This window comes from Microcystis sp. LE19-8.1F, from assembly GCF_027531715.1.
In the GTDB taxonomy this organism is placed as follows: Bacteria; Cyanobacteriota; Cyanobacteriia; order Cyanobacteriales; family Microcystaceae; genus Microcystis; species Microcystis wesenbergii_A.
In genome coordinates this window covers 1-43,526 of record NZ_JAPZSO010000206.1, presented here as the reverse complement: position 1 = coordinate 43,526, position 43,526 = coordinate 1, and the positions used below count along the sequence as shown (strand labels likewise).

At 44.8% G+C, this 43,526-nt stretch carries 47 protein-coding genes; 22 read left to right on the top strand and 25 right to left on the bottom strand.

The genetic code is table 11. The features are described from left to right. Positions 1–196: 196 nt before the first annotated feature. Both O9334_RS19675 and O9334_RS19670 read right to left on the bottom strand, forming a co-directional pair. Positions 197–961 carry an ABC transporter ATP-binding protein gene (locus O9334_RS19675; RefSeq protein WP_045360512.1) on the bottom strand — a complete coding sequence of 255 codons (765 nt, stop codon included), beginning with the start codon at positions 959–961 and terminating at the stop codon, positions 197–199. Positions 962–1,217: 256 nt separating this feature from the next. Beyond that, complete coding sequence (locus O9334_RS19670; protein ID WP_045360511.1) at positions 1,218–2,030, bottom strand: inositol monophosphatase family protein; 813 nt, start codon at positions 2,028–2,030, stop codon at positions 1,218–1,220. A gap of 61 nt (positions 2,031–2,091) precedes the next feature. Here O9334_RS19670 and scpB point away from each other — a divergent pair, with 61 nt between their 5' ends. Continuing rightward, positions 2,092–2,610: an SMC-Scp complex subunit ScpB gene (gene scpB, locus O9334_RS19665; protein WP_080754319.1), complete on the top strand. Its 519-nt coding sequence runs from the start codon at positions 2,092–2,094 to the stop codon at positions 2,608–2,610. Between the two features lie 136 nt (positions 2,611–2,746). Further along, a complete protein-coding gene (locus tag O9334_RS19660; RefSeq protein ID WP_002803308.1) occupies positions 2,747–3,097 on the top strand; it encodes a DUF760 domain-containing protein in 351 nt (116 codons plus the stop codon). Positions 3,098–3,536: 439 nt separating this feature from the next. Here O9334_RS19660 and O9334_RS19655 read toward each other — a convergent pair whose 3' ends face one another. The 10 genes from O9334_RS19655 to O9334_RS19610 form a co-directional block, all read right to left on the bottom strand. After that, positions 3,537–4,406 carry an NAD(P)-dependent oxidoreductase gene (locus tag O9334_RS19655; protein ID WP_045360510.1) on the bottom strand — a complete coding sequence of 290 codons (870 nt, stop codon included), beginning with the start codon at positions 4,404–4,406 and terminating at the stop codon, positions 3,537–3,539. Positions 4,407–4,431: 25 nt separating this feature from the next. Continuing rightward, positions 4,432–5,091 carry a class I SAM-dependent methyltransferase gene (locus tag O9334_RS19650; RefSeq protein ID WP_288001989.1) on the bottom strand — a complete coding sequence of 220 codons (660 nt, stop codon included), beginning with the start codon at positions 5,089–5,091 and terminating at the stop codon, positions 4,432–4,434. Between the two features lie 13 nt (positions 5,092–5,104). Beyond that, on the bottom strand, positions 5,105–5,947 hold the full coding sequence (locus O9334_RS19645) for a DUF6671 family protein (protein WP_288001986.1): 843 nt from the start codon (positions 5,945–5,947) through the stop codon (positions 5,105–5,107). Between the two features lie 138 nt (positions 5,948–6,085). Beyond that, positions 6,086–6,943: a S1 RNA-binding domain-containing protein gene (locus tag O9334_RS19640; protein WP_190381119.1), complete on the bottom strand. Its 858-nt coding sequence runs from the start codon at positions 6,941–6,943 to the stop codon at positions 6,086–6,088. 96 nt (positions 6,944–7,039) lie between these two features. Continuing rightward, complete coding sequence (locus tag O9334_RS19635) at positions 7,040–7,774, bottom strand: dienelactone hydrolase family protein (RefSeq protein ID WP_288001984.1); 735 nt, start codon at positions 7,772–7,774, stop codon at positions 7,040–7,042. Positions 7,775–7,951: 177 nt separating this feature from the next. Further along, positions 7,952–8,764: a Cof-type HAD-IIB family hydrolase gene (locus tag O9334_RS19630; protein ID WP_288001981.1), complete on the bottom strand. Its 813-nt coding sequence runs from the start codon at positions 8,762–8,764 to the stop codon at positions 7,952–7,954. Positions 8,765–8,841: 77 nt separating this feature from the next. After that, positions 8,842–10,269, bottom strand: a complete 1,428-nt coding sequence (locus O9334_RS19625) for a hypothetical protein (protein ID WP_045360500.1) — start codon at positions 10,267–10,269, stop codon at positions 8,842–8,844. 11 nt (positions 10,270–10,280) lie between these two features. Further along, a complete protein-coding gene (locus tag O9334_RS19620) occupies positions 10,281–12,026 on the bottom strand; it encodes a R3H domain-containing nucleic acid-binding protein (protein WP_172968190.1) in 1,746 nt (581 codons plus the stop codon). 117 nt (positions 12,027–12,143) lie between these two features. Continuing rightward, on the bottom strand, positions 12,144–13,145 hold the full coding sequence (gene ldpA / locus O9334_RS19615) for a circadian clock protein LdpA (protein ID WP_045360496.1): 1,002 nt from the start codon (positions 13,143–13,145) through the stop codon (positions 12,144–12,146). Positions 13,146–13,258: 113 nt separating this feature from the next. Beyond that, a complete protein-coding gene (locus O9334_RS19610; protein WP_045360495.1) occupies positions 13,259–13,480 on the bottom strand; it encodes a hypothetical protein in 222 nt (73 codons plus the stop codon). 139 nt (positions 13,481–13,619) lie between these two features. On the opposite strand from O9334_RS19610, the gene O9334_RS19605 reads away from it, so the two are divergent. The 4 genes from O9334_RS19605 to O9334_RS19590 all read left to right on the top strand — a co-directional run bounded on the left by O9334_RS19605 (position 13,620) and on the right by O9334_RS19590 (position 15,547). Then, positions 13,620–14,426 carry a TlyA family RNA methyltransferase gene (locus tag O9334_RS19605; RefSeq protein ID WP_045360493.1) on the top strand — a complete coding sequence of 269 codons (807 nt, stop codon included), beginning with the start codon at positions 13,620–13,622 and terminating at the stop codon, positions 14,424–14,426. A gap of 230 nt (positions 14,427–14,656) precedes the next feature. Then, positions 14,657–14,977 (top strand): hypothetical protein, encoded by a 321-nt coding sequence (locus tag O9334_RS19600; RefSeq protein ID WP_288001977.1) that lies wholly within the window; start codon positions 14,657–14,659, stop codon positions 14,975–14,977. A gap of 15 nt (positions 14,978–14,992) precedes the next feature. After that, complete coding sequence (locus O9334_RS19595) at positions 14,993–15,163, top strand: hypothetical protein (RefSeq protein WP_045360490.1); 171 nt, start codon at positions 14,993–14,995, stop codon at positions 15,161–15,163. A gap of 3 nt (positions 15,164–15,166) precedes the next feature. Next, positions 15,167–15,547, top strand: a complete 381-nt coding sequence (locus O9334_RS19590) for a cyclic nucleotide-binding domain-containing protein (RefSeq protein WP_045360488.1) — start codon at positions 15,167–15,169, stop codon at positions 15,545–15,547. Positions 15,548–15,576: 29 nt separating this feature from the next. On the opposite strand, the gene fmt is transcribed toward O9334_RS19590, so the two are convergent. The 3 genes from fmt to O9334_RS19575 all read right to left on the bottom strand — a co-directional run bounded on the left by fmt (position 15,577) and on the right by O9334_RS19575 (position 17,884). Beyond that, entirely contained in the window at positions 15,577–16,554 is a 978-nt protein-coding gene (gene fmt / locus O9334_RS19585) for a methionyl-tRNA formyltransferase (RefSeq protein ID WP_288001974.1), read from the bottom strand. A 184-nt stretch (positions 16,555–16,738) separates the two neighbouring features. Next, positions 16,739–17,533 carry a peptidoglycan editing factor PgeF gene (pgeF, locus tag O9334_RS19580; protein ID WP_288001973.1) on the bottom strand — a complete coding sequence of 265 codons (795 nt, stop codon included), beginning with the start codon at positions 17,531–17,533 and terminating at the stop codon, positions 16,739–16,741. Positions 17,534–17,683: 150 nt separating this feature from the next. Continuing rightward, a complete protein-coding gene (locus tag O9334_RS19575; RefSeq protein WP_288001972.1) occupies positions 17,684–17,884 on the bottom strand; it encodes a hypothetical protein in 201 nt (66 codons plus the stop codon). 52 nt (positions 17,885–17,936) lie between these two features. Here O9334_RS19575 and O9334_RS19570 point away from each other — a divergent pair, with 52 nt between their 5' ends. The 3 genes from O9334_RS19570 (at position 17,937) to O9334_RS19560 (ending at position 20,442) form a co-directional block, all read left to right on the top strand. After that, a complete protein-coding gene (locus O9334_RS19570) occupies positions 17,937–18,518 on the top strand; it encodes a DUF1997 domain-containing protein (protein ID WP_045360485.1) in 582 nt (193 codons plus the stop codon). Between the two features lie 8 nt (positions 18,519–18,526). After that, positions 18,527–18,877, top strand: coding sequence for a Rieske (2Fe-2S) protein (locus tag O9334_RS19565; RefSeq protein WP_045360481.1), 351 nt, complete (start codon positions 18,527–18,529; stop codon positions 18,875–18,877). A 113-nt stretch (positions 18,878–18,990) separates the two neighbouring features. Then, a complete protein-coding gene (locus O9334_RS19560) occupies positions 18,991–20,442 on the top strand; it encodes a sugar transferase (RefSeq protein WP_288001969.1) in 1,452 nt (483 codons plus the stop codon). A gap of 43 nt (positions 20,443–20,485) precedes the next feature. On the opposite strand, the gene O9334_RS19555 is transcribed toward O9334_RS19560, so the two are convergent. The 3 genes from O9334_RS19555 to O9334_RS19545 form a co-directional block, all read right to left on the bottom strand. Continuing rightward, positions 20,486–21,316: a DUF362 domain-containing protein gene (locus O9334_RS19555; RefSeq protein WP_288001966.1), complete on the bottom strand. Its 831-nt coding sequence runs from the start codon at positions 21,314–21,316 to the stop codon at positions 20,486–20,488. A 15-nt stretch (positions 21,317–21,331) separates the two neighbouring features. Then, positions 21,332–22,327: a tRNA dihydrouridine(20/20a) synthase DusA gene (dusA, locus tag O9334_RS19550; RefSeq protein ID WP_045360517.1), complete on the bottom strand. Its 996-nt coding sequence runs from the start codon at positions 22,325–22,327 to the stop codon at positions 21,332–21,334. 334 nt (positions 22,328–22,661) lie between these two features. After that, the gene (locus tag O9334_RS19545) at positions 22,662–24,026 is read right to left on the bottom strand and encodes a collagen-like protein (protein WP_288001994.1); all 1,365 of its coding nucleotides are present in this window, start codon (positions 24,024–24,026) and stop codon (positions 22,662–22,664) included. A gap of 206 nt (positions 24,027–24,232) precedes the next feature. On the opposite strand from O9334_RS19545, the gene O9334_RS19540 reads away from it, so the two are divergent. Further along, positions 24,233–25,522, top strand: a complete 1,290-nt coding sequence (locus O9334_RS19540) for a glucose-1-phosphate adenylyltransferase (RefSeq protein ID WP_045360476.1) — start codon at positions 24,233–24,235, stop codon at positions 25,520–25,522. 522 nt (positions 25,523–26,044) lie between these two features. Further along, positions 26,045–27,142: a patatin-like phospholipase family protein gene (locus tag O9334_RS19535; RefSeq protein WP_288001962.1), complete on the top strand. Its 1,098-nt coding sequence runs from the start codon at positions 26,045–26,047 to the stop codon at positions 27,140–27,142. A 194-nt stretch (positions 27,143–27,336) separates the two neighbouring features. Here the strand turns inward: O9334_RS19535 and O9334_RS19530 are convergent, their stop codons facing one another. From O9334_RS19530 to O9334_RS19520, 3 genes are read right to left on the bottom strand one after another with little or no spacing between them, the layout of a single operon-like run. After that, entirely contained in the window at positions 27,337–27,855 is a 519-nt protein-coding gene (locus O9334_RS19530) for a TolB family protein (protein WP_002731904.1), read from the bottom strand. Next, positions 27,852–28,388 carry a TolB family protein gene (locus O9334_RS19525; protein WP_045360474.1) on the bottom strand — a complete coding sequence of 179 codons (537 nt, stop codon included), beginning with the start codon at positions 28,386–28,388 and terminating at the stop codon, positions 27,852–27,854. The genes O9334_RS19530 and O9334_RS19525 overlap by 4 nt, the downstream gene beginning before the upstream one ends. Before the next feature lie 12 nt (positions 28,389–28,400). Next, positions 28,401–29,216, bottom strand: a complete 816-nt coding sequence (locus tag O9334_RS19520; protein WP_045360472.1) for a Ycf66 family protein — start codon at positions 29,214–29,216, stop codon at positions 28,401–28,403. A gap of 652 nt (positions 29,217–29,868) precedes the next feature. On the opposite strand from O9334_RS19520, the gene O9334_RS19515 reads away from it, so the two are divergent. The 4 genes from O9334_RS19515 to O9334_RS19500 all read left to right on the top strand — a co-directional run bounded on the left by O9334_RS19515 (position 29,869) and on the right by O9334_RS19500 (position 34,939). Further along, the gene (locus O9334_RS19515; RefSeq protein WP_045360470.1) at positions 29,869–31,563 is read left to right on the top strand and encodes an iron uptake porin; all 1,695 of its coding nucleotides are present in this window, start codon (positions 29,869–29,871) and stop codon (positions 31,561–31,563) included. Between the two features lie 157 nt (positions 31,564–31,720). Then, positions 31,721–33,496: a pyruvate kinase gene (gene pyk, locus O9334_RS19510; RefSeq protein ID WP_045360468.1), complete on the top strand. Its 1,776-nt coding sequence runs from the start codon at positions 31,721–31,723 to the stop codon at positions 33,494–33,496. Between the two features lie 143 nt (positions 33,497–33,639). Further along, entirely contained in the window at positions 33,640–34,452 is an 813-nt protein-coding gene (gene cpcE / locus O9334_RS19505; protein WP_045360466.1) for a C-phycocyanin alpha-cysteine-84 phycocyanobilin lyase subunit CpcE, read from the top strand. Between the two features lie 55 nt (positions 34,453–34,507). Further along, positions 34,508–34,939 (top strand): DUF29 domain-containing protein, encoded by a 432-nt coding sequence (locus O9334_RS19500; protein ID WP_288001954.1) that lies wholly within the window; start codon positions 34,508–34,510, stop codon positions 34,937–34,939. A 49-nt stretch (positions 34,940–34,988) separates the two neighbouring features. Here the strand turns inward: O9334_RS19500 and O9334_RS19495 are convergent, their stop codons facing one another. Next, the gene (locus tag O9334_RS19495) at positions 34,989–35,147 is read right to left on the bottom strand and encodes a hypothetical protein (protein WP_288001951.1); all 159 of its coding nucleotides are present in this window, start codon (positions 35,145–35,147) and stop codon (positions 34,989–34,991) included. On the opposite strand from O9334_RS19495, the gene cpcF reads away from it, so the two are divergent. The 4 genes from cpcF (at position 35,147) to O9334_RS19475 (ending at position 38,271) form a co-directional block, all read left to right on the top strand. Further along, entirely contained in the window at positions 35,147–35,770 is a 624-nt protein-coding gene (gene cpcF, locus O9334_RS19490; RefSeq protein WP_045360460.1) for a C-phycocyanin alpha-cysteine-84 phycocyanobilin lyase subunit CpcF, read from the top strand. The genes O9334_RS19495 and cpcF overlap by 1 nt on opposite strands. 62 nt (positions 35,771–35,832) lie before the next feature. Continuing rightward, the gene (locus tag O9334_RS19485; protein WP_002761938.1) at positions 35,833–36,606 is read left to right on the top strand and encodes an ABC transporter permease; all 774 of its coding nucleotides are present in this window, start codon (positions 35,833–35,835) and stop codon (positions 36,604–36,606) included. Between the two features lie 152 nt (positions 36,607–36,758). Then, entirely contained in the window at positions 36,759–37,652 is an 894-nt protein-coding gene (locus O9334_RS19480; RefSeq protein WP_288001946.1) for an ABC transporter ATP-binding protein, read from the top strand. A 139-nt stretch (positions 37,653–37,791) separates the two neighbouring features. Continuing rightward, complete coding sequence (locus O9334_RS19475) at positions 37,792–38,271, top strand: hypothetical protein (RefSeq protein ID WP_288001944.1); 480 nt, start codon at positions 37,792–37,794, stop codon at positions 38,269–38,271. 226 nt (positions 38,272–38,497) lie between these two features. Here the strand turns inward: O9334_RS19475 and O9334_RS19470 are convergent, their stop codons facing one another. Beyond that, positions 38,498–38,965: a TspO/MBR family protein gene (locus O9334_RS19470; RefSeq protein ID WP_045360454.1), complete on the bottom strand. Its 468-nt coding sequence runs from the start codon at positions 38,963–38,965 to the stop codon at positions 38,498–38,500. Between the two features lie 9 nt (positions 38,966–38,974). Further along, positions 38,975–39,316, bottom strand: coding sequence for a translation initiation factor (locus O9334_RS19465; protein WP_045360452.1), 342 nt, complete (start codon positions 39,314–39,316; stop codon positions 38,975–38,977). Positions 39,317–39,654: 338 nt separating this feature from the next. On the opposite strand from O9334_RS19465, the gene O9334_RS19460 reads away from it, so the two are divergent. Then, a complete protein-coding gene (locus O9334_RS19460; RefSeq protein WP_045360450.1) occupies positions 39,655–39,885 on the top strand; it encodes a hypothetical protein in 231 nt (76 codons plus the stop codon). A gap of 25 nt (positions 39,886–39,910) precedes the next feature. Next, the gene (locus O9334_RS19455; protein WP_190381128.1) at positions 39,911–40,405 is read left to right on the top strand and encodes a phosphoribosyltransferase; all 495 of its coding nucleotides are present in this window, start codon (positions 39,911–39,913) and stop codon (positions 40,403–40,405) included. Positions 40,406–40,467: 62 nt separating this feature from the next. Here the strand turns inward: O9334_RS19455 and pyrC are convergent, their stop codons facing one another. After that, on the bottom strand, positions 40,468–41,502 hold the full coding sequence (gene pyrC / locus O9334_RS19450; RefSeq protein WP_288001939.1) for a dihydroorotase: 1,035 nt from the start codon (positions 41,500–41,502) through the stop codon (positions 40,468–40,470). Between the two features lie 751 nt (positions 41,503–42,253). On the opposite strand from pyrC, the gene O9334_RS19445 reads away from it, so the two are divergent. Continuing rightward, a partial coding sequence (locus O9334_RS19445; RefSeq protein WP_288001936.1) for a site-specific DNA-methyltransferase occupies positions 42,254–43,526 on the top strand: 1,273 nt, incomplete at its 3' end.

Here is a 43,526-nt window from a genome sequence, read left to right as displayed (position 1 = left end):
AATGGCTTGATATTGAGATGGTTTTCCTCTAAGCTTGTACTCTAAAACAAACATTTTGCGTTATCGACCTACCACGCAAACTACTCTAGCATACTAAAATTAAATTGGCAACTATAGATTAGAGTTATTCTTAGTCGTGCTTCGCTGTTCTATGCTGGCGGAACCTTTCATCTCCGAGGTGAAACCGAGGGTTCCTTCAAGCCGACATTATAGGTAAATCCGTCGGTGCGAGATGAGGATAAACCGCTTCACCGTCTTTAAACCAGATAATGCGCTGGCAGTGACGGGCCACATCGGCCTCGTGAGTTACCATGACGATAGTAATGCCACTGTTATTCAATTCCGAGAAAATAGCCATCACCTCTTGGGTAGTTTTCGAGTCCAGCGCCCCCGTCGGTTCATCGGCAAGTAATAATATGGGTTGATTGACAATTGCCCTAGCAATAGCGACGCGCTGCTGTTGTCCCCCCGATAATTGATTGGGTTTATTGTGCAGTCGATTATCTAATTTTACCTTCGTTAAAGCAGCGATCGCTCTTTCCTTTCTTTCTTGGGGAGAAACCCCACCATAAATCATCGGTAACATGACATTTTCTAGCGCACTCATCTGGGGTAAAAGATGGAATTGCTGGAAAACAAAGCCGATTTTACGATTGCGAATCTGAGCTAAATCCCCATCCGGCAGCGTGGAAACGTCCAGATTTTCTAGATAATAAGACCCCGAGGTGGGACGATCAAGACAGCCGATAATATTCATGGCTGTGGATTTTCCCGAACCCGATGCCCCCATAATAGCGCAATATTCCCCTTTTTTGAGGCTTAAATTGATGTTATTAAGGGCTTTAACCATGGTTTCGCCACTGCCATAGATTTTAGATACATTTTCGAGGCGAATAATTACTGGCTGATAGACTTCGGCTTTATCGTTGCGTTGGCTGAGAGAGGAAGTATCAAAACTCATGAAATAAATTCGTGGGGGCAGGGTGTGGGGTGTAGGGTGTGGGGTGTAGGGTTTTACCGATTTTCAGGGGGTCAATTACCTAATTTTCAGGCAAAAAGTGCCTAAATTTCCCCCCTGATCACTCCAAGGGCTGGCAGTTTTTGATTTCAAACAAGCTTAAAGATATTATCCAACAAGGTTTTTAGATTTATTCAGCCAGCCCTAAATAAAGATAAAACCAATAAATGCAGCTATTCTAACCTGAGCAATTCTCCATTCAAGCAACATCCTTGAGAAAACCGACTAAAGGCAAGAAAACCGGTGCTAAATTCGATCGAGCCACGGCTAAACAGGGATAGGATCGATCACGATAATTTTCCCCTACCCGCAAGGGAAAAATCTTTTCTCCTAAAGAGATAAATACTCCGTCCGCGGCCTGTAGAATTGCCCAAACCGCAGCAATATCCCAGACTTTCGGGGTTGCTTCCACTCCTCCCAAAACCGTGCCATCGGCAACCAAAAGCAGATTATAACTAGCTACTCCTATCATCCGCACTTTGCAGGGAAAGGGTTTTTTTAATAGATCTGTACTACGAGCGCAGAGATTAAACAGATGATTTTTGCTGGGAAAATCGTCGCTGGTGTGAATCGGTTGACCGTTGCAGTAGGCCCCTAGCGGACCGGTTAAACCCGTCTCACCGTACCAATAACCATAATAGGACTGTTTCAGGCAGGGCAGATAAACAAATCCGAACACGGGAGTCCCCCGGTAGAGAAGTCCCAGGGAAATGCCCCAGATGGGAAGACCGCGAGTAAAATTAGTCGTGCCGTCGATCGGATCCACGACCCAACACCATTCTTGATCCGGGAAAATATGGGTAGTTTCCTCGGTTAAGACTCCATGATCCTGGAAAGTGCGGGCAAGTAGCGATCGCAATTCGCCATCGGACCAACGGTCGGCAGCCGTCACTAAAGTCCCGTCTGCTTTATTGGTGGCCTGTAATTTGCCAAAATCAGCTAGTAGGCGATCGCCCACCTGGCCAGTAGCCTGATAACAAAAGTCTAAAACCTGACTCCAAAAAGTTTCCATAATTTTCTCGTTCGTCTTCTAGTAGAATATTAAATCATTGTCTAAACTTAGGTAGTCGAGATTGAGAGCGGAAGCCCACCAGGAGATCAGACTAGCTACCCGTCTAGAAGCAATACTTTACCTAAAAGGGCAGCCTGTCCCCTTAACCGAGATGGTGAGATTAACCAACAGCGATCGCTTGACGGTGGAAGATGCCATGATCGAGTTAATGTCCGATTATGCTCACCGGGATAGTGCCTTGGAAGTGGTGGAAACCCCCCTCGGTTATAGTTTACAATTGCGGTCAGCTTATCAGAATTTGATCGAAGACCTGATCCCGGCCGAATTAGGCACAGGAACCCTCCGCACTTTAGCAGCGATTGCGCTCAAAGGACCGATTTTGCAAGCGGATTTAATTAATTTACGGGGCAGTACGGCCTATCAACAGGTTCAGGACTTGGTAGAACGAGGATTTGTGAGAAAACGCAAGCAAAACGAAGGTAGATCCTACTGGTTAGAAGTAACCGATAAATTTCATCAATATTTCGAGGTTGACAATCTTAGGGAACAGGGTATTCTGGAAGCTACCGATCAGGAATAAGGAGAGAGAGGGTATATTAGGGGTGAATGTTTCTGATCACTGAGCTAAACTTGAAGAAGATAGGGGGGACTTCAGGCAATCAAGAAGAGCGATTTGTTAACCTAGATCCAATAACCACTACAGCGTGGGAGTTCTGATGACTTTTAATCCTGATTTTTTTCCCTGGGAAACCGAAGAACAAAACGATAACTGTCTGATGCAGTATCTCCAGCAGCAGCATCCTGAAACCCTTGAGAGAATAGCCCAATCGGTCAGTAGCGAAATTAAAGATATTATCTCGCAAAACGTCAAGGGATTGGTGGGAATGTTGCCCTCAGAGGATTTTGCGGTACAAATTACCACCGACCGCGAGAATTTGGCTAATCTTCTCGCTTCAGCGATGATGACAGGTTATTTCCTCGGTCAAGTGGAGAAGCGCCATCATTTAGAATCAATTTTGTTAGCTACAGAATCAATTAAATTGGGCAAAAAACCAAAAATAGATTAATCTTCACCCCAAAAAGATAGAGACACTTTCATCGGTGTCTCTATCGGTTTTTAGCCCCCTTTGGCAAAACTCACCATCACCAAAATCGAGAGCAGGATACCGGGGACAAGTAAACCCGCTAATAATCCAAATTCAGTCAGCGTCATAGGAGAATATGCCCAAAATTCCATCACTTCCCACTCTAACCCCCTCTTTTGGCCACCTCAACAAAGCTTAAGGAAAATTTAAAGCCTTTTATCGGTTTTTCTTCTATCAGTTGTCCGACTAGACAAACCAAGAGTCTTTTTGATGTGGGTAAGCGGTTTATAAGTAGCTGGTTATAATTAAATTAAAAATGGATTTTGCCTTTAATCCCCCCTTGATCCCCCCTTGATAAGGTAGGGTTGATTCATGAATCAACCCTACCTTATCAAGGGGGGTGTCTGATAATTTTTAACGCCTACCTACTTAATTCTTTTTTCAGTGCCTCATATAAAGCTGAATAATCGTCCTCTGCGAATCCCATTTCTAAAGCTTTTTCAAGAAGGCGCTGTACTCCTGTTAGGGGAAAAGTGGTTAAATCTAACTTCTCCGATTCCTCTAAAAAGAGATTAACATCTTTCAGTAAATGTTTAGTGGGAAAATTAGGGTTAGCATAATTTTCTTCTAACATTCTAGTTAATTTTTTGTCAAAAGTAGGCGCATATAAGGCACTTTGACGCAGGATAGTCATGAACTTTTCTATATCTACTCCTTGCTGGGATAAAAAAGCTAAACTCAAAGCAAAAGCACTGGTTAGAGCGGCAATTAATTGATTTAAAGCTAATTTTAACGCCGCAGCGGTTCCCACTTCCCCGATTAACATCGGTTCTTGTCCAAAATTTGCTAATAAATTTGACCATTGATGGAACTGTTTCTCCGTTGCTCCCACCATAACTAAGAGAGTCCCATTTTTAGCTTCGGGAATACTTCCTAACACGGGTGCTTCTAGATATTCTCCCCCTTTAGCCACAATTTGATCTCGCAGTTGTTTACTTTCAGAAGGGGCAATGGTTCCCATCTGAATAATAGTACGATTATTGAAGTTGGATTGCTCGGAATTTAATCCTAAAACCTCTTGGATAGCGGCGGCATTAGTTAACATTAAAATCAGACAATCTGCCTCTTGAATGACTTGCTCAGGAGAGCTAACTGTTTTGGCTCCCAACTGCTGTAAAGGTGCTAATTTTTCTAAGGTGCGATTATAGGCAATAACAGGAATTTTCTGATTTAATAATCTTTCTACCATTGGCGTTCCCATTAATCCCGTTCCCAAAAATCCAACTTTCATAACTCGATTTTTCCTGATTTAGTGATTAGTTTTTACTTGTTTTTATGGCTGTCCAATGACGATTAGAAGACTGATAAATTTTAACATTTTCTAAGCCCGACTGCTGGATTAAATCGGCGATTTCTGCTAGGGTAAAAGCCGCTCGCAGCGAGTCTTGAAATAATTGCGCTTGTCGGGGAGAAAAATTAGGATCGATTTCCCTCACCATCCCCTGGATTATTTCCTCGGAATCGGGACGGAATAAATCTCTTAAAAAAATGCCCCCATTGGGTTTTAAAACTCGCTTAATTTCGCGTAAAAAAGGCAGAGGATCCTTGAGATGATGGATTAAACTATTAGAAATAACTAAATCAAATTGCTCGGATTGGTAGGGAAGATTTTTTCCATCAACTTTCTCCAATTTGATCTGTTCTTGACAATTAGCATTAAGGATATTTTTTTGACCAATTTCTAACATAGAATCGGCCAGATCAATAGCGATAATTTGCCATTGGGGACGTAGTTGACTGAGTATAATCGGAATGCGTGCAGTACCGGTTCCTACATCTAACACCCTAGCATTAATACCAGCCAATTGTACGGCTTCTTTAGCGAAATTAGTATTAACTTCGGTGAAGTCCATGGCATCATATTCGATCGCTTCTTCCCGATCATCCATTACTTCTGGTTCTAAAATTCTTTCCATAGAAAAGCTATCTTTAAGGATTACAATATTCACAATACATTGGATCGGCAGTTTTTTGACCGTTGGGAAAGAGTTTTTCCTCTCGATAATCACACCTTTGACAACCGTATAGTTCCAGTTTAATTAAAGAGGTGGGAAAGTGACATAAACCACAGGGTAAACCCGCTTTTCTTTCGATAATATCAAACCCCGGACAACCACAATTAGGACATAATTGATTAAGTTTTTGAACAAGATTTGCTGTCGCGGCAACAATTGCTTTCATCCGCGTGGGATTGTGCATAGCGCGCATATCGGTTTCTAGGTGTACTTTGCCGTTTTTGTCAAGAATATCTTCAACAATTTTAACTAAATTTTTCTGGTCAGTAATTCCCTTAAAAATATGCTCAGAGTCGAGAGAATTTTTATCAAACATCACCACTAAACCATGACTAGGAAACCCGATTTTTTCGGCAAATTCTAAAGCAGCTGCTAGATTAGTTACAGTTTGGTGAGCGTGATTAGTTTCCGTGACTATTGCTTGACCAATTATTTCTAGATTATGGACTCGATCGAGCAATAAAATCAATTCACGATTACAGGAAACTAGCGGCAAGTTGGGATGGGAATAAAAACTACCCTCACTAGCAATTCCAATATCGTATCCCGACAGATCGATCGCTTCTTGTGCCTTGCTGCGAGCGGTTTCAATTTGTGTCCCGATGCGCTTAATATCCCGGGTAAAAGTGCCAAAGCGATCGGTATCAAAATTATCGGGTACAATCACCTTAAGGCCTATTTCTTGCGCTAAAATCGGTGCAATCACCCGCTCTTTTCCGTGCATAGTCCCTAAAATTGCTATCCGATCTTGAAACATCTTTGTCAAGTAAAAAGGAGACAGGAGACAGGAGACAGGAGACAGGAGACAAATTCACCTGATGACTGATGGTGGGTTACGGCGAATACTAAATAGGTGGTAAAATATCTAAGTTATTGTCGCCTAACCCACCCTACACTAAGTTTCTGGGGTTTTTCCCTGAGCTTGTTGTAATCTTTCTGCTGCTGTTTCCATGACTTCTGCAAAGTTTTCGAGAATTTCGCCGGGGTGCGCTTCGAGGATTTTTGTGGATAGGGAAATGCGATTTTTATATTCGTCAATTTCCGCGACTACCACTTGAATTGCTTGACCAACTTTAAAGAAAGTCATGGGAGAATTAAAAGAGGCTCCCGTCACCTGTTTAGCATGGAGTAATCCCGTCACTCCACCGCAATCGACAAAAACACCGTAGGGTTGTAATTTAACCACGGTGCCACTTAATAATTTACCCACAGCTAATTGACTGATAGCGTTAGCGCGAGCAATTTCTCGTTGAGATAAAACTAATTTATTATTTTCTTGATCGATTTGAATAAAAGTTGCGGTTAAAAGTTGTCCGATCAGGGAATCTAAATCATTTTTTTCGATTAAATGGGAGCGAGGGATAAATCCTTTTAATCCTTCCACCTCTCCCGTCACTCCTCCCTTATTCACTCCCGTGACGCGCAGCTGCACCGACTTGCCACTTTCAGAGATTTCCCTGGCATTTTCCCAAGCTTTTTGTAGTAATAATTGCCGCAGAGACAGGGTAACTTGTCCTTCCGCATCCTGTCCACGGGTAATCAGAAAATCGAATTCTGCACCTATGGGTAAAGCTTCGGTAATGGAAGTGACATTTTCCAGGGAAATTTCCCTTAAAGAAATAAAAGCGGAGGATTTGCCGCCAATATCGATGTATGCTCCATCGGAGGTGTGTTGATCGACTCTCCCGCGCACGATCTGCCCTTTTTCAAATTGATAATCGTATTGATCAAGAGCTTTGGCAAAATCGTCCATGGAAAAGGCAGGGTTCGGTGTCATGATAAATAGAATGGTTACAAGTATAATTTCGATCTGCTTCCAGTGTAAGCTGAAGCTTGAGGAGTCAGACCATTAAGATTTAAGAAGGCTAAATAACTCTAGCACATGATCCCAGGCAGATTTGGCCGCATTAGCATTATAACTAGCTCTTTGGTCGCAGAAAAAGCCATGGTCGGCGTTTTCATAGCGGAAAACTCGATGAGGAATTTGATAACGGGTTAATGCGTGTTCTATCTCATCCACTTGCTTTTGAGGAATACTGGCATCTAACACCCCGAAAAATGCGTAGATTGTCCCCTTGATTTGGGGAGTCACCTTCACTGTCGCTTGGCCACCGCCGGGGGTTCCCGTGGTGATTCCCGCACCGTAAAAAGAGGCAGTAACTTTGATATCCTCTAGAGTGGAGACAAGATAAACCAGATGACCACCAAAACAAAAACCGATCGTGCCGACACCGGTTTTTTGCACCTGTGGCAAACTATAAAGATAATCGATGGTGGCTTGGATATCGCTGATTAATTCGGCTGCTTTGGTTTGTTCTTTGTACTGACGACCGATTTCGATATCTGCCATACTGTACCCCGTTTCAAAACCCGGAGCGAATCGCTGATAAATGGCAGGAGCGATCGCTATATAGCCTTCTTGGGCAATTCTGCGGGTGACATGGCGAATATGGTCGTTGACGCCGAATATTTCCTGAATCACGATAATTGCCGGATAAATTCCCACTCGATCGGGAATGGCTAAATAGGCATCTATGTCAATATCTTTGTTAGGAATCGTAACAGTTTGCGTATTAATAGTCATAATTTTCTCGATGAAAAGCGGATTGGTTTTTTGGTTTTAAAGTAAAAAGTCAAAATTTTCCCGACGACCGACTCCTAAATCAAATTATAGCGGTAAGCGCTTGAGTGAGATACAAACCAAGCTTTGCCTAGCATGGTTTATAGCTCGTGACACTGTACCTCATACGACTGCACACCGCTATAAAACAAACTTTTCTAAGGCTGCGGCCACCCCATTTAAGTCTACACTGGGGGCAACCCAATCGGCTTGATCCTTAACAGCTTGGGGAGCATTACCCATGGCAACACCGACACCCGCATAGGTGAGCATAGAAACATCATTAAAATTATCACCGATCGCCATAACGTTTTGCGGTTGTAATCCTAGGATATCTTCGGCCAAAAATTGGGTGGCGCTTCCCTTAGTGGCGTCAACGTGGGTAACTTCAAAAAAAGTCGGACTCGATTGGGTAAAGTATAAATCTTGATTTTGATAGCGTTGCTGTAAATGATGCCAAATCTCGGCGATAAATTGCTTATCTTCCCCCATGGCGAGAATTTTAGTGGTTTTGTGGGCAACTTTGCGTAAATCTCCCACTGCTTCGGCAATAATACCCGATCGCTGGCGATAGAATTCCGTTTCCGCGTTTAATTGCCGCACATAAAGCACATCGTCCATATAAAAATTAAGGGAGATTTTCTCCTTCCATTGGGGTTGTTCGAGATAATCTAAAAGATCGAGTGCTAAGTCGGGGGAAATGGGAGTATGTCGATGGTGAACTTGGGAAACAGGGTCTTGAATCCAAGCGCCATTGTAAGCAATTAAAGGTAAACTCGATTTAAGGCGTTGATGAAAGCGTAAAGCCGAACGGTACATCCTGCCAGTGCCAATAGCGACGGGAATTCCCTTTTTTTGGACGGCCGAGACAGCTTGCACCACAGCCGGATTAACCTGATTGTTATCACCGGCGATCGTTCCATCCACATCGACAACGATTAAGCGAATATCCACAGTCTTTTCCCATTCAACGGTAACAGTTAACAGTTTGCCACTTCCCCCATCAAAAAGAGCAAGAATTAAGTGGTCTGTTAAGTATTGGGTAAATCTTGGTATTCAGCCAAAGCATTGATAAAAAAGAAGTCTCCCCAAATTAAACCCGTATCATAGATTTGGCTGGGTCGAATCGCTGCGGGATGATGATAACAGCCATGGCGCAATAGACTCATCTCTGGGGCGGTTGCGTCGGGAAAATACTCAAAAGAAGTCAGATTCAAGAGAATATTATCGATCGCCTCTCGATAGGTTCCATAACTAGGATCACTGCTGGGCAAAGCTTTTAATAAGCGAATCATACCCGCTACTGCGATCGCAGCTGCCGAAGAATCCTTTTCCGTAGCGGCATTTTTTTGCAAGGCATAATCAAAGTCCCAGGGGGGGATAAAATCTCCGGCGCGTCTTTGTCCACCGGGCCAGCGATCAGGCAAATTTTCCAGATAATAATTAATGGCATCCTTGGCAATGGTTAACATTTCCGGATCGCCAGTGTAAATATAGGCCGTCGTGGCAGCATAAATAAACCAAGCTTGACCCCGGGACCAAGTGCTATCATCGCGCCAGCCCTGTTTTCCTTCATTAAATAAGAAATTTGTATAGGTGGGAGAGTTGACATTTTGATCAAAATACCCTCTTTGCCAAGTTCCCGTTTTACCCGGGCGACGGTTAGCCCCAAAAGTGCGGCTAATGGTGCGGATGTGGGAAAGGGCCTTTTCTTGCCAATCTTTTGCTTCCTTGGGGTCAGGATTGTGGAGACTTGGCCAGAGCAGCTGTTCTATATTGACCGTATGATCCATAAAAACGTGCCAATGTTCTTGCTGATCGGTGCGATCGGCCTTGCGTAACCAGCCAAAAGTACCGATATCGGTGTGATAACTCCCTTTACCATCCTGAAAAGGTTGCGCTAGTTGTCTGGCTCCCTGTAAAGTGATATCTAAAGCTGTCTGTTTTTCCTGCCCCTGTCCTGACTGAAACCAAGGAGCAAACACCAGTACGTTATTGAGAGCGATGTCTTTGTTCTTCAAACTCGCTTCTTTTAAGGGATCGCTCCATTTTTTCGCCGCAGCCGCCCAAAATCCCGCATCAATATGGTTTGATTCCAAGTCAGCCATTTTCCATAACAAAGCAGCAAAAGCTCCAGCTGCCCAAAAATTGGCCTTTTCTAACTTCCAAGTGCCGGGGGTGGGACTATTCCCCCTCCGTAGCCAATTGAAGAAGTTAAAACCCGATGGCTCTGGATGGGTAAGATAGGGATAGAGAATTCTCCGACGGGCATAACGATCGAGATAATCGATCGTAGTGGCTAGTTTCATCTTAGCCAGATCGAGACAGAGCTTAATTCTTTCAGCTAGGAGCATTTTGGCGCGCAATTCCGCCGCCGATTCGGGACGATGGATAATCCGGACGGCCGCCGCACCGATCGCCGCCCCCGTACCTAGAATGATGAGAGTGCGTCGCTGCAAATTCCTGACTCCTAAGCTGGATAGATGCGAATACGGCGATTCGGTTCCTCTCCGAAGCTATCGGATTGGAGACGGTAATGTTCCACTAATTCGTGTTGCATTTTCCGCACTTTCGCCGATCGCGGCAGTAACTCCACCGGTTGGCCGGTAGGAATAACGATTTGTTCCACCGCTAACCGGGCCTCCTCCAAAGCTTCGATCTCGTCATCACTACCGCTGCGGGCAAATAAACGCAGGTCGGCACCCTCCTGATTCATCGGGTCATCAATGCCCAAAATCCGCTTTAAACCCCGAGAAATTTGGGGCAGGGTATTGGATTTGATGCCGTGTATAGGGATTTGTCTTACTTTGGCAATTTGCCGCAATTTTGACTGATTTTTAACGTGGGAACGCAGGGCCAGCACCGCATCGGCCCCCTGTAAATCTTTGGTCAAAACGATCGGCAAATCTAGGGCCTGTACTACCTGTTCGATCGGGGCGCGACTGACTCCGTAGGGATAGACATAAACCGGCCAATCTTCGCCATTGGGACCGGGAACGCGGACTTTTTCCGTTTCCGGTTCTTCCTGCAGCCAGGATTGTTCGAGGAGGCGATCAAAATCGTTTTCCCGGTTGAGAGGGCCCGCAGGGAAACGGGCCACGGGAGTCATCCGGCCATCGGCCCGCCATCCCTTGGGTTTATCCATTTCCGGCAGATAATTGCCGCGCAAAGGGGTCAACTTTTCCGGTTTTGGTTCTTCCTGAGCGACCTGTACTTTCCCCTCCTCGTCCACCCAACGGATTTGGGCAATTGCTTCCCGTCCCCGCAGCAGTTGGTCGATAGTAGTAGATACGTCCTCGTGGATGACCCAGCGCTGACGTTCCAACATTTCGATGGCAATGTCAAAGGTGGGCGGTGCTTTCCGTTCTAAAACGGTCTTCTGAGAACCCCGGCGGCGCGCTTCTTCGTCCCCGAGAGTTACTGCCTGAATTCCCCCGACTAAATCCGATAAAGTCGGGTTTTTAATTAAATTTTCCAGTTGATTGCCGTGGGCGGTTCCCACTAACTGCACCCCGCGTTCGGCGATCGTGCGAGCGGCCAGAGCTTCTAATTCCGTACCGATCTCATCAATCACGATCACCTCCGGCATATGGTTTTCCACCGCTTCGATCATGACTTGATGCTGCAATTCCGGACGGGCCACCTGCATCCGACGAGCGCGACCGATAGCCGGATGGGGAATATCTCCATCCCCGGCGATTTCGTTGGAGGTGTCGATAATCACTACCCGTTTATTGAGATCGTCGGCTAAAACTCGGGCTATTTCCCGGAGAGCGGTGGTTTTCCCTACCCCCGGACGACCGAGCAGCAGCAGGGATTTTCCTGTTTCCACCAGGTCGTTAATCAGGGTGATCGTACCGAAAACGGCCCGACCGATACGACAGGTTAAACCGATAATTTCGCCGTCTCGATTGCGAATGGCACTGATGCGGTGCAGGGTGCGTTCAATCCCAGCGCGATTATCGCCGCTAAAACTGCCCACCCTGGCGATCGAATACTGGATTTCTTCTTTTGAGATCGGTTCGTCCCCCAGATCGATCGCCCCATCGGGAAAACGCGCTTCTGGTATGCGTCCCAAATCCATAACCACTTCGATCAGTTGATGCTGCCGCGGGTGTTCCTCGATTTTGCCGCGAATCCGAGCGGGTAGAATTGCCAAGAGTTTGTTTAAATCGTCGGTCACTGGCATCCGAGAGGAGGGTAGGGTTTCTGGCATTAATAGTAAAGGGTTTTGGCGATAATTGGCCGTTTTTATTTCCAAGATTTTCTTGGGGTCTAACACATTTATGGGTTAGTTGTCAATTAAAAAAATATTATAGTTTTTTGACCAAGGCTAGGCTTTTAATTGAGCAACCCCCATAGAAGCGGCTTTAAGGGCTTCTTGGTAGGCTTGGGGGTCATTTTCAAGGTTAAGCTGGTCTAAATGCTCTAAAATTGGCAAAATCAATGAACGGGCGTAACTTCCAGATGCAATACCAGCGATTTTTTTTCTCAGTCCCAGTTGCTGTAATTTGGTCACGGTATGGTCATTGGTTCCCCCGGCTAACTGCACAAATCCGGCTAGATTGCTGGAAAGGACTTTTTTGGCCATATTAATGGCCGGGTGGGTGGTTCCTTTGCCGATATCGCCGCTCATCGGTCGGCCGTCAGTCTGCCAAATCAGAGGACAGCTTAGGGGTGAAATAGTTTCTCGCAGATAGTGGAGGTAATCAATGATATATTCATGATCTTGGCAACTTATAGCCAAGATTTTTAAGTTTTTAGTTAGAGGTGCGATCGCTTGCCAGAGTCGAGCAAATTCCTCTCCGTGACCGACTTGGGTATGAATTTCGATCGCATCGACTCCCATTTCGATAATTAAGGGGATAATTTCTGCGGGTTGACAGACACGGGATTTTGTCTCAATTATTTGCGGGGGACAAACGGGTAAGCAGCGACCGCAACCATAACAGCGCTGTTCAATCACTCCCCCCCCATCAATAGCATAAGCGGGACAGATTTTTTCGCAGGGACGGGGACAATCGACCGGACAGAGTTGCGGGTTAAAGACAGCTTTCCGAAAGTGGGGATCTTCCCCGTCATTGAGACTGACCATCAACCAAGGTCGTCGATTGGGAGCGAGTCCGGCGATTTTGGCGGCGGTTTCGATGCCTTCTTTGGCCGCAAGGATCACGGCTCGGTCGGCGGCCACATCAATACAATCGGCTCCGGCGATAGTATAGGTCAATGCGAGGTTGCGAATCGTGGGCAAATCCTGGTAACTAGCTCCACAGATGAGCTTGAACCAGTGACCCGCAACTAAGGACTGTAAGGGAGGGGAGTTTTTATCTAGCACTTTTTCATCCTATCGCGCCCAGCCCCTAAATGTCAGCCCTGTGCTGCTCTGATTCTTACTAAAGACTGATTATTGATTCTTCTTGGACGAATGCCATCGGCCTCTACATTGAACTATAAACCCAAACGCTGCTTTTGACGGGCTTTATAGGAAGCTAACAGCCAAATAGAGCCAGAAATCAAAGAAGGAGCAAGGACAAAAAAAGTGGCCATGGTCACGGGATGTTCCCGGGCCCGAACCCAATAAATCATCACGGCAAAAATCAAGCCACAGTAAGCTAGTCCTAGAAAGGGGATGCCAATGACCAAAATGGCGAATCGAGTATCTTTATCCATAAAATATCGGGATGGCAGCGAAAATTTAGCTGATGGGTTCCGCTTGTCCCTATCTTTACTTATAATCTTCCTTCTGGGATTGCTTGGGGAAAAATAAGGTATTTTTTAGAATTAGGCGCTGATTATTGGGAGGCCTTCCTTGCCGAAACAAAGATTAGATTTATTATTAGTAGCCAAAAATCTCTGTGATTCCCGTCAACAGGCACAGCGATTAATTCGCGCTGGAGAAGTGAAAGTCAATCATCAAATCATCGATAAACCGGCCACAGAAATCGATCCAGAAGCGGCGATCGAGGTTAAGCAGAAACTGCCCTATTTGTCAAGGGGGGGCGAAAAATTAGCCAAGGCCTTAGAATTATTTGCCATTGATGTCTGCGATCGCATTTGTTTAGATGGAGGCATTTCCACGGGGGGATTTACCGATTGTCTCTTGCAAAAAGGGGCAAAACGGGTTTATGGGGTTGATGTGGGTTATGGACAAGTAGCGTGGAGTTTACGGCAGCATGAACGGGTTATTTTACTAGAAAGAACTAATTTTCGCTATTTAACCCCGGAAAAGTTATACGGACCAGAAAAACCCGCCGATTTAGCAGTTATGGATCTGTCCTTTATTTCTCTGACCAAAGTTTTGCCGACCCTGTGGACGCTATTAAATCCACCGCGAGAGGCGATTTTATTGGTCAAACCCCAATTTGAGGTGGGACGGGAAAAAGTCGGCAAAAAAGGGGTAGTTCGCGACTACCAAGACCAAGCAGTGGCAATTTTTCAGGTTTTACAGGCCGCCGAAGCCCTAGGATGGTTCTATCGGGGTTTAACTTGGTCTCCCATTACCGGACCTGCGGGTAACGTCGAGTATCTTCTCTGGTTGTCCACCGATACCGGCCAAGTTAGTCCCAGTTTAGCCGCGATCGCAGAAATCACCCAAGCAGCGATCGAACAGTTTTAACCCCGGTATTTTCTCAAGGAAGTGGGGAGAGGGGGAGATTTTCAGAAAACCCTTGACAAATGGCGAGACTTGCTTTATACTTTATGTATAATGGGAATCCGTGCGCCCATATATATATGGTTTTTCAGCGAAGATAAGAGAGAAAAAAATAGACTGAAAAATCGGGTTGGGTAGGAAGAGGATAAAGGTATGAAGACGGAAATTTTCACATAATATCGTAGGGATAATTCATGAATTATCCCTACGATATTATCCCTACGGAATCATCCCTACGGAATTATCCCTACGGAATCATCCCTACGGAATTATCCCTACGGAATTATCCCTACGGAATTATCCCTACGGAATTATCCCTACGGAATTATCCCTACGATAGGAATTGTTGTTACGGTGATTATAAAATCGGCCCGATTTTTTTTCTCAAAACCCTTGACAAATGGCGAGACTTGCTTTATAATTTATGTATAATGGGAACCCGTGCGCCCATATATATAGGGTTTTCGAGAGAAGATAAGAGAGAAAAAAATAGACTGAAAAATCGGGTTGGGTAGGAAGAGGATAAAGGTATGAAGACGGAAATTTTCTCTCCCCGACAAGGATTAAACAAAGCATTTCTGAGAGTCAAACCGAATCTTTGTCAGGTAGAGAAGTTTCAAGTATTCTTACATACAAAAACGATGATCGGGGAGTTCAATATATCGGAAAATGGGAGAGATAACCCGAAAAATTATTGTTAAATCATGTTAAGTCCCGTAGAAACGATTAAAATTCTCGAAAATCATCCCGATCGCACTTTTCAAGCTGGTGAAGTTATTTTTGTAGATGGCACGGAGGGCGAGTTGATGTACGGTATTCTTAGGGGAGAGGTGGAGATGTATGTCAAGGGGCAATTGATAGAAACTCTACAAAAAGGGGATGTATTCGGAGCAGGAGCGCTCCTGCATGGCGATAAACTGCGAGAATCCACAGCTATTGCCAAAACTGATTGTAAATTAGCCTATCTCAATCAACCGCAGTTTTTATTTGCCGTGCAGGAAACCCCCATGTTTGCGATCGAAGTGTTAAGAAGTTATTCCGATCGCTTTCGCAAGTTGAAAAAAATCTTCACCGGTGAAGCATAGAGGAGCAAAGGAAAGCCATACCCCGAAAACTATTGACCGAAAATCTCACCGATAGTTAAACGGGAACCATTGACCAAATCCCCACCAGAACGCGGTGATTTTCCCGATAATTGCACTTCTTTTAATAATAATAAACCCTCTCCCGTCTGCACTACCGGCCCGAAATTTTTCCAGAGAGCCACGATCGATCCCACTTCTCCGCTTAGATGAGAAAGGTCTTTTGTCTGTAATTCTGGAGGAAGTTGACCAGGATCCTCTAGGGGAATAGTGGCCATCACTTTTAGGGGTTGTCCCCGGAAAGTGGTCAGCGCATGAGGATAAAAACCCCGGACTCGATCATGAATTCTCCGGCCCGAATCTTGCCAGTGGATTAGATAGTCAGATTTTTGAATTAAAGGGGCATAGGTGGCATCGTCGTTATTTTGAGGAATTGGGGTAATTTCTGCTCGATCGAGCTTAGAGAGGGTTTCTAGGAGCAAATCCGCCCCCATTTGTCCTAGGGTTGCTCCCACCTGTTCGGCATTGTCAAAAAGAGCGATCGGGGTGTAGGCTTTCAGTAACATCGGTCCGGTGTCCATGCCCGCATCCATTAACATGGTGGTAATGCCGGTTTCTTTTTCTCCCCTAGCGATGCACCACTGCACGGGGGCTGCTCCCCGATATTTCGGTAAAATTGAGCCATGAACGTTAATACAGCCCAATCTCGGCATCTCTAGAATTTCTGGGGAGAGGATTTGTCCGTAGGCAACCACCACAAAAGCATCCGCCCGCGATTGTCTGAGAAAATTTAAGGTTTTAGCATTTTTTTTCACACTTTTGGGCTGCCAAACTGGTATTTGCTGTTCTATGGCTATTTGTTTCACCGGTGAGGGGATTAATTGATTGCCCCTTCCCCGGCGCTTGTCCGGTTGGGTAACGACGGCAATTATTTCTATATCGGGATTGGCTAATAATTTTTTTAGGGTGGGAACAGCAAAAGTCGGGGTTCCGAAAAAAACAATACGCATGGGAGAAGGGGTGATTTTTCAGTTATCAACTTCTGAAGGCAAGAGGCACTCATGCAAGAGGCAAAAGGGTCCAAAAAAGAACTTGGCCATTCTCCTACCTAAAAAGAAGGTTGGAAACTAAGTATATCAAAGCTTTTAGCTTAACTAATTAGGTTTTAGATTCAGCCTTTGTGAGTAGTAATCATTAACGACTAACTATGCCAGACCATTGAATTTTTTTGGCTTTTTCCCGACGATAGGAGAAAAAATGATCTTCTTGTTGATAGGTGCAAAAAGGAGCGATCGCAATTTGTTCATCCCTAATTCCTAACTGTTGTAGTTGATGATAAATCACCCGTCGCACGTCTAAGCGCACTTTTCCTTTTTTCTCGTCAGCAAATAAAGGGGAGGGGGAGAGGTTAAATAAATTCGCCAGAATTTGGTCAGGATTGGTTTCTTGGGGAAATAAACTTAAACCCACTTCTGCGGCAACTTCTCCATCTACTTGATACACTTCCCCGGCAATTGCCGGCCCCAGGGCCAGCGCTAAGTTATCTAAACAACTACCAGATTTTAATAACTGCTTAACTGCTTTGGGAACTATCCTTTTGGCTGTCCCTCTCCATCCAGAATGAATCGCCACCCCAACACCCGTAGAGCGATCGCCTATTAGTACGGGCGTACAATCAGCACTGGCCACCCAAATCCCTTGACCGGAAGCATCGGTGATAATTCCATCCGCTTCGACAATTTCCGGGTTAGTAATCCCTTGGGGATTTAATAAGCGATCGCCATGTACCTGTTTGACCCGATAAACTGGTACATTTGCCCCTAAAGCCGCTGTAAAAGCTTCCGGGGTTTGGGGGTAATAATGACGGGTAAAAAAGCCGTGGGACCAGTCCTCTAGGAGATTACAGGTAAGATAGGGCAATCCTTGCCATGTTTGCCATTGCCACAGAGAAGTCCTGGTTAATCGGACATCGATCGCTACATTGGTCACAGTATAAGCCTCTCTTGCTGCATTAACACCTCGTTCCCTCCTATCCTAGTTCTGAGCCTGGCAAACGGCAACCGGAAGATTATTAAATAGGTAGGCACAATTATTTGTAGGATGGGTTAGCGGTAGCGTCAACTATGCGGGCGTTGGGTTTCATGCTTCAACCGTTCGGACCTCGGCGTGAGCTTTTGTCGAACGCAAAAGCTCACACCCCACACCCCACACCCCACACCCCCGATGTCGGGGGGGTTGGGGGGCCACACCCCACACCCCACACCCCACTTCCTTGGCAAAAATCCTGTTTGCGTCCCCTCTTAGCGATAAAATTTCTACATCTCGACTGCCGAAAAGCATAAGTTTTGTCAAGTAAAATTAAGAAGGGAGACAAATTTAAGATAGCCAACTTATGGAAGTAACTTTTACCGCTGCCGAATCCCTAGAAATTGTTGTTGCTGAACAAACCATCCCGATTCAGCATTATCTGCGCCAACCGCAAAGATTAGTACAGGCTATCGTTGAGACTAGCTTAACAGAACAATTGTCTGAGAACCAGTTTCGCCTGAAAATGCGTCCCCTCAACTTCTTGGATATGTACTATTTTCAGCCCACGGTTATTCTCAATGTCTGGGCCACCTCTGGGGGGACGATATTTTTGCAATCAGAAGACTGTCAGATCAAAGGTATTGATTATATTAATGATCGCTTTAGTCTCGATGTTCAAGGCAAACTCGCTCCTGTGGAGAAAAATAATCAAACCTATCTAGCGGGAAAAGCCAATCTTGAGGTGAAAGTCGCCCTGCCACCGCCATTATGGTTAACCCCGCGTCCGCTGTTAGAAATCGCCGGCAATAGTCTCTTAAAAGGGGTTTTATTGCGGATTAAACAGCGTTTAATGAGTCAATTGTTGCAAGATTACCAACAATGGGCTAAACAGGACATTATTGGCCAAAATTACCCCGAAACCATTCTCGATCTCTCCCTTGGTTAAATAAAAATATGAGTTGGACAAAAGTATTATCTGTAGATTCCCTTGCCCCCGGCGCCCGTCAAGTGGTAAAAGTGGGGGAGAGTTCCATTCTCTTGATTAACAATAACGGTCAATTCCACGCCGTCGGCAACCGTTGTCCTCATCTCAAATTATCGATGACGAAAGGCAAAATTACCGAGGATGGCGCGATCGTTTGTCCCTGGCATCGTAGTTCGTTTGATCTCTGTACTGGTGCTGTCAAAGACTGGATTACCTGGCCCCCTGTGGTTAACAAAGCGATGGCGACAGTTTCTCAACCCCAAGCTTTACCCGTTTATCCCCTTCGCATCGAAGACGGCAGCATCTGGATAGACGCATAACTGATCACTGAGGGAGGTTTTTGGGCAACCTAAAGAGTAGTTGCGTTAACCGACAATGGGTTAATCTTTGAGAATGCCAAACGCCACCTCGCCACCGCACTTCGACAAGCTCAGTGACGCTTGCTCCTCCCATGCACCGTTTCCCCCGTCAGTGGCTATCCGATATTCGCTCACCCCAGAGAATCCACTGGTTTCGTCGCACTCGCCCCCAATGGCAAGGTTTATCGGTGCTAATTTTGGGGGATATTTTGGCTCTAGCGGCGGCTTGGTTTGGCGCTCGTTATTTTAATCAATTTTTCTCCCCCATCCCTTCCGGATTAGTCTGGTGGAATTGGTTGGGATTGCCTAGTTTATTCTGGATTTTTGCTGGGGCGATAGTATTTTTGTTCGCACAAAATGGCTTGTATAGTCCTTCTCCAAAAAGCCAAGATTATCTAAAAACCGGTCAATTAATTAGCATTGTTTACCTATGCTCTCTAGTTGTCGGTTATTTTTACGATCCGAAATTAGATCCACCTCGATCGCTTTTTTTCAGTGCTTGGTTTTTTAGTGTTATTCTCGTCTTCGGATTTCGTCTGATCAGTACCCTAATTATCCGACAAATACAGCCAAAAAATAGCAAATTAGCGGTTTTTATTATTGCTCCCGCCGCTAGAATTCATAAATTAGCCTCGATCTTAGAAAAACGCTATCATTATGCCGTGGTTGGGGCGGCCTTGGCTAAGGACGCTAACTCACCCATTACCCTAAAAGCGATCGCCGATTCTGGGGCGGTGGAAGTATTGGCCGATGATATTCCCAATACGGACCTAGCGTCAAAATTATACTGGCAATTGCGGCGATCGAGGATTACCCTGCGTCTTCTCCCCTCCAGTCGCGAAATTCTCTATCGTCGCGGTCAACCGGAAATCATCGCCGGTTTACCGACTTTGCGCGTCCAGGCCTCTTTACTTTTAGGATGGGATTATCGGATCAAAAGAATGATCGATTTTATCGGGGCTTTTTTGGGTGTGATTCTTCTATCACCTGTATTTATTGTTATTGCTCTATTAATAAAATTTTCTTCTCCAGGACCGGTCTTTTTCCGACAGGAGAGGGTGGGTTTACAGGGAAAACCCTTTTTTATGTGGAAGTTTCGCACTATGGTAGTCAATGCTGATCAACTACAAGAGCAGTTAGAGTCCGCTAACGAAAATCAGGATGGAGTTTTATTTAAAATTAAAAACGATCCGCGCATTATTAAAGGTGGTCATTTCCTCAGAAAAACTAGCCTCGATGAATTGCCGCAATTATTTAATGTTTTATTAGGTCAAATGAGTTTAGTCGGTCCGCGACCTTTACCCCTGCGGGATGTGGAAAAATTCGCCCAATGGCATCATATCCGTCATCAAGTTTTACCCGGAATTACCGGACTATGGCAGATTTCTGGGCGCTCGGATATCGATGATTTTAACGATGCAGCCCGCTTGGATTTGTATTACATCGATAATTGGTCTTTGAATTTAGACCTAGATATCTTAGTGGAAACCCTGCGAATTGTTCTTTTTGGTAAGGGTGCTTATTAATCAATGGAAATGAAGGCAGTATAAATAATAAGCCCGATCTTATTTAATACAAGTGTTCGTCTATTTTGGTTCCGTTTAAAAGTTGAGAACGAAGCAAATCGATCGCCTCTAAATAACTCGGCATCGGTTCATCACCTAACAGACAAGCACTGCGATCCACGCTAATCATATCATCACCCCAAAACACTTGACCGAGAGGAATAGATTTTCCTCGATCCGGTCGCCAATTACTACTAAAATATTTGAGATTAGCGTCCACCACTGCCCCATCAAAAAGATGACCGATACAAAAATAAACATCCTGTAAAATTAGCGGTACGGAGGGGCGATGTAATTGCCCCCGCGAGTTGGGACTACGGGCCTTATAATGACTACGGGGAAAGAGTCCATAGAGATTTTTTAAAGAAGCAGAAATCAGGGGTTTATCCTTTAAATGGGTGCGTTTTAAGGTTCCAATCGTGATCCGACAATCCACTTCTTCGATAATTTTAGGGGCAAACATCGAGGAAAAACGGACAGGAAAAGGGGAAATATTCGGATATTCTTGCTGTGGTAAACTATCAGCATCAAGAATAGTTATTCCGGGATCGAGAATAGATTTTACTCCCAAAATATCGATAATTTCTCTCAAAGAAATAGCCGAACATACTCCCTCTACCAAGATAATTTCTGCCCCAGTATTTACCCCTCTCAATCCCCGCAAAACTTGACTTAATACCGGCAGACTAACCGTTACGGGTGGTGGCACAGGATAACCTAAATTAGGTTTAATTAAAATACGTTTAGCCGTGATAGCTGCCGGGGGAGGTTGATAAACAAAATCCGCCATAGCTGAATTTTTTACCCCGGCAGTAATTGAGGATTGGGTAATCATAGAGAGGAAAATAAATCAATGGGAAGTGGACAGATTAGCCAGATCATTTAGGGAGTTTACCTGCTGTAAAGCTTGCCAGATTACCCTGGAATCGGCCCCAGGAAAATGGCTATTTTCACTAATATAACGCTTCCAGGCCTTAGTTCCGGGCTGACCGGCAAAAAGCTGTAAAAGATGTTTGCTGATCTGGTGTAATTTATAACCTTTACTCACCCATTCATCGATGTAAGGAAGCATTTTTTTGATTACTTCTTCCCGGGTAGGAGGAGTAACCGATTCCCCATAAAAATCTCGATCGACTGTGGCAAATAAATAGGGATTATCGTAGGCTGCCCTACCGATCATAACTGCATCTACTAATTGTAAATGTTGTCTAGCCTGTTCTAAATTAATGATACCGCCGTTAATTTCAATAAACAAATGGGGAAACTGATTTTTTAGGCAATAAACATCATCGTAACGTAAGGGGGGGACGGTGCGATTTTCCTTGGGACTTAATCCCTGTAACCAAGCTTTACGCGCATGGATGGTAAAACGTTGACAACCCGCATCCGCAACAATACGGACAAAATTCGCCATATTTTCGTAACTATCCTGATGATCAATGCCAATTCTCTGTTTTACAGTCACGGGAATCGATACAGCTTGATTCATTGCCGATATTCCCCTAGCGACTAATTCCGGGTTAGCCATTAAACAAGCGCCGAAATTGCCCTCTTTTACCCGAGAACTAGGACAACCCACATTGAGATTTACCTCGTCATAACCCATATCTTCGGCTATTTTAGCGCATTCTGCCAAAAGATAGGGATTATCACCCCCTAGCTGCAAAGCTAGAGGTTTTTCTGCTAGGGAGAACCCCAGCAACTTATAGCGATCGCCGTGTTTAATCGCCATCGTCGTGATCATTTCCGTGTAGAGAAGGGGACGACGGCTAATTTGTCGCAAAAAATAGCGAAAATGGCGATCGGTATAATCCATCATCGGCGCCACACTTAAAATATTGCCCATCTTTCCCTTGATTTTCTCCTTGAGGGTAGCCATCGATCGCTGATCAGGACATTCTCTGGGTTTCCCCAGAGAAGAACCGGTCTTCCTCTCAACATATTTTAAAGCTTTTTGGTAAGTAGGTAGGCGTTAAAAATTATCAGACACCACCCTTATCAAGGGGGGACTAAGGGTAGGGTTGATTCATGAATCAACCCTACTATGAATCAACCCTAGTACTAAGGGGGGATCGAACCTAAAATCTATTTTTAATTTAATTATAACCAGCTACTTAAGTTGGCTATCTAAATTACTGGTTAAGACTGCACCGGAGAAAGGAGAAGGGGACTTTTTTGAATTACCTCCGTGGCATATTTGCCCCTTTAATCGTGTCGCGGATGACGATTTTTTGTTCTTTGGAATAACCAGCAAAAGAACGAGTGGCAAGTAACTCGATTTCTATCCCCGTACCCGATCGCAAAGATTCCACGGGTAAGGGTAATTGACCGATATCCAGAATAAATTGATTGCCCTCCTGTCGGACTAAATTAGCAGGCATATCTCCTTCGTAGCGAGTAACAAAATCGGTTCTGGGACTGGTTTGTAGGTCGTCTGCTTGCCAACGAGTGACCCGATAACGCACTTTAAATTTAGTGCCGATTAAATTCGATTGGGAAGCTTTATCTTCGAGAAAAAGCCTTAAATCAGTACCATTTCCTGTAATACCTTTTGCTTCTAATTGGGTGACATCTCGTTCAAAAACAGCATTATAAACGACAAATTCCGTAACATTATTGCGTTTTTGAGTGGTTCCCTCGATCCACAATTCACTGGGGACAGTTACCCTCATTTCCTTTTGATCATCGAGGGTTAAAGTAAAACGTTGATTAGCAAACCGGTTAAACTCTTGGGGCGCATTCCAAATTAAAATAAAAGAACGTTCCGATCGATCTAATAAAATCCGATATTGATCATCGATCAGGGAACCGGGAGCAAATAAAGATATTGCCCCGGTGCGAGTTTCCCAACTATTTTTAGATAGAATATAACCCCGTTCTTTTAACTCCGAAAGGGGAACAGTTGCGCTCGGTTGATCGGCAGTTAAAGGGCGATCGATTTGAATTAAAGTTAACTGTCCTAAACGTCCCCCGCGACCGTTACGACCACTATTACCCGTCGCCCCATCGAGACCATCCTGACAGCTAAATTCTCTGGTGGTACAGCTATAATTGGCATCACCCGGCCTACCGCTGCAGGTTTGAATTGTCCAAAAAGGTTGGGAACAGCGACAACCCTTGCCCCCCTGGCCTCCCTGACCCCCAAAACCCCCGGCGCCTCCGGCCGCATTGACCGTTACTTGTCTTAAAAAATCTAAATTAGTGGCATAGAGGGTTAAAGCGCCGCCATTACCGCCATCACCGCCATCACCCCCATTGCCACCGTTGCCACCACCGGCCGCCTGGAGATTTCGTGTGACGTTGCCCGGTTGACCGCTACAGTTGCCATCGCTGCCATTGCTGCCATTTTCACCATCGACCCCTTTTTGTCCTGAAATATCGAGTTTTAGGGGAGAACCATCGAGAAAAAGGGTTAAACTGTCACTATTTTTGCCTTGGCCGCCGACCTTGCCAGCTTTTCCGCTTTGGCCCTGTTTACCGAAAGTCTGTACATCGGAACCTTGGGCTAACCAAGAACAGCGATCGCCCGTCACCGTGGCGGGCATTAGGTACGGTAAAGGGAGAAAAAAGGTGAATATTAATGATTTAGCCCAAAAATTCATGATTTTAGCCAATTTATCCCCAAAGACTCCGATCAATTCCTTCTTGATGACTTTTAGATCTAGATTTTTGTTTCCCCTCTATCAATAAGGTGCGCTATCATCCTACACTTACTTTGAGAAGGAAACAGCCAATCGCGAGGGTTACGCGCGTGAAAAAAGTATTAGCTATTATCTTAGGTGGCGGGGCTGGAACTCGCCTTTATCCGTTAACGAAACTGCGGGCAAAACCTGCCGTCCCCCTAGCGGGAAAATATCGCTTAATCGATATTCCCGTCAGCAATTGTATTAACTCCCAGATTGACAAAATCTATGTGTTGACGCAATTTAATTCCGCTTCCCTCAATCGTCACCTCAATCGTACCTACAATTTTACGGGTTTTAGTGATGGTTTCGTGGAAGTTTTGGCCGCTCAACAAACCATGGAAAATCCTCAATGGTTCCAAGGCACGGCCGACGCAGTACGACAATACATCTGGACGATGAAGGATTGGGATATCGATGAATATCTGATTCTCTCGGGAGATCATCTCTATCGCATGGACTACAGCAAGTTCATCGAACGCCATCGGGAAACCAACGCCGATATCACTTTATCGGTGGTTCCCATCGATGAACGTCGGGCCTCCGCTTTTGGGGTGATGAAAATCAATGATTCGGGGCGAATTGTTGATTTTTATGAGAAACCCAAAGGGGCAGAATTGGAAAGAATGCGGGTAGATACGACGATTTTAGGCTTAAGTCCCGACCAAGCTCGTCAAAGTCCCTACATCGCTTCCATGGGAATTTATGTCTTTAAAAAGAATGTTTTAATCGATCTGCTCGATGCCAATAAAGAACAGACCGATTTCGGCAAGGAAATTATTCCCTCGGCGGCTAAAGACTACAATCTTCAGGCTTATTTATTTAAGGGTTACTGGGAAGATATCGGGACGATTGAGGCCTTTTATGAGTCTAATCTCGCCCTGACCCAACAACCCAATCCCGCCTTTAGTTTCTACGACGAAAAAGCCCCCATCTATACCCGTTCTCGCTATCTGCCACCCACAAAAATGCTCAATTGTACGGTGACGGAATCGATGATTTCTGAAGGTTGTATTCTCAAAGAATCTCGCATCCATCACTCGATTTTAGGTATTCGTAGTCGAGTTGGCAAAGACTGCTCGATCGAGGATACAATGCTGATGGGAGCCGACTTTTATGAGTCTTTCCCCGAACGGGAAAGTCTGATCGGAAATGCCAAAGTTCCCGTGGGTATCGGTCCCGGTTCCACTATTCGTCGGGCAATTGTGGACAAAAATGCTCGCATTGGTTCCAATGTTTTAATTGTTAACAAAGATCGTGTGGAAGAAGCTAATCGCGAAGATTTAGGTTTCTATGTTCGCAGCGGCATCGTGGTTATTTTCAAAAATGCCACTATTCCCGACGGGACGGTGATTTAATCTATCAGTTATCAGTTATCAGTTATCAGTTATCAGTTATCAGTTATCAGTTTTTCTAGTTATTATCACCTTGTTCTAGCTGAAGACTGATGGCTTCAGCTAATTGCTTCCCGATTCGCCAGCTAAGTAGTCGTGCAAAATTAATTTCCTAGTGAAGATAGGCAAGAGGCAAGAGGCAAGAGGCAAGAGGTGGTTAGATATGTGTAATTAATTTTGCTTAGGTACTTAATTACCTAGAAAATTCCCTTGAAACCCTAAGTAGCTGGTTATAATTAAATTAACAATGGATTTTAGGTTCGATCCCCCCTGCCCCCCTTGATAAGGGGGGTGCCGATAGGCGGGGGGATCTGAAAGTTTTTAATACCTACCTACTTATCCTTTCCTAGAAGTGATGGCAAAATATCCCGGGCAGCTCTTCTGAAAATCAGAAAAATTTCTATATTTTTGGGTTCGATTCTAGGTTTTCAATTAACCTTAAATTAAAAGCCTAGGGCTTAGATAGAAGCCATTCAAAGGATATTTATGAAAGCCAAAATCGCGATCGCTTGTCAGGGAGGCGGCAGTCAAACTGCTTTTACTGCCGGTGCATTAAAAGCATTATTTGACAATAAAGTGCAAGATTACTTTGATATTGTCAGTCTCAGTGGTACTTCTGGCGGTGCTATCTGTGCCTTTTTCACCTGGTATGCTCTCAAAAAAGGTGATAGCATCGTTTGGAAAAGAATGATTGATTTTTGGGAAGATAATAGCGCTCGAACTCCCCAAGAACAACTATTTAATGACTCAGCCATTAAAACCCTAGAATTAGCCAGCAAAGGATTAATTCCCCAGTATAATCTCAGTCCTTCCTCTCCGATTACTAAAACCTTATTTTCTATAGCTACCTACGGTTTACGCAGTCGCTTTACCAACTTTGATCAGTTACTAAGAGCGCATATTGACTTCTCGGAATTAGCCACTTGGGGAGCTAAACCAGAACCCCCAGTTTTATTAATTGGGGCCTGTAATATCCTGACAGGAAAGTTAAGTAAATTTAACTCGCGCCTGGAAGCAGTTAAAATTGAACATATCCTAGCTTCTGCTTGTGTTCCTAACATTTTTCCTGCTGTCACCATTGAAACTATGGCCTACTGGGATGGACTATTTTCTGATAATCCCCCCATCCGTTCTTTAATTCGCCGTGAATTTGTTGGAATCGAAAATATTCCCGATGAAATTTGGGTAATTAAAATTAATCCCACCTCTAGAGATAAGATCCCCGTGCAATCCGATGATATTGCTGATCGCCGCAATGAATTAGAAGGCAATGTTTCCCTATTTCAAGGTCTCGATCAGATTGAGTTGATCAATCAATTATTTCTTAAAGGAGCCTTTAAAGAGGAATTCTTGCGGGAGATTGCCTTAACAGAACCATTTAAAATTCCTAAATCTTTCCCGGAAGATCCCGATCAGGATTACCATATCCCGATGATCGAAATGTCGGCGGAATTGGCCAATAGTCTCAACTATGAAAGTAAACTTGATCGCTCTCCCGCCAATATTCAGCGTCTGATCGCTGACGGCGAAAAACAGGGAAAACAGTTTCTAGAACATCGACTAAAAGCTATGGGTTTAAGATAGTTTTTGAGGTTTCAAAAACGGCAAAAATAAGGATTAAATTGCACAAAATCCTTAAATAGACCATTCAGTTGATTATTATTCATTCTTAATTCTCCTGACGACCGGCTACTGACGACCGGCTACTGACGACCGGCTACTGACGACCGACTCCTAACCCTAACAACAATTTTTGATTTTTACAAGAGATCTAATGATCACTGATTTTCATTGACTAATACCCGTCCAGATAGATCGTAAATCATAATATCCCATTGCCCATTTTTTGCCGCTTCAAAAGCCACTTTAGAACCATCGGCACTGATGATCGGATTGCGTACTTCCGCGAGCAGATCGGGAGCAATTTCCCTTCTCTGTTGAGTTTGTCGATCGTACAGATAAATAGCCGTTTTTCCCTGACGACTGGCAGTAAAAACGATATAACGACCATCTTCACTAATGGAAGGACTAGAAGCGATCTGATCGAGAGAATTGAGGCCGGGTAAAGACAGTAAACGGCGATCGATGGCATCAAAAAGATAGATAGCTTGGGAACCATTGCGATCGGAAGCAAAAACGAGATAGCGAGAGGCAAGATAGGGAGTTAATTCACTAGCAGCACTATTTAAACTTCTCCCCCCTCGATCGAAAGGAAAAGATAATAAACTGGGATAACCCGCACATCCAGTTAACAAACTAATTACAGCAACAAGACTAATAAAAAAATAACGTTTCACGGTTTGGGACTTTCAACGGGACTGCCATCGGGAAGATCTAACTCGATATTCGGACCGCGATCGAGAACCTCCACATCCCATTGTCCCCGACGAGCGGACTCAAAGACAAGATAACGACCATCGGGACTAAGACGGGGATTTCGTAACCAACCGCGATAATTTTGACTCAATAACTCAGAACGATCGGTGATGCGATCATATAAAGCGATGAAGGGACGACCCTCAATAATCACCACATAAGCCAGATAACGCCCCGTTTGGCTTAAACTAGGGCTATCGGTAATTTCTTGACCCGTATATAATCCCCCTAGGGTCTGGTATTGTTTTGTCTGCAAATCATAAAGCAGTATCTGATTACTACCGCGACGATTAGACAGGAAAGCAAGCCAACGACCATCACCGCTCAGGGCAGGTTTTTCGTCATTATAGCGACTATTGAGGGTTCCTGTAGATAAACCGGGGTTATTGAGATTACAACCGCCTATAACCCCTAAAAACAAGCAGATAAACAGGAAAAAGGGAGCTTTGGTCATCAGACCTACTCCTTAATAATCAAACCTAGTCGGATGATCATTACTCGACTCCCGTTCACTATTATCCGGTCTCTCCCAATCTTCTCGATCGCCGGCATCCCTAGGATCGATCGGTTGATAATCGACGTATTCCCCTTTAAATGGCGGATCGTCCGCAATTATTGGGCGAGGACGACGTTTTTGGCTAGTGCGGGGCGGTTTACTGCTCGTCTCTTCACTAGCGGGACGACGACGGGGACGGGGACTGGTTTCTTCCCAATCATCACCGCTACGGCGCTGATCATAAACATCTCGATCGCTAGTGGGGGAACTATTGCGAGGACGACGATTACTGGTTTTGCGACTGCTAGGATCGGCCGGCCGACGGGTGCGGGTGCTGCGGGGTTCCTCGTCCTGATAACTAGAAGTACGGGAAGAGCGGGGATCATCGTAACCGCGTAAACGGGGATTATCTTCGTAACGTTCCTCAGGTTCGTAGGTGTCGAGGGGTTCTAATTCGGCCCGATATTCCCGACTCACAGGACGTTCATCCACAAAAGACGTGCCGCGGCGGGCCTGTTCCGTGGTTAAACCCCGCAATTTTACCGTCTCGAAGGCAAAAAACACCGCTGCCCCAGTGAGCAAAAATTGTCCGAATTGCAAAATCGGATCCAGTCGCCACCCTTGAAAAAGTAGAATTAAACCGCACAGTAACCCAACGGCGGCAAAAAATATATCATGATCCCTGGAAAGTTCCGGCCGCACCGAGCGCAGGAAGTATAACCCGGCTCCGGCCACTGCCAGAAAAATTCCTAAGATACTGGCCGAATTCAGCCCAAAATTGACCATCTTTATCTCCCTTCTCGGTGCTTAAATTCAAGAATCGAGTCCTTTATCCATAGCGGTCAGCTTTCAGAAGCAATCCTGCTGTTTTTAACTCAAGGAGTCGAGCTATATTCTAACCCCGAAGTCTAGCACTATATCTATCATCCTCGATTCTAACTTACTCGATCGAGCCTAGTTCACACAACTATTGTTGGGGAAGTGGGGAGATTTTATCAGTGATCAGTGAACAGTAAACAGTAATCAGTGAACTGACAACTCACATCTGATCACTGATAACTGAGCCAAGGCTGACGGCTGATATCTTAACAAAATCTTTAGAAATAACCCATTGACAGGATTGACCAAGTGTGATATGGGGGTTTCAGGCATTTTAACGTGATTTCTTGATCACTTTTGAGCGATCGCTATCGTTGGAGTTAATCGCCGCAAGTCTGAAAGGAGGGATTTTCATTGATGCAGCTCATGGTGAATTTGTAAAGTGCGTAAGTTCTATTTAAGTAAGATCAGACAGAAATTTTTCTGTCATATCATAAAATTAACTTAACCTAGGCAAGAGGGAATTAGCATAGAATGTGAGTATGATCCAGGCTAGATATATAGTCTGTTTGTATTAATAGTCCATTCAATCCATAAAATAAGGTGTGAGGATTGACCCATGTCAAAACTATTCAAGAATTTAGTAAAGGTAACTCCTTTAGTATTAGGTGCTTCCGTAGCGGCTGCTGGCAGCGCAGGGGCTCAAACTATGCCGGGTACACCTCAACTTAAAATTGATCCGGCTGCGCAACAACAACTCGATCGCATTCAACGCGCCCAAAATAGTCAGCAGATTAATACGGGTGTTTATCAGGGTTCCATGTCCCAGGTGACTAGCGTTAACCAACTGCGGGACGTATCTCCCACCGCTTGGGCCTACGAGGCATTAAGAAGTCTTGTGGAACGTTACGGTTGTATCGTTGGTTATCCCGACCGTACCTTCCGCGGTGATCGCGCCACCACTCGTTGGGAATTTGCCGCAGGTTTAAACGCCTGTTTAAACGTCATGGAACGTTTAATTCAAGATGGTGTTGGGGTACTCAGAGAAGATATCGATAAATTAAAACGTCTTGTTCAAGAATTTGAGACCGAACTAGCGGCTTTAGGGGCTAGAGTGGACAACCTGGAACAGCGCGTTGCTTTCTTGGAAAATAATCAATTTTCTACCACAACCAAACTCAGAGGTGAGGTCATCTTCAGTATCGCCGATAGCTGGGGTGGTCAGGCTTCCGTTACCAATACCAACGGTACAGTTACTGATGGCAGCAATCAAGATGAGACCCAAGCTGTATTTAATAACCGGGTACGACTCAACTTTGAAACCAGCTTCACCGGTAAAGATATGTTAAGAACCCGTTTACAAGCAGGTAACTTTAACACCACTTTCAACCAAAACGGTCCGACGAGAACCAACATGACCCGTCTAGCATACGATGACGGTCGTGACAATGATGTCACCATAGATGACTTGTTCTACCGCGCTCCCATCGGTACTCCCTTCGGTAACATCACCGTTTGGGTTGGTGCTAACGCCCTGAACCTTGATGATGTTTTCATCACTGCTAACCCCTTCCTCGCCGATAGCGGTACAGGTGCTTTATCTCGCGGTCAACGCTACAATAACATCGTCTTCCGTGCTCCTTCTGGTGTTGGTGCGGCGGTCAGATTTAATATCGGGGATGTTTTCCAAGTCACAGGAACCTACCTAGCCGAGGGTGGGACTAATGGAGCCAGCAATCCTAATGAGGGTAGCGGTTTATTTAATGGTTCCTACAGTGCTGGCGCGCAAGTAGGTTTCTCCTTTATTAAATTTGCCGATATTAACTTCGTTTACGTTCGCAGTTATCAAACTGCGGCTAGTATGAGTTCCGGGTTATTCGGTAACGTCAGCAGCCCTCTCACGGAACGTCCCTTCGGTAACGTCGGCACTGTAGCTAACCGTTTCGGTCTTCAAGCGAGCGCCCAAGTTATACCAGGACTCTTAAATGTAGCGGCATGGGGTGGTTACGCTGATGCCTCGGCCACTGGTGTTAACAATGCGATCGGAGACAATAACACTGGTATCTGGTCTTGGAACCTTAATCTTTCTGTCCTCGATCTCTTTGCCGAAGGTGCAGCCCTTTCTTTCGGAGGGGGTCAAGTACCCCGTTCCGACAAGGAAGATGGCACTTCCTACATGGTGGAAGCTCAGTATAAGTTCCCGGTCACCAAAAATATTCTGATTACCCCCGGTGCTTATGCGATCTTCAATGCTAACAACCGTAATAACGACACCATTTTTGTTGGTGTTCTCCGGACAACTTTCCGTTTCTAAGCTAGGTTGACGGACTCGATAAATAAGAACGGTGGGATTTGTAGCTCTCACCGTTTTTTTACTTTTAACTTTATCACTGGGTATAACCATTTATGAGAAGATGAGCGAAGCGTACCAAACGCCGCTATATTTACTTCGCCTATTTAGTTGCTTATCTATGCACTCTCTGTCTTTCCCCCGTCGCACTAAAATTGTGGCCACGATTGGCCCAGCCTCGCAAAATAAGGAAACATTACGTCAGATGATCAAGGCGGGGGCGACGACATTTAGATTAAACTTTTCCCATGGCGATCACGATTACCATCGTCACAGCATTAACCTGATCCGTCAGTTAGCCTTTGAACTCAATCAACCGATTGGCATCCTTCAGGATCTACAGGGGCCAAAAATTCGTTTAGGTAAATTTGCCTGTGGGTCGATTACCCTGAAACCGGGGGAACCCTTTACCCTTACTTCTAGGGATGTGGAATGTAATCAGGAAATAAGTTCCATTAGCTATCCCTCTCTAGCCCAAGAAGTCCCAGAAGGTTCGAGAATTCTGCTTGATGATGGTAAAGTCGAAATGCGGGTGGAATCAGTGGATCGCCTGAAAGGAGACCTGTCCTGTCGCGTGGTGGTTGGGGGTGTCTTATCCAGTAATAAAGGGGTGAATTTTCCCAACGTCTATCTGTCGGTGAAAGCTTTAACCGATAAGGACAAAAAAGATTTAATGTTCGGACTGCTGTGGGATGTGGATTGGATCGCCCTTAGTTTTGTGCGTAATCCCCAAGATATCCTCGAAATTAAAGAATTAATCGCCAGTGCGGGTAAATCTATCCCCGTGATCGCTAAAATTGAAAAACACGAAGCGATCGAGGAAATGGAGGCAATTTTATCCCTCTGTGATGGTGTTATGGTGGCTAGGGGAGATTTAGGAGTAGAATTACCAGCCGAAGACGTGCCAATCCTGCAAAAACGCCTGATTAATACCGCTAATCAGCTAGGCATCCCGATTATCACCGCCACTCAAATGCTTGACAGTATGGCCAGTAATCCTCGTCCCACCCGCGCCGAGGTTTCTGACGTAGCTAATGCGATTTTAGATGGCACTGATGCGGTCATGCTTTCCAATGAAACGGCTGTGGGTCATTATCCCATCGAAGCGGTGGCAACCATGGCCCGCATTGCCGAAAGGATCGAACGGGAACAGATCAATAGTGCCGCTCGCTCTAACAATAAACAATCGATTCCTAACGCTATTTCCTCGGCAGTCAGTCAAATTGCCGAACAATTGGGGGCAGCGGCAATTATTACCCTGACCAAAACCGGCTCTACTGCCCGTAACGTCTCCAGATTTCGCCCCAAAACCCCGATTTTAGCCGTTACTCCCCATCGGGAAGTGGCACAGCAGTTACAGCTAGTTTGGGGCGTAAAACCGATGTTATTACTCGATTTACCCTCCACCAGCCAAACTTTTCAAGTGGCGATGAATCTTGCCCAGGAAAATAACCTCCTCGCAGATGGTGATTTAGTGGTGATGACGGCGGGAACTTTGCAAGGGGTGGCCGGTTCCACGGATTTAATTAAAGTGGAAGTGGTAAAATCCCTTTTGGGCAAGGGTACGGGGATCGGCCAGGGTGTGGCTAGTGGCCGGGCGCGAGTGGCCCATAATGCCCGGGAAGTGGGTAGTTTTAGTCATGGGGAGATTTTAGTCGTTCCCACCACCAGCGCCGAATATGTGGATATGATGCGGAAAGCTGGCGGAATTATCACCGAAGATACTGCGATGAATAATCACGCCGCTACTATCGGTTTAAAATTGGGTATTCCTGTGATTGTCGGGGTTAAAGATGCCACGAAAATTATCCGCGAAGGGGTGATCATTAGTCTCGATGCTCAACGGGGTTTAATTTATTCTGGTATTGGCAATGGCGCAGCAACTATGAAAAACTGAGTCGGTTATCAGGAGGCGGTCGGCGGTCGGCAGCTTTTATTTATTATCCCCACTTCCCCACTTCCCCACACCCTACACCCCACACCCCACACCCCACACCCCACACCCTACACCCCACACCCCACACCCATTTTCACTTGTCTATGAGCGATTCTTACTCTCCTCCCGTCGATAATCCGGCCTATACTGTTGAACAAGCGATCGCTAATATCCAGCAAAGAGAAGACCTAGGAGCGCGTTATTATGCCGCTTGGTGGTTGGGTAGATTTCGTGTTCGTCAACCGGAGGCGATTTCGGCGTTAATTGCCGCTTTAGAGGACGAAAGCGATCGCACTCCCGACGGCGGTTATCCCCTGCGACGCAATGCTGCCAGTGCTTTAGGGAAATTAGATGATCTCAGTTGTCTTCCCGCATTAATTGCCTGTCTCGACTGCGAGGATTATTATGTGCGTGAATCGGCGGCCCAGGCATTGGAAATGCTTCAGGATCGAAGAGCGATCGCACCTTTAAAGAAACTATTAGAGGGTGGCATCGAAGTGGCCGTTTTGGTGGCGGGAAAACCCCATTTAGTCCAACCCTACGAAGCGATTATCGAAGCCTTGGGAACCCTGCAAGCGACGGAAGCGATTCCCCTCATTGAACCGTTTTTAAAGCATTTCGTCGAAAAAGTGCGTTATGCGGCTGCCCGCGCCCTCTATCAACTCACGGCTAACCCCCACTATGGCGATATTCTGATTAATGCCTTGCAAGGGGAAGAATTACAGCTGCGTCGTTCTGCTTTAATGGATTTAGGCGCTACGGGTTATCTGCCGGCTGCTCCTGCGATCGCTAATACTTTGGCGGAAAATAGTCTGAAACTGGTTGCTCTCAAGGAACTTTTAGAAAAATATCTAAAAAACAATTCTAGGGGCGAAAATATCTCGGAAATTCTCACTTTAATGGATAGTTTATTGTAATTAATCATTGGTTATTTTGTATCTAAATTAAAACCGATGCAATCCAGAGGTTTTTATGCTAATTCAAACTGATTATGCTGGCTGGCTGAACGAGACAATCAGTCTGTTAAAACAAAAAAACTTTGATAAAGTTGACTGGGAAAACTTGATCGAGGAGATAGAAAGTTTGGGCAGAAGTCAAAAACGTGAACTCCGCAACCGGTTAACCACCATCTTAGAACAATGCCTCAAACTTTGCTATACTGATTACGTTGAGGATTATCGAGGTTGGCAAGAAACTATTAGGCGCAGTCAACGGGAACTAGAGGAACTTTTGAGGGATTCTCCTAGTTTAAAACCCTACTGGGATCAAGTATTTTTAGATTGCTATGCCACGGCTTTAAAAAGCTTGCGAGATAACCCCGATTATCAATCCTTTAACCTTCCAGATGATTGTCCTTTTCCCCAAGAAATTAGTCAGATTTTACAGAAAAAAGTTTGGCGATAAAATTATCTTTAAAAGTTTGTTGGTGGGGTTAGGAGATAGGAGTTAGCAGTCAGGAGCCGGTCGTCAGGAGACAGGAGATTATTTTATTTATTCTCCCCACACCCCACACCCCACACCCCACACCCCACACCCCACTTCCCCACTTCCCCACTTCCCCACTTCCCCACACCCCAACCCCTAACCCCTCATCCCTTCTACTGATAACCAATGCTTCCCACCGTTGAGACTTTAATTATCGCCGTCGAAAAAGCCGACTCAGCTAATGAGTTACTAACCGCCGTGGAAAACTTAGCCGCCGCCAAAAGTGAAGCGGCAATACCCACCCTTACCGATGTCCTGAGATATAATAACCCCGGTGCCTCCGTGGCAGCCGTGGACGGTTTAATCGCCATCGGCAAAGCGGCGGTTCCCTATTTACTGGCCAACCTAGACGGTTATAATTATGGGGCGAGAGCTTGGGCAACCCGCGCCCTAGCAGGAATTGGCGATGTGCGAGGATTGGACTTATTACTTGATGCGGCGGTGAGTGATTTTTCCTTTAGCGTGCGGCGAGGGGCGGCTAGAGGCTTAGGAAATATAATTTGGTCTGATTTGGAGGAAAGTCGGGTTTCTGAGGCTCAGAAGGCTGTTTTTGCGGCACTGGAGAAACTTTCGCAAGGGGATCCAGAGTGGGTGGTTAGATATGCGGCGATTGTCGGATTGGAGGGGTTAGGAACTGCGGCGGCGGCATTTCGCGGGGCGATTCGGGAACTTTTAGGACAGATTCGGGAGACGGAAGCGGAAATAGTGGTAAGATTGCGCGCCGATCAAGCTCTGGAACACTTACAATAAGCCTAAGTCGAAAGTAGAAAAACTTATTTCTCTACAGGGAGAAACAATTACACTAACATTCTATGAAATATTGGCAGGAAATTTTAGCGATCGCTCAACGAATTTTAGTAGAATTAATCCGGCGCGGGCGTAGCTTAATCCTCTGGGGCATTTTCCCGATCCTTGTCCTGCTCTTAAATGGCTATATTATGGCAGAAAAAGGCAAAATTGAGCTTGCCGAGGCGATGGCTCTGGCTACTCCTCCCACCCTCGTCGGGGCGGCACTTTTCTTTAGTTGTTTGGGGGGAACCGTGGCGACGGTAGTGGCAGAAAGGGAACAACAAACGATTAAACGGTTATTTTTATCGCCTTTAAGCGGTGTTTCCTATTTTATCGGCATTTTTCTCGCCCATTGTGCGATTGCCGCCTGTCAGACAGTTTTAGTTTATTCTATTGCTAAACAGTATGGAGCCACTTTTAAAGGCTCAATTCCTCTAGAATTATTAATTATTTTTCTTAGTATCACCGCCTATGTGGGTTTAGGATTTATCCTCGGTACTCAACTGGCGAAAAGAACAGAAGATGTTAATGCTTTGGTGGGAACTTTTGGGGTTCCTTTATTAATTTTAGGCGGCGTTTTTCTTCCGACTGCTTTATTCCCAGACAATATTCTATCTCTGGCTAAATATAACCCGATCTACCACATGAATGAAGCTTTAATTGCTGTTTGGGCAAAGGGCGAAAATCTGCAAGATATTAGCTCTCATTTTCGCTTTCTCTGTCTTTTTGCTCTAGCTATGGTAGCAGGTGGTTGGCTTACCTATCGACAAATGTTGAACCTTGAACGGCGACTGTAAATCAGTTATCAGTTATCAGTTATCAGTTATCAGTTATCAGTTATCAGTTAGAAAAGGCAAGAGTATTCATTAATTTGTCTTCCCATATCTTCCACTCCCTAATCCTGTCCCCTGTCTCCTGACTCCTGACTATCCTTGTTACTTTATTAAAAATGCTGACTATTAATAATGTCAAAAAAAATTACGGAAGACGCTTAGTATTAGATCAATTAAACTTTCATATTGAAACGGGAGAAATTTACGGTTTACTCGGTCCCAATGGTGCGGGAAAAACCACCACTATTAACTTAATTTGTAATTTATTAAAACCCTCATCGGGAGAAATTACCTTTAATTATTTGCCAATTTCCAGAGTTACTAAAGAATTAATTGGGGTTGCCCCGCAAGAAAATTTATTGTACAAATCCCTTACTTGTGAGGAAAATCTCAACTTTTTTGCTCAGATTTATGGACTTGATCGCCTCCAGCGTCGTCATCGGATTAAAGCCAGTTTATCGGCAGTAAATTTGCTTGATCGCGCCCGTAGTCCGGTGGAAACTTTAAGCGGTGGAATGCAGCGCCGGATGAATATTGCCGTGGCTATTGTTCATCAGCCAAAATTATTAATTCTCGATGAACCAACTACCGGTTTAGACATCGAATCTCGCTATGAAATTTGGGATTTAATCGGAGAATTACGGCGCCAGGGAATGACAATTTTATTAACTACCCATCTCCTCGATGAAGCACAGCGTCTCTGTCAACGTATCGGGATTTTAAAACAAGGTCGTATTATTGCCGAAGGTAATTTAAATCAGCTGCGTCAGCACATTCCTGCGAAAGAAATTATTATCATGGATACCCGGGATCAAGAAGCGGCCATAAATCGAGGTAAACAATTAGGATTTACTCCCAAATTTTACGGTAAAGATTTAGCTTTTTGGTTAGATGAACATCTAGAATTAAGCGAGATTATTCGGGCATTCGATGGCATTAATATTGATTCTCTCGCCCGTCAGACAATACAGTTAGAACATATTTATATGGAAATTATGAATCAATTTTAACCCCTTTTTTGAAAATTCAGCTTGATGATCGGCATTTTTGCGGTAATTGACCTCAATTAAGCTAAATCGCCGTTTTTTTACCGTCATGATCATCTATAATTTTTAGATAGGTTCTATCTATTAATTGGAGACAAAATCAATGATGAAATTAACCTCTATCACTGGCTTATTGAGTCTATCGGCGGTATTATTAAGCTCACATCTACCCGCAGCGGCGCAAAATTGTCGGCCACTTTCTTTATTAGGGGGTGAAGGTAGTGAAATTACCAAAACCGTCTCACAACCCACTGTTCCGGGGCCTTTCGGTGTCACGATAACTCGTAATAATTGGAATACCGATTGGGCAGTTCCAGGGGGTAGAAGTTTTCAGAGGTTTATCGTTACGGTTTCTGTCCCCCGGGCTGCCTCCTTTGATATCCGGCTGTTTCTCAAGTATAGCGATCAAACTAACGAGGAATTTTTTAATACTAATGGAGTACGAATCGAACCCGATAAACCCTTAACAATTACTGCCACAGTCCGGGCAAATGATCAACCTTTTCTAGTCAATCTTTTTGTCAATGGTATTCAGCACATCGGTAATACCTACACCGCTTCTGTTGTCGGTTGTGAACGATAAAATATATAGGGTGTGCTGAAAAAGTTTTTCGGTGGGGGCAGGGTGTCTGGTGTGGGGTTTTAAGCTAAGAGATGCTCCCTATAAGTAACAAACTTAATTTTTAACCCATCCCACTTTACCTAAGTAGTCGTGCAAAATAAATTTCCTAGTGAAGAAAGGCAAGAGGCAAGAGGCAAGAGGCAAGGGGGGGTTAGATTTGTGTAATTAATTTTGCTTAGGTACTTATCTAGACATCCCGAGGATTGAGATGGATCATTTCCCAAGTCACATAGGTACCGATCGGACTCCAGATCAGGTAGGGTAAAAGTAGGATGCCTGCCCAAGAAGAAACAGGGAAAACCAATAGCGCCAGAAGACAACCCAAGAAAAAACCCGTACCACCGATAATCGTTCCCGCTTTGAGACTGCGTAGTTTACAGGTGACAGGAGTATAGGCAGTAATAGTCAATTCCACCAACAGATAAAAAGCCATCAAAAACCACTTATTAGCCGGTTGAGCTTCCCAGACTAAATAAGCAGAAATTGCCCCACAAATATAGATAATTGTCCAGATAAGAGGGATTAATCTTTCAAAGGTTAACCAATCGGGACGACGCAAGCGTGCAAACCAACGTACATCGCGAGAATTGAGTAATCCCCCAGCTAACGCGACCAAAAATCCGACGACACCGATAAGCAACCAAGAAGGAATCATGATTTTTAACTATCCTCCGCTAATTTTGGCTTTGTAACCCGATTCAATGAGAATTTGTAGGATTTTTTGGCGATGATCTCCTTGGATCTCAATGGTATTTTCTTTAACTGTACCACCCGTTCCGCAAGCGGTTTTTAACTGTTTTAATAATTTAGTCAGAGTTTCGGTTTGACATTGAAAACCTGTAACTATGGTAACGGTCTTTCCCGCCCGACCAGAGCGGGAGGTTTGTACTCGTAAATTCTGCTGATTCGGGGGTAATTCAGGAATGGAACGTTCAAAAGCTTGAGAATTACTTTGATCTCCCCATTCCTGGTAGGCAATCCGGTTTTTTTCCTGAGATTTACTCATAAGTAGTTGGACAAAATTAAATTCACACTCCAGCCCTGTCAAGGTGGTTTGACCTCAACTATAACAGTTATCTTCCTGGTCAGGTAGGAAGTCTCTGGTTTTAGGCAACGCCAGAACAGTAGCTACTTAACACCCGTTACAACCGATGGCTATTCTGGTTTTGGCCAGTTGGCCGTCGATTGACGATGCCAAATTAGGTTACACTTCATCTTGGGGAGAAAGGCAGATTCGACAAGCTCACTGCAAGCTGTAAAAGTTATCGAAGCAGAAATTCAGCCCTATACCGTAAACACACCGCTAGCCCCTTTTTGACTGTTAACCCCCTTATCTGAGACATTATGGATGCTTTTAGTCCCTTTCCCCCTGACTGGACAGAGAAGGCCGTTCACGCCTACAATTTTTGTTGTCCTTACTGCGGGGCAAAGGCTAAAGAAGCTCAGGCCGTTTGGATCAATCGCCGCGCCCCCGTTTTAGGAGAAGATTCCCGTCGTAAATGGCAGGAATTCTATCATTGTCAATGCGATCGAGTTTGGTGGGCTTGGAGTAGTGATCGACCCGCCGAAAAATAAAAATTCGGAATCGAGAATCGAAAATATGGCCGATGTCTATGTTTCTTGGGATGAATACCATCGTCTGATCGAAAAATTAGCGGTAAAAATCGATCGTTCTGGTTGGCAATTTCATCAGATTGTCTGTTTAGCCAAGGGAGGATTGCGCGTCGGTGACATTCTCTGTCGTCTTTTTCGTCAACCTCTAGCCATTCTCTACGCCGCTTCCTACGGGGGGCAAAATCAGCAAATTCAGGGAGAATTAACTATTTCCTCGAATTTAGCCATGATCGAGACCAAATTGGACAGTCCCTTGTTATTAGTGGATGATTTGGTCGATTCGGGCATCACTCTCCAAAAAACCTCGATTTTGTTACAGGAAAAATACGGGATTACCAATATCAAAACTGCGGTGATCTGGTACAAAGCAGCATCAATAATCAAACCTGACTATTATGTGGAATATTACCCCGATAATACTTGGATTCATCAACCCTTCGAGCGTTACCAGCTAATTACACCCAAAGACCTCCTCGTATAGTTTATTGAGCAAGCCCTAACTAATCGTGAATTCTTGACCGCAACTATAAAAACTGGCGGTTTTTATTCCCCCAACTGCCAGGTTATCTCTTCACCCGCTCGTAACGGAACCAGTCCGGATTCGGGAAATGGCAATTCATCGGGAATGCGCCAAGGGGTTTTGGTTAATGTGATTTGTTCGGTATTCCGGGGGAGTTGATAAAAATCCGGCCCGTGGCAGCTGGCGAACCCTTCCAGTTGCTCGATCGCATCAACACTCTCAAAGGCTTCTGCGTACAACTCTAGGGCGTGCAGAGCCGAATAACAACCCGCGCAGCCACAGGAACTTTCTTTGCTGTAGCGAGAATGGGGCGCGCTATCGGTCCCTAGAAAAAACTTGGCATTGCCCGATGTGGCCGCTTGCAAAAGTGCCAAACGATGATCCTCTCGTTTCAAAATCGGCAGGCAATAAAAATGAGGACGAATGCCACCGGTAAAGAGAATGTTTCGGCTAAATAATAAATGTTGGGGCGTAATTGTGGCGGCGACATTGTTGTTAGCAGATAGAACAAACTTGACCGCATCGGCAGTGGTAATGTGTTCAAAGACGACACGCAGTTTCGGAAATCTTGTTATCAGTGGGATTAAGTGCTTCTCAATGAACACTTTCTCTCGATCGAACACATCAATATCACCATCGGTAACTTCTCCGTGCAGTAGTAGCGGCATATCTACCTGCTCCATCGCTGCCAAAACGCCATCGCACCGACGAAGGTCCGTCACCCCCAAGTCGGAATTAGTTGTTGCACCGGCCGGGTAGTATTTCACCGCTTTGACAAACTGGGAGGCTTTCGCTGCCACGATTTCTTCGGGACGGGTATTATCGGTGAGATAGAGGGTCATCAGTGGCTCGAACTTTTGACCCTCTGGAACTGCTGCCAGAATGCGATCGCGATAGGAGGCAGCATCAGCCACCGAGCGCACTGGGGGCTTTAAATTCGGCATGATAATGGCACGGGCAAACTGACGCACCGTATGGGGGAGAACCGCTTTCATTGCCGCACCATCGCGGAGATGAAGGTGCCAGTCGTCGGGTCGAGTTATTGTGAGTCTTCGCATTGTTCAATCATACTACGGTTAGGGATGCCATCACCAAACACAATAAGCTGCCCGCGTATTTAAATTGCTTGTTGAGATGAGGCAAGAGGCAACAGGCAAGAGGCAACACCCCCCCAACCCCCCCGATGTCGGGGGGGTTGGGGGGGGAAATTCAGCTAATCTAAGGATAGGCAGTTAAAATGCGTCTTAGCTTAGTTTTAGTTGATTGGAAAGAACCTTTGATTTTAGCGGCGAAATTAATTTGACGGTGACGATAATTCCTCTTGACAAAATCCCAGCACTTGACATATACTTATTTATATAATGGGAATCCGTGCCTGCCTGCGACCCCCTCATTTTCAGGCTAGATAGACTTAGGAAAATTAAATTTTGAGCGCAGGCAGTTCGAGCAACTCACAGACCACGGTGCGCTTCTTTTTGCATGAGTGCATGAGTAGAAAACGGGTTTCTCGGAGAAACCCGTTTTCTGTGCGTTACTCAACGGATTTATAATTCCCCTTGACAAAATCCCACGACTTGACATATACTTATTTATAGAATGGGAATCCGTGCCTGCCTGCGACCCCCTCATTTTCAGGCTAGATAGACTTAGGAAAATTAAATTTTGAGCGCAGGCAGTTCGAGCAACTCACTGACCACGATGCGCTTCTACTATTGGTACAATAATATTATTGTCGGGAGCGATTGCATTCGTCCTCTTTAAGGGGGAATAATAATACAATTGAGAATGCAGTCAATCCCCCCAATCTCTATGGTCAATAAACTATACTACGGTGATAACCTAGAAGTGCTGCGGAAATATATCAAAGATGAATCGATCGATCTTTGTTATATTGATCCACCCTTTAATTCTAAACGTAATTACAACCAAATTTATAACAACTTAGGCAAGGAAGATCAAGCACAAGCACAAGCGTTTGTAGATACCTGGACATGGGATAATCACGCTAACGAAGCTTTAGAAGAAATTCAAAGCAACTATCAGGGTAAATTTACCAGTCAGACTATCGATTTAATTGACGGTTTAACCAAAGTTTTAGGTAAAGGCAGTCTTCTCGCTTATCTGGTGAGTATGACTCTGAGGATTGTGGAAATCCATCGAGTTTTAAAATCTACCGGTAGCTTTTATCTCCACTGCGATCCTACTGCTAGTCATTATTTAAAAATAGTTTTAGATACTGTTTTTTGCTCTCAGGGGGGTGATTATATTGCTGAAATTACTTGGGAAAGAACATCTGCTCATTCAGATTCCAAGACTTTTGCTAATACCACTGATGTTATTTTTTTATATTCCAAGCGAATTTTGATGTTTAATCAACAATTTAAGCCATATTCAGAAGAATATCTGAAAAAATATTATAAGCATCAAGATGGCAAAGGAAGATTTTTAGATAGAGATTTGACTGCTGGGGGACTGTCAGGTGGTGGTTATAACTATGATTGGAAGGGAATTAAAAAGCTGTGGAGATGCCCTATAGAAACAATGCAGAAATACGAAGAACAAAATAAATTATATTACACAAGAAATGGTACTCCTAGATTAAAGCAGTATTTAGAAGAAATGCCTGGAGTACCACTGACAAATTTATGGAATGATATTCCTCCAATTAACTCACAAGCATCTGAAAGATTGGGTTATCCCACACAAAAACCAGAGGCATTGTTAGAAAGAATAATCAAAGCAAGTAGTAATAAAGGAGATGTAATTTTAGATGCCTATTGTGGGTGTGGAACGACTATCGCTGTAGCAGAGAGATTAGAGAGAAACTGGATTGGAATTGATATAACCTATCAGAGTATTAGCTTAATGTTAAAGCGACTAGAGGACTCCTTTGGTAAAAATGTTTTAGATAAAATTGAACTGAATGGTATTCCCAAAGATATAGAATCAGCCAAAGCATTAGCCACTAAACCCGATGATCGTACCCGCAAAGAATTTGAGAAATGGGCGGTTTTAACCTATAGTAATAACCGGGCCGTGATTAATGACAAAAAAGGGGCAGATAAAGGAGTCGATGCCATTG

Excerpts from the sequence above, each read along its gene's own strand:
- O9334_RS19660 (WP_002803308.1), top strand. The coding sequence starts at position 2,747 with ATGACTTTTAATCCTGATTTTTTTCCCTGGGAAACCGAAGAACAAAAC.
- O9334_RS19475 (WP_288001944.1), top strand. The coding sequence starts at position 37,792 with ATGATGAAATTAACCTCTATCACTGGCTTATTGAGTCTATCGGCGGTA.
- O9334_RS19675 (WP_045360512.1), bottom strand. The coding sequence starts at position 961 with ATGAGTTTTGATACTTCCTCTCTCAGCCAACGCAACGATAAAGCCGAA.
- O9334_RS19590 (WP_045360488.1), top strand. The coding sequence starts at position 15,167 with ATGTTAAGTCCCGTAGAAACGATTAAAATTCTCGAAAATCATCCCGAT.
- O9334_RS19460 (WP_045360450.1), top strand. The coding sequence starts at position 39,655 with ATGGATGCTTTTAGTCCCTTTCCCCCTGACTGGACAGAGAAGGCCGTT.
- O9334_RS19600 (WP_288001977.1), top strand. The coding sequence starts at position 14,657 with ATGAATTATCCCTACGATATTATCCCTACGGAATCATCCCTACGGAAT.
- dusA (WP_045360517.1), bottom strand. The coding sequence starts at position 22,327 with ATGGGCAATATTTTAAGTGTGGCGCCGATGATGGATTATACCGATCGC.
- cpcE (WP_045360466.1), top strand. The coding sequence starts at position 33,640 with ATGAGCGATTCTTACTCTCCTCCCGTCGATAATCCGGCCTATACTGTT.
- pyk (WP_045360468.1), top strand. The coding sequence starts at position 31,721 with ATGCACTCTCTGTCTTTCCCCCGTCGCACTAAAATTGTGGCCACGATT.
- O9334_RS19595 (WP_045360490.1), top strand. The coding sequence starts at position 14,993 with ATGAAGACGGAAATTTTCTCTCCCCGACAAGGATTAAACAAAGCATTT.
- O9334_RS19455 (WP_190381128.1), top strand. The coding sequence starts at position 39,911 with ATGGCCGATGTCTATGTTTCTTGGGATGAATACCATCGTCTGATCGAA.
- O9334_RS19470 (WP_045360454.1), bottom strand. The coding sequence starts at position 38,965 with ATGATTCCTTCTTGGTTGCTTATCGGTGTCGTCGGATTTTTGGTCGCG.
- O9334_RS19570 (WP_045360485.1), top strand. The coding sequence starts at position 17,937 with ATGGAAGTAACTTTTACCGCTGCCGAATCCCTAGAAATTGTTGTTGCT.
- O9334_RS19620 (WP_172968190.1), bottom strand. The coding sequence starts at position 12,026 with ATGCCAGAAACCCTACCCTCCTCTCGGATGCCAGTGACCGACGATTTA.
- O9334_RS19535 (WP_288001962.1), top strand. The coding sequence starts at position 26,045 with ATGAAAGCCAAAATCGCGATCGCTTGTCAGGGAGGCGGCAGTCAAACT.
- O9334_RS19650 (WP_288001989.1), bottom strand. The coding sequence starts at position 5,091 with ATGGAAAGAATTTTAGAACCAGAAGTAATGGATGATCGGGAAGAAGCG.
- O9334_RS19670 (WP_045360511.1), bottom strand. The coding sequence starts at position 2,030 with ATGGAAACTTTTTGGAGTCAGGTTTTAGACTTTTGTTATCAGGCTACT.
- O9334_RS19575 (WP_288001972.1), bottom strand. The coding sequence starts at position 17,884 with ATGCTTTTCGGCAGTCGAGATGTAGAAATTTTATCGCTAAGAGGGGAC.
- cpcF (WP_045360460.1), top strand. The coding sequence starts at position 35,147 with ATGCTTCCCACCGTTGAGACTTTAATTATCGCCGTCGAAAAAGCCGAC.
- O9334_RS19645 (WP_288001986.1), bottom strand. The coding sequence starts at position 5,947 with ATGTTTCAAGATCGGATAGCAATTTTAGGGACTATGCACGGAAAAGAG.
- O9334_RS19500 (WP_288001954.1), top strand. The coding sequence starts at position 34,508 with ATGCTAATTCAAACTGATTATGCTGGCTGGCTGAACGAGACAATCAGT.
- O9334_RS19480 (WP_288001946.1), top strand. The coding sequence starts at position 36,759 with ATGCTGACTATTAATAATGTCAAAAAAAATTACGGAAGACGCTTAGTA.
- O9334_RS19555 (WP_288001966.1), bottom strand. The coding sequence starts at position 21,316 with ATGATTACCCAATCCTCAATTACTGCCGGGGTAAAAAATTCAGCTATG.
- fmt (WP_288001974.1), bottom strand. The coding sequence starts at position 16,554 with ATGCGTATTGTTTTTTTCGGAACCCCGACTTTTGCTGTTCCCACCCTA.
- O9334_RS19635 (WP_288001984.1), bottom strand. The coding sequence starts at position 7,774 with ATGACTATTAATACGCAAACTGTTACGATTCCTAACAAAGATATTGAC.
- O9334_RS19520 (WP_045360472.1), bottom strand. The coding sequence starts at position 29,216 with ATGGTCAATTTTGGGCTGAATTCGGCCAGTATCTTAGGAATTTTTCTG.
- O9334_RS19565 (WP_045360481.1), top strand. The coding sequence starts at position 18,527 with ATGAGTTGGACAAAAGTATTATCTGTAGATTCCCTTGCCCCCGGCGCC.
- pyrC (WP_288001939.1), bottom strand. The coding sequence starts at position 41,502 with ATGCGAAGACTCACAATAACTCGACCCGACGACTGGCACCTTCATCTC.
- O9334_RS19545 (WP_288001994.1), bottom strand. The coding sequence starts at position 24,026 with ATGCCCGCCACGGTGACGGGCGATCGCTGTTCTTGGTTAGCCCAAGGT.
- O9334_RS19655 (WP_045360510.1), bottom strand. The coding sequence starts at position 4,406 with ATGAAAGTTGGATTTTTGGGAACGGGATTAATGGGAACGCCAATGGTA.
- O9334_RS19515 (WP_045360470.1), top strand. The coding sequence starts at position 29,869 with ATGTCAAAACTATTCAAGAATTTAGTAAAGGTAACTCCTTTAGTATTA.
- O9334_RS19610 (WP_045360495.1), bottom strand. The coding sequence starts at position 13,480 with ATGGATAAAGATACTCGATTCGCCATTTTGGTCATTGGCATCCCCTTT.
- O9334_RS19640 (WP_190381119.1), bottom strand. The coding sequence starts at position 6,943 with ATGGACGATTTTGCCAAAGCTCTTGATCAATACGATTATCAATTTGAA.
- O9334_RS19465 (WP_045360452.1), bottom strand. The coding sequence starts at position 39,316 with ATGAGTAAATCTCAGGAAAAAAACCGGATTGCCTACCAGGAATGGGGA.
- O9334_RS19485 (WP_002761938.1), top strand. The coding sequence starts at position 35,833 with ATGAAATATTGGCAGGAAATTTTAGCGATCGCTCAACGAATTTTAGTA.
- O9334_RS19525 (WP_045360474.1), bottom strand. The coding sequence starts at position 28,388 with ATGACCAAAGCTCCCTTTTTCCTGTTTATCTGCTTGTTTTTAGGGGTT.